52 protein-coding genes and 1 pseudogene (2 of these 53 only partly in view) are annotated in these 56,477 nt (G+C 60.9%); 38 read left to right on the plus strand and 15 right to left on the minus strand.

Annotation, left to right across the window (positions count from 1 at the left end; translation table 11 throughout):
• The 4 genes from clpB to DX908_RS15220 form a co-directional block, all read left to right on the plus strand.
• Positions 1-2,237: the 3' portion of an ATP-dependent chaperone ClpB gene (gene clpB, locus DX908_RS15205; protein ID WP_116393338.1), read on the plus strand. The gene continues 433 nt to the left of window position 1, outside the view; only the last 2,237 of its 2,670 coding nucleotides appear in the window; the start codon falls outside the window, past its left edge; its stop codon occupies positions 2,235-2,237.
• A 105-nt stretch (positions 2,238-2,342) separates the two neighbouring features.
• On the plus strand, positions 2,343-2,927 hold the full coding sequence (locus DX908_RS15210; RefSeq protein WP_116393339.1) for an EF-hand domain-containing protein: 585 nt from the start codon (positions 2,343-2,345) through the stop codon (positions 2,925-2,927).
• Between the two features lie 777 nt (positions 2,928-3,704).
• On the plus strand, positions 3,705-4,028 hold the full coding sequence (locus tag DX908_RS15215; protein WP_116393491.1) for a YbjQ family protein: 324 nt from the start codon (positions 3,705-3,707) through the stop codon (positions 4,026-4,028).
• Between the two features lie 10 nt (positions 4,029-4,038).
• Positions 4,039-4,707: an SDR family NAD(P)-dependent oxidoreductase gene (locus DX908_RS15220; RefSeq protein WP_116393340.1), complete on the plus strand. Its 669-nt coding sequence runs from the start codon at positions 4,039-4,041 to the stop codon at positions 4,705-4,707.
• On the opposite strand, the gene DX908_RS15225 is transcribed toward DX908_RS15220, so the two are convergent.
• Positions 4,681-5,199 carry a hypothetical protein gene (locus DX908_RS15225; protein WP_116393341.1) on the minus strand — a complete coding sequence of 173 codons (519 nt, stop codon included), beginning with the start codon at positions 5,197-5,199 and terminating at the stop codon, positions 4,681-4,683. The genes DX908_RS15220 and DX908_RS15225 overlap by 27 nt on opposite strands.
• 144 nt (positions 5,200-5,343) lie before the next feature.
• On the opposite strand from DX908_RS15225, the gene DX908_RS15230 reads away from it, so the two are divergent.
• Both DX908_RS15230 and DX908_RS15235 read left to right on the plus strand, forming a co-directional pair.
• Positions 5,344-6,405, plus strand: coding sequence for an enoyl-CoA hydratase/isomerase family protein (locus DX908_RS15230; RefSeq protein ID WP_116393342.1), 1,062 nt, complete (start codon positions 5,344-5,346; stop codon positions 6,403-6,405).
• A gap of 121 nt (positions 6,406-6,526) precedes the next feature.
• Complete coding sequence (locus DX908_RS15235) at positions 6,527-7,060, plus strand: EF-hand domain-containing protein (protein WP_147303831.1); 534 nt, start codon at positions 6,527-6,529, stop codon at positions 7,058-7,060.
• 57 nt (positions 7,061-7,117) lie between these two features.
• Here DX908_RS15235 and DX908_RS15240 read toward each other — a convergent pair whose 3' ends face one another.
• Positions 7,118-7,516, minus strand: a complete 399-nt coding sequence (locus tag DX908_RS15240; protein ID WP_116393344.1) for a hypothetical protein — start codon at positions 7,514-7,516, stop codon at positions 7,118-7,120.
• Positions 7,517-7,668: 152 nt separating this feature from the next.
• On the opposite strand from DX908_RS15240, the gene ftsZ reads away from it, so the two are divergent.
• The 3 genes from ftsZ to DX908_RS15255 are packed head-to-tail and all read left to right on the plus strand — an operon-like array spanning position 7,669 to position 10,592.
• Positions 7,669-9,285 carry a cell division protein FtsZ gene (ftsZ, locus tag DX908_RS16630; protein WP_116393345.1) on the plus strand — a complete coding sequence of 539 codons (1,617 nt, stop codon included), beginning with the start codon at positions 7,669-7,671 and terminating at the stop codon, positions 9,283-9,285.
• Between the two features lie 50 nt (positions 9,286-9,335).
• Positions 9,336-10,034, plus strand: a complete 699-nt coding sequence (rpiA, locus tag DX908_RS15250; protein WP_116393346.1) for a ribose-5-phosphate isomerase RpiA — start codon at positions 9,336-9,338, stop codon at positions 10,032-10,034.
• Positions 10,035-10,064: 30 nt separating this feature from the next.
• Entirely contained in the window at positions 10,065-10,592 is a 528-nt protein-coding gene (locus DX908_RS15255) for a hypothetical protein (protein ID WP_116393347.1), read from the plus strand.
• A gap of 6 nt (positions 10,593-10,598) precedes the next feature.
• Here the strand turns inward: DX908_RS15255 and DX908_RS15260 are convergent, their stop codons facing one another.
• On the minus strand, positions 10,599-11,111 hold the full coding sequence (locus tag DX908_RS15260; protein ID WP_116393348.1) for a hypothetical protein: 513 nt from the start codon (positions 11,109-11,111) through the stop codon (positions 10,599-10,601).
• 154 nt (positions 11,112-11,265) lie between these two features.
• On the opposite strand from DX908_RS15260, the gene gorA reads away from it, so the two are divergent.
• Complete coding sequence (gorA, locus tag DX908_RS15265; protein WP_116393349.1) at positions 11,266-12,633, plus strand: glutathione-disulfide reductase; 1,368 nt, start codon at positions 11,266-11,268, stop codon at positions 12,631-12,633.
• A complete protein-coding gene (locus tag DX908_RS15270) occupies positions 12,633-13,034 on the plus strand; it encodes a DUF3052 domain-containing protein (RefSeq protein ID WP_116393350.1) in 402 nt (133 codons plus the stop codon). Before gorA ends, DX908_RS15270 begins: the two co-directional genes overlap by 1 nt.
• Before the next feature lie 3 nt (positions 13,035-13,037).
• Here DX908_RS15270 and DX908_RS15275 read toward each other — a convergent pair whose 3' ends face one another.
• Positions 13,038-15,263 (minus strand): fused MFS/spermidine synthase, encoded by a 2,226-nt coding sequence (locus DX908_RS15275; RefSeq protein WP_116393351.1) that lies wholly within the window; start codon positions 15,261-15,263, stop codon positions 13,038-13,040.
• 162 nt (positions 15,264-15,425) lie between these two features.
• Between DX908_RS15275 and DX908_RS15280 the strand changes: the two genes are divergently transcribed.
• Together DX908_RS15280 and DX908_RS15285 are read left to right on the plus strand one after the other, a co-directional pair.
• Positions 15,426-16,709, plus strand: a complete 1,284-nt coding sequence (locus DX908_RS15280; protein ID WP_147303832.1) for a hypothetical protein — start codon at positions 15,426-15,428, stop codon at positions 16,707-16,709.
• A gap of 16 nt (positions 16,710-16,725) precedes the next feature.
• The gene (locus tag DX908_RS15285; protein WP_116393353.1) at positions 16,726-17,163 is read left to right on the plus strand and encodes a hypothetical protein; all 438 of its coding nucleotides are present in this window, start codon (positions 16,726-16,728) and stop codon (positions 17,161-17,163) included.
• A 3-nt stretch (positions 17,164-17,166) separates the two neighbouring features.
• Here the strand turns inward: DX908_RS15285 and DX908_RS15290 are convergent.
• A pseudogene (locus DX908_RS15290) lies at positions 17,167-17,913 on the minus strand (prepilin peptidase); the annotation flags it as partial.
• A gap of 337 nt (positions 17,914-18,250) precedes the next feature.
• On the opposite strand from DX908_RS15290, the gene DX908_RS15295 reads away from it, so the two are divergent.
• From DX908_RS15295 to DX908_RS15370, 16 genes are all read left to right on the plus strand, one after another.
• Positions 18,251-21,220, plus strand: a complete 2,970-nt coding sequence (locus DX908_RS15295) for a beta-helix domain-containing protein (protein ID WP_116393355.1) — start codon at positions 18,251-18,253, stop codon at positions 21,218-21,220.
• 88 nt (positions 21,221-21,308) lie between these two features.
• A complete protein-coding gene (locus DX908_RS15300) occupies positions 21,309-23,939 on the plus strand; it encodes a TonB-dependent receptor domain-containing protein (RefSeq protein ID WP_116393356.1) in 2,631 nt (876 codons plus the stop codon).
• A gap of 183 nt (positions 23,940-24,122) precedes the next feature.
• Positions 24,123-24,977 carry a type II secretion system protein N gene (locus DX908_RS15305; RefSeq protein WP_116393357.1) on the plus strand — a complete coding sequence of 285 codons (855 nt, stop codon included), beginning with the start codon at positions 24,123-24,125 and terminating at the stop codon, positions 24,975-24,977.
• Positions 24,974-27,082 carry a type II secretion system secretin GspD gene (gene gspD / locus DX908_RS15310; protein ID WP_116393358.1) on the plus strand — a complete coding sequence of 703 codons (2,109 nt, stop codon included), beginning with the start codon at positions 24,974-24,976 and terminating at the stop codon, positions 27,080-27,082. The genes DX908_RS15305 and gspD overlap by 4 nt, the downstream gene beginning before the upstream one ends.
• Before the next feature lie 83 nt (positions 27,083-27,165).
• Entirely contained in the window at positions 27,166-28,614 is a 1,449-nt protein-coding gene (gene gspE / locus DX908_RS15315) for a type II secretion system ATPase GspE (protein ID WP_116393492.1), read from the plus strand.
• On the plus strand, positions 28,611-29,819 hold the full coding sequence (gspF, locus tag DX908_RS15320; RefSeq protein WP_116393359.1) for a type II secretion system inner membrane protein GspF: 1,209 nt from the start codon (positions 28,611-28,613) through the stop codon (positions 29,817-29,819). The genes gspE and gspF overlap by 4 nt, the downstream gene beginning before the upstream one ends.
• 30 nt (positions 29,820-29,849) lie before the next feature.
• Positions 29,850-30,287 (plus strand): type II secretion system major pseudopilin GspG, encoded by a 438-nt coding sequence (gene gspG, locus DX908_RS15325; RefSeq protein ID WP_199564775.1) that lies wholly within the window; start codon positions 29,850-29,852, stop codon positions 30,285-30,287.
• Entirely contained in the window at positions 30,271-30,819 is a 549-nt protein-coding gene (gspH, locus tag DX908_RS15330; protein WP_158548871.1) for a type II secretion system minor pseudopilin GspH, read from the plus strand. Before gspG ends, gspH begins: the two co-directional genes overlap by 17 nt.
• Positions 30,806-31,177 carry a type II secretion system minor pseudopilin GspI gene (gspI, locus tag DX908_RS15335; protein ID WP_158548872.1) on the plus strand — a complete coding sequence of 124 codons (372 nt, stop codon included), beginning with the start codon at positions 30,806-30,808 and terminating at the stop codon, positions 31,175-31,177. Before gspH ends, gspI begins: the two co-directional genes overlap by 14 nt.
• The gene (gene gspJ / locus DX908_RS15340; RefSeq protein ID WP_116393363.1) at positions 31,174-31,806 is read left to right on the plus strand and encodes a type II secretion system minor pseudopilin GspJ; all 633 of its coding nucleotides are present in this window, start codon (positions 31,174-31,176) and stop codon (positions 31,804-31,806) included. Before gspI ends, gspJ begins: the two co-directional genes overlap by 4 nt.
• Positions 31,803-32,792, plus strand: a complete 990-nt coding sequence (gene gspK / locus DX908_RS15345) for a type II secretion system minor pseudopilin GspK (protein WP_116393364.1) — start codon at positions 31,803-31,805, stop codon at positions 32,790-32,792. Before gspJ ends, gspK begins: the two co-directional genes overlap by 4 nt.
• Before the next feature lies 1 nt (position 32,793).
• Positions 32,794-33,957 carry a type II secretion system protein GspL gene (gene gspL, locus DX908_RS15350; RefSeq protein WP_116393365.1) on the plus strand — a complete coding sequence of 388 codons (1,164 nt, stop codon included), beginning with the start codon at positions 32,794-32,796 and terminating at the stop codon, positions 33,955-33,957.
• Entirely contained in the window at positions 33,954-34,406 is a 453-nt protein-coding gene (locus tag DX908_RS15355) for a type II secretion system protein M (protein ID WP_116393366.1), read from the plus strand. Before gspL ends, DX908_RS15355 begins: the two co-directional genes overlap by 4 nt.
• Positions 34,407-34,409: 3 nt before the next feature.
• Complete coding sequence (gene gspN / locus DX908_RS15360; protein ID WP_116393367.1) at positions 34,410-35,132, plus strand: type II secretion system protein N; 723 nt, start codon at positions 34,410-34,412, stop codon at positions 35,130-35,132.
• On the plus strand, positions 35,132-35,647 hold the full coding sequence (locus DX908_RS15365; RefSeq protein WP_116393368.1) for a hypothetical protein: 516 nt from the start codon (positions 35,132-35,134) through the stop codon (positions 35,645-35,647). Before gspN ends, DX908_RS15365 begins: the two co-directional genes overlap by 1 nt.
• A 66-nt stretch (positions 35,648-35,713) precedes the next feature.
• Entirely contained in the window at positions 35,714-36,727 is a 1,014-nt protein-coding gene (locus tag DX908_RS15370) for a cation diffusion facilitator family transporter (protein WP_116393369.1), read from the plus strand.
• Positions 36,728-36,732: 5 nt separating this feature from the next.
• On the opposite strand, the gene DX908_RS15375 is transcribed toward DX908_RS15370, so the two are convergent.
• Positions 36,733-37,302 carry an LOG family protein gene (locus DX908_RS15375; RefSeq protein WP_199564776.1) on the minus strand — a complete coding sequence of 190 codons (570 nt, stop codon included), beginning with the start codon at positions 37,300-37,302 and terminating at the stop codon, positions 36,733-36,735.
• 84 nt (positions 37,303-37,386) lie between these two features.
• Here DX908_RS15375 and DX908_RS15380 point away from each other — a divergent pair, with 84 nt between their 5' ends.
• Both DX908_RS15380 and DX908_RS15385 read left to right on the plus strand, forming a co-directional pair.
• A complete protein-coding gene (locus tag DX908_RS15380) occupies positions 37,387-38,391 on the plus strand; it encodes a LysM peptidoglycan-binding domain-containing protein (protein ID WP_116393371.1) in 1,005 nt (334 codons plus the stop codon).
• Between the two features lie 5 nt (positions 38,392-38,396).
• The gene (locus DX908_RS15385; RefSeq protein ID WP_116393372.1) at positions 38,397-38,813 is read left to right on the plus strand and encodes a secondary thiamine-phosphate synthase enzyme YjbQ; all 417 of its coding nucleotides are present in this window, start codon (positions 38,397-38,399) and stop codon (positions 38,811-38,813) included.
• A 37-nt stretch (positions 38,814-38,850) separates the two neighbouring features.
• Here the strand turns inward: DX908_RS15385 and fsa are convergent, their stop codons facing one another.
• Positions 38,851-39,504, minus strand: a complete 654-nt coding sequence (fsa, locus tag DX908_RS15390; protein ID WP_116393373.1) for a fructose-6-phosphate aldolase — start codon at positions 39,502-39,504, stop codon at positions 38,851-38,853.
• Positions 39,505-39,623: 119 nt separating this feature from the next.
• Between fsa and DX908_RS15395 the strand changes: the two genes are divergently transcribed.
• A complete protein-coding gene (locus DX908_RS15395; protein ID WP_199564777.1) occupies positions 39,624-40,805 on the plus strand; it encodes a DUF2891 domain-containing protein in 1,182 nt (393 codons plus the stop codon).
• Entirely contained in the window at positions 40,802-42,010 is a 1,209-nt protein-coding gene (locus tag DX908_RS15400) for an Nramp family divalent metal transporter (protein WP_116393374.1), read from the plus strand. The genes DX908_RS15395 and DX908_RS15400 overlap by 4 nt, the downstream gene beginning before the upstream one ends.
• Here DX908_RS15400 and DX908_RS15405 read toward each other — a convergent pair whose 3' ends face one another.
• A complete protein-coding gene (locus tag DX908_RS15405) occupies positions 42,011-42,943 on the minus strand; it encodes an L-threonylcarbamoyladenylate synthase (protein ID WP_116393375.1) in 933 nt (310 codons plus the stop codon).
• A gap of 107 nt (positions 42,944-43,050) precedes the next feature.
• On the opposite strand from DX908_RS15405, the gene DX908_RS15410 reads away from it, so the two are divergent.
• Both DX908_RS15410 and DX908_RS15415 read left to right on the plus strand, forming a co-directional pair.
• Positions 43,051-44,847, plus strand: a complete 1,797-nt coding sequence (locus DX908_RS15410; RefSeq protein ID WP_116393376.1) for an acyl-CoA dehydrogenase — start codon at positions 43,051-43,053, stop codon at positions 44,845-44,847.
• 281 nt (positions 44,848-45,128) lie between these two features.
• The gene (locus tag DX908_RS15415) at positions 45,129-46,100 is read left to right on the plus strand and encodes a metallophosphoesterase (protein WP_116393377.1); all 972 of its coding nucleotides are present in this window, start codon (positions 45,129-45,131) and stop codon (positions 46,098-46,100) included.
• Positions 46,101-46,110: 10 nt separating this feature from the next.
• Here DX908_RS15415 and DX908_RS15420 read toward each other — a convergent pair whose 3' ends face one another.
• Positions 46,111-47,931 carry a trans-sulfuration enzyme family protein gene (locus DX908_RS15420; RefSeq protein WP_116393378.1) on the minus strand — a complete coding sequence of 607 codons (1,821 nt, stop codon included), beginning with the start codon at positions 47,929-47,931 and terminating at the stop codon, positions 46,111-46,113.
• Positions 47,932-48,039: 108 nt separating this feature from the next.
• On the opposite strand from DX908_RS15420, the gene DX908_RS15425 reads away from it, so the two are divergent.
• Positions 48,040-49,341 (plus strand): lipoprotein-releasing ABC transporter permease subunit, encoded by a 1,302-nt coding sequence (locus DX908_RS15425; protein ID WP_116393379.1) that lies wholly within the window; start codon positions 48,040-48,042, stop codon positions 49,339-49,341.
• On the plus strand, positions 49,334-50,026 hold the full coding sequence (locus tag DX908_RS15430; protein WP_116393380.1) for an ABC transporter ATP-binding protein: 693 nt from the start codon (positions 49,334-49,336) through the stop codon (positions 50,024-50,026). Before DX908_RS15425 ends, DX908_RS15430 begins: the two co-directional genes overlap by 8 nt.
• On the opposite strand, the gene DX908_RS15435 is transcribed toward DX908_RS15430, so the two are convergent.
• Positions 50,023-51,399, minus strand: coding sequence for a cytochrome P450 (locus DX908_RS15435; RefSeq protein ID WP_116393381.1), 1,377 nt, complete (start codon positions 51,397-51,399; stop codon positions 50,023-50,025). The two genes, DX908_RS15430 and DX908_RS15435, sit on opposite strands and share 4 nt — an antisense overlap.
• Before the next feature lie 143 nt (positions 51,400-51,542).
• Between DX908_RS15435 and DX908_RS15440 the strand changes: the two genes are divergently transcribed.
• Complete coding sequence (locus tag DX908_RS15440) at positions 51,543-52,523, plus strand: hypothetical protein (RefSeq protein ID WP_147303834.1); 981 nt, start codon at positions 51,543-51,545, stop codon at positions 52,521-52,523.
• Positions 52,524-52,591: 68 nt separating this feature from the next.
• Here DX908_RS15440 and DX908_RS15445 read toward each other — a convergent pair whose 3' ends face one another.
• The 5 genes from DX908_RS15445 to DX908_RS15465 all read right to left on the minus strand — a co-directional run.
• On the minus strand, positions 52,592-52,774 hold the full coding sequence (locus DX908_RS15445) for a hypothetical protein (RefSeq protein WP_116393383.1): 183 nt from the start codon (positions 52,772-52,774) through the stop codon (positions 52,592-52,594).
• Between the two features lie 69 nt (positions 52,775-52,843).
• On the minus strand, positions 52,844-54,745 hold the full coding sequence (locus DX908_RS15450) for an ABC-F family ATP-binding cassette domain-containing protein (protein ID WP_116393384.1): 1,902 nt from the start codon (positions 54,743-54,745) through the stop codon (positions 52,844-52,846).
• A gap of 45 nt (positions 54,746-54,790) precedes the next feature.
• A complete protein-coding gene (locus tag DX908_RS15455; RefSeq protein ID WP_116393385.1) occupies positions 54,791-55,795 on the minus strand; it encodes a cupin-like domain-containing protein in 1,005 nt (334 codons plus the stop codon).
• Positions 55,796-55,860: 65 nt separating this feature from the next.
• Positions 55,861-56,247 (minus strand): DUF4870 family protein, encoded by a 387-nt coding sequence (locus DX908_RS15460; RefSeq protein ID WP_116393494.1) that lies wholly within the window; start codon positions 56,245-56,247, stop codon positions 55,861-55,863.
• A gap of 61 nt (positions 56,248-56,308) precedes the next feature.
• Positions 56,309-56,477 carry the end of an SRPBCC family protein gene (locus tag DX908_RS15465; protein WP_116393386.1) on the minus strand. Its footprint extends 389 nt past the window's final position, so 169 of the gene's 558 nt are visible here — the last part of the coding sequence; its start codon lies beyond the right edge, outside the window; the stop codon is at positions 56,309-56,311.

Raw genomic sequence — 56,477 nt, forward strand, 5'->3', positions numbered from 1 at the left:
GCCGGACAGCTGATAATGCATCGGCCGAGCAGGCCTATGATGCGCTGAAACGCTATGCCCGCGACCTGACCGAAGCCGCGCGTGACGGCAAGCTCGACCCGATTATCGGGCGGGATGAGGAAATTCGCCGCGCGATGCAGATCCTGTCGCGCCGTACCAAGAACAATCCGGTCCTCATCGGGGAGCCCGGTGTCGGTAAGACTGCCATCGCCGAAGGGCTCGCTTTGCGCATCGTAAATGGCGATGTGCCCGAGAGCCTGAAGGACAAGCAGCTCCTCGCGCTTGATATGGGCGCGCTGATCGCTGGGGCGAAATATCGTGGCGAATTCGAAGAACGCCTCAAAGCCGTCTTGCAGGAAGTCACTGCTGCGGAAGGGGGGATCATCCTCTTCATTGACGAGATGCACACGCTTGTCGGCGCCGGGAAAACCGATGGCGCAATGGACGCTTCGAACCTTCTGAAGCCTGCGCTGGCGCGCGGGGAGCTTCACTGTATCGGCGCAACGACGCTCGATGAATACCGTAAATATGTTGAGAAGGACGCAGCCCTTGCCCGCAGGTTCCAGGCCGTGATGGTCAGTGAGCCGACGGTCGAGGACACGATCTCGATCCTGCGCGGCCTGAAAGAAAAATATGAGCTGCATCACGGGGTGCGGATCGCCGACTCGGCGATTGTATCCGCCGCAACGCTCAGTAACCGGTATATCACTGACCGTTTTTTGCCCGATAAGGCGATCGACCTTGTTGACGAGGCAGCCTCGCGTCTACGCATGGCGGTTGATTCAAAACCGGAAGAACTCGACGCGCTTGACCGTCAAATCATCCAGATGAAGATCGAGCGCGAGGCGCTGAAAAAAGAAGATGACGCCGCCTCGATAGACCGGCTTGAAAAACTGGAGGCGGACCTTGCCGATCTCGAAGAGAAATCGGCTGAGCTGACGGCCCGCTGGCAGGCAGAAAAAGAGGCGCTGGCGTCGACCACTCAAGTGAAGGAAGCGCTCGACCGCGCGCGTCAGGAACTGGCCGATGCGGAGCGCCGAGGTGATCTCGGCCGGGCGTCTGAAATCAAATACGGCATGATCCCTGATCTTGAGAAAAAGCTCGATGCAGCAGAGAATGCTCAGGACAAGGAAGGTGTCAATTCCGGCCTTGTCCAAGAGGTCGTTGATTCCGAAACCATCGCGCAGGTCGTCTCGAAATGGACCGGCATTCCGGTCGACAAAATGCTCGAGGGCGAGCGCGAAAAGCTCCTCAAGATGGAGGATGTGCTGCATACTCGCGTGATTGGGCAGGACGAGGCGGTGCGCGCCGTCTCAGCTGCCGTGCGCCGGGCGCGGGCAGGGCTTCAGGATCCGAACCGGCCGCTGGGCTCGTTCCTGTTCCTCGGGCCGACCGGGGTCGGGAAAACCGAGCTGACGAAAGCGCTAGCCGCGTTCCTTTTTGATGACGACACCGCGATTGCGCGGATCGACATGTCGGAATTCATGGAGAAACACTCCGTGGCCCGCCTGATCGGTGCGCCTCCCGGTTATGTCGGGTATGAAGAAGGGGGTGTGCTGACCGAAGCGGTTCGGCGCCGACCCTATCAGGTGGTCCTGTTCGATGAGGTAGAAAAGGCGCACCCGGAGGTGTTCAACGTGCTCCTGCAGGTACTCGATGACGGGCGGCTGACCGATGGTCAGGGCCGGGTGGTCGATTTCAAGAACACGATCATCATTCTGACGTCGAACCTCGGCTCTGAACTGATGACGGGTCTCGGCGAGGAAGAGGATGTCGAAAGCGTGCGCGGGCCGGTGATGAATGCCGTGCGGGCGGCGTTCCGGCCGGAATTTCTCAACCGGCTTGATGAGATCATCCTCTTCTCACGGCTCAAGCGGGCGCAAATGGGTGCGATTGTCGATATCCAGATCGCGCGGCTACAGAAACTGCTCAATGACCGGAAGATCCGGATTGGGCTTGATGACGCGGCCCGGCACTGGCTTGCCGAGGCAGGCTATGATCCGGCCTTCGGCGCGCGGCCTCTCAAGCGCGTGATCCAGAAGACGGTGCAAGATCCGTTGGCGGAGCATATTCTGGCCGGAGACATCCATGACGGCGAGGTGCTCCATCTCTCCGCCAATGAGACGGGGCTGACGCTGAATGGCGAGCAGATCACCTCGCGCGATGTCTTCAAGCTGGGCGATGAGCCCGGCGCGTTCAGTCGGTCACAACCGGGAGAAGGTACGCTCCTTAACTGACGGTAATGTTGATCCGCTTACGGATACAATTCGTGACATAATTCCACAAGACAGGGCTGGCGGGAGTGAACATGCTCCCGCCAGCTTTTTATTTGGAGTTCCCTTATGTCCCATGTCCGCCGCGCCGCGTTCCTCACCGTGTTCTCCGCCTGCCTGCTCACCGCTTGCGCGGGGCCGGGCGGGCCGGGACCGAGGGGCGGTGGTCCCGGCGGGGGTCAGCCGCCCGGTGCAAGGGGCGCCCTTGCTGAACTTGATGGTGCCTACATCGCCCAGCCCATCGCGCTGGTGCTGGCAGGCTATGATGCCGATCATGACGGGTCGCTGACGCGCGCCGAACTCAGCGAAGGAGCCGCAAGCGAATGGGTGCGGATGGACCGGAATGCGGACAGTACCGTCTCACTGATCGAGCTGTCGGCATGGGCGGATACCTATCTTGGCAGTGCGACGGCAAGGCCGAGCCAGCTCTCCTTTGATCGCGATGGCAGCGGCAGTATCAGCAGCCGGGAGGTGATGACCCAGCTCGAAGCGGAATTTGCCACCGCCGACAAGAATGGCGACGGCGTCGTCACGCGAGGTGAACTCATCCGTCAGCTGAACTTACCATCCCAACAGATGGGAGGCCGAGGCGGTCCGGGGGGCGGCAGGCCACGTGGCAATGGCGGTCCCGGCGGCGGACAGGCGCCGCGCTAGTCGAGCCGAGCTTCTCTTGTTTCCGGCCTTCTCCTCCCCTAATGCTTTTATTTGCGTGGGAGTGCCGGGGGCATGTGGGAAAGTATCAAGTCGCTGATCGTTGATTCGGGCCAGCCGCACGGATTCAATGCCGACTTCCTCCAGAACATGATTGCCGAAGGGGCGGGGACCGTCATCGGGATCGTCATCTCGGTCGCAATCGCAGTTCATCTCGACCGCCAGCGCGAAAGCAGCCGCTATCGCGACCAGCGTGGCCGGGCGGTGACCCGCTGGGTCAAAAACCACACCGACATGGTTGAAAATCTGCGCGCGGAATTCATGCATGGCGAAGGCGAGACCCATCGGCGTCGGCGCGCTGAAATGGTCGACGGGGCGAGCCGGGACGCGCGCGACATCCGCGATGACTATGCCTCAGCGCTCGATCGCGCGGCGATTGGCGATGTCTTCGAGCTCTACATGGCGGCGCTGCATGCGCTGTCCGTCGGGCTCAACGATCCACAGATCCTTCAGGACACGATCGAAGAACGCCATATGGCGGCAACTGCCGCCCTCAAATCGCTGGTGCAGAAAGCGGGTGCCCGGCGGGCTATCCTGCAGACGGAGCCGATTTTCGGTGAAGTCCAGCTGCAGGTACCCTTGCATGAGGCGTCATCTACCCAAGATGATAGTAAGAGTGCTAAAGCCGTCACGCCGCCCCGCCTGCTGGTACGCCGTGATGACCTTGAGGCACCGGTGATCAGTTTCAAGGATCAGGACAGAGGGAAGGAATATTCAGACATGCATATGACGACAACGGATAATGTGCCCGGCCGTGAGAACAGCGAAGCGCTCGGCGTTGTGGCCGGTGAGGCCATTCTCGGCGTGAATATCTTCCGCGATCTCTTTGCCGGGATCCGCGATATTATCGGCGGCCGCTCAGGCGGTTATCAGAAAGCGCTGCGCGAGGCGCGCGACCATGCGATGGCCGACATGGCCGAAGAAGCAAAGGCGTTGGGCGCCGATGCGGTCATTGGAATTGATGTCGATTACGAAGCCATCGACACGCAAAAAGGCTCCATGCTGATGGTTTCCTGCAACGGTACGGCTGTACGCCTGCGCTGAGGAGATCATCATGCTGCTCAAAGGCAAGACAGTCATCGTCACGGGCGCGGGCGGCGCGCTGGGTCAGGCGGCGGTGAAGACCGTCGAGGAACTCGGCGGACGAGTCATCGAGTTTGATCTTTCCTTCCGGGATGAGGATGCCTCCCGCTCACGCTTCGAGATCGACCTGACCGACCGGGCGGCGGTTAAGGAGACGGTCTCACGGATCGGCGATTTCGATGCCGTCCTCAATATCGCGGGCGGCTTTGCCATGGGACATGACGCCGCTGGCGGCGATGATGAGGACTGGGCGCAGATGTTCCGCCTCAATGTCGAGACCTGCCGCAACATGGTGAAGGCTGCCGTCCCGGTACTGAAGAAAACAAAAGGCGCCATGGTCAATGTCGGCGCCTATGCGGCGCTTTCGGGCAAGCCCCAGATGGGCGCCTATGTTGCCTCTAAGGCGGTGGTGATGCGGTTGACCGAAACCCTCGCCGAAGAGCTGCGCGGGGAGGGCGTCAATGTGAATGCCGTCCTGCCGACAATCCTCGACACTAAGGCAAACCGCGAGGCGATGCCCGATGCGGATCCTGACAACTGGGTGTCACCGGACCATCTCGCTGCCGTCATGTGTTTTCTGATCTCGGAGACAGCAAAAGACGTGCACGGCGCATTACTGCCGGTACGCGGCCTTTCCTGAGGCCATTTCCGGCGCGGCGGGCGTCTCATCTTCGCAAAGCTCCAGCGGACGGGGCCTGTCCGGTGCAGGGGCCGCGCCGCAGGGCGCGGTAATCTCCATCCCATGAGCGGAGAAGAGCCCGGCGATCAGCCCGCCCAGCTCCCGCAGGCCCGAATGGGCAAAGGACCGGGCGATCCAGCTGAGATGTGATTGCTCTGTCTCCTGCCGCCCGTCACCGGCAGCGGAGAGGAACTGCAGCAGGGAGACTTCATTCGGCGTCATCAGCCCGCAGCAGACCTGCCGGAGCTGGACCGGTCTGCGTGCCGAGAGACCGAGCAGCTCCATGAAGGAGCGGAAGAGCCGGCTCGCATTTATCGCGTCGGCGCCGAAGGCCTGCTGATAGGTGAAGAGATGCGTATTTGGGCGGCCAAGCACGGCATGGCGCAGGCCCTTGAGGGCCAGATGGCTGCCGCAGCCAAGCGTTGCGGCGGTCTGGGACTGTTCAGGCAACATGGGGTCTCCTCACCGATTCGAGTCTGACCATACCGCTATTGAGAATAAGTCGCAATTACAATTCGGCAAAATGCCGGTTTTCCTTGGACGCGAGGCGGCCTACGAGAGCGCCGACCGGCCCGGAGAAGAATAAAGGAGACCGCCATGAGCGATGATATCCACACGGAGAAACAAGGCGCATGGGGGGTAATTACCCTGACCCGGGAGAAGGCACTCAATAGCCTGACGCAAGACATGTGCGAGGTGATCGATCGCGCGCTCATCGACTGGGCGGCAGATGACGAGGTCCGCGCAGTGCTGGTCGAGGGCGAGGGGGAGAAGGCATTCTGTGCAGGCGGGGATATCCGCTGGCTCAATGATACCGGCAAGGACGACCCTGAGCTGGCGGCTCGGTTCTTTCGGACAGAGTACCGGATGAACACGCGGATCGCGCAATTCAAGAAACCCTACGTCGCGTTGATGGACGGCATCTGCATGGGCGGCGGGGTCGGCATATCGAACCAGGCAAGCCATCGCGTCGCGACGGGCCGGACCCTCTGGGCTATGCCCGAATGCGGCATCGGCCTGATCCCTGATGTCGGGGCGAGCTATTTCCTGCCGCGCCTGCCGAGCGGGATGGGGAACTATCTGGCCTATACCGGTACGCGGCTGAAGGGTGCGGACTGCCTGACGGCGGGGGTGGCAGCCCATGTTATCGCCGAAGATAATCTGCCGGGTGTACGGAACGATCTCCTCAGCCTCGATCTTGCCGGAGATGCAGGCGCGACGATCTCGGCGATCCTCGATGGCGCGGCGAACCGCCGACCGGGCGATCTCATCGAGATGCTCGACATGATCCGTACCTATTTCGAGCGGGTTGAATCTGTGCCGGCGCTGCTGCGGCAGCTGCGGGATGAACATGAGGGTTTTGGCGCGCATTGCCTCGACCGGATCGCCCACGGCAGCCCGACGAGCCTTCTTCTGACCCATGAGCTTTTAGCCGGTGCACCGGACGATTTTGCCAGCTGTATCTCTCGCGAGTTCAATGTGACCGCGAATATTCTGACCGGCCACGACTTCTATGAAGGGGTGCGCGCACAGGTGATCGATAAGGACCGGCGGCCGAAATGGGAACCTGAGAAACTTTCAGAGGTCTCAGAAGACGTGATCAAAGGGTATTTCGAAGCGCCTGCTGGCGGGCCGCTCGATCTTTCAGGGATCTCGTAAGAGTTGCCACATCTTGGCCCCATATTGGGCGATAAAGTCTTAATATTAGCGCGGAGATGCCTTGGATGGCGCGCATCACTCCCTCGTCACCCGTTAAGGGTAAGACGACAGGAGACCTATGATGATCAATGTACTGACTGTGGCGGCGGTTAGCGCCCTTGCTTTTTCTACTCAGGATATTTCTGCAACGACGGACCTCGAAATTGAGGCCCCCGTTGATTTGACGGCGGAACAGACCGTCGATGTCGAACTCACCGGCGAGATCCTCAAGACCGATCTTGAAGTCATCGCCAAAACCGAATTCGAAGCGGCTGACGCCAATGGCGACATGACAGTCACCGAAGAAGAATTCGTGACTGCGGGCCTTGAAGCCGAAGGTGCCATCGATCCGATGGCGGAAGTGCTCGAAGGTGAAATCCAGGGCGAAATCGATGGCGACATGGCCACCGAAGAAGTCCAGCCGACGGCCGCGGAATATCTACGCACCCGCTTTGCGGCGATCAGTCAGGGCGATGGCGAGCTGACCGGTGTCGAGCTTGAAACTGCTCTCGAAGAAGAATTCGCCGCTGCCGACGAAGACGGTGACGAAGTCCTCACCGGCGCTGAAGTCAAGACTTTTGCTTCGCTGCGTAAAGGCAAGACCAACCTTCAGTAAGCTGTCAGAGACTGCTTCTCTCATTGGGAAAGGCGGCGCCATTCGGTGCCGCCTTTTTTATTTGCCCAGCGTGCCGAGCGTATCCTCGCGCCGCAGCAGGAAGAGAAGGAGGAAGGCGGCTGCCACCGGGACCGCGGCCCAGAAGAGGTGGTTCACGCTGTCATAGGGGTTCAGCAGCTGCTTGTAGCTGAGTGCCGTGCCGAGCGAATGGGTGACGAGCCAGAAGCCGTAAGACCAGAATTTCGCGATCCCGAGGACGAAGCCGAGAAGCGCGACGGCCTGGATCGCGCCGATCACATAGGAGCCGACCTCGGGCATGGCCTCGACGAGATAGAAGTGCTTCCAGATGGCGACCGTGGTCTCCGGGTGGAGGAATTTCTCGACGACCCAGACGGCGAGAAAGGCACTGAGCGCATAGCGCAGGATGGCAAGAGCTGGTTTCAGATTTGACGGCATGAAAAGTCCCCAACGGTTTTCTTTTTTCTTCGTACCGGCATCAAAAAAGTTACGCGGAATTTCTCGCGCTTTAGGGGTGCGGTTAACGAAGGGGTAACCGTTATGACTGATCCTTTAACCAAGGTTTCCATTAGTGCCGCGACGAGGGTCATATGCCGCTAAATTTCTCAGCTCCGGATCTTACCGAACTCACCCCGCGTATCAGCGTGATCGGGGTTGGTGGGGCAGGCGGTAACGCGGTCAACAACATGATCGATGCCCAGCTGGAAGGCGTCGAGTTCATCGTGGCGAACACAGACGCGCAGGCTGTCGGCCTCGCCAAGGCGTCACACAAGATCCAGCTGGGTGCGGGCACGACGAAGGGCTTGGGCGCAGGTTCGATCCCCGATGTAGGCCGTCAGGCCGCGGAAGAATCCCTCGAAGAGCTGATGGCGCTGCTTGATGGCTCGAACATGCTCTTCATCACCGCCGGCATGGGCGGCGGCACCGGCACGGGCGCAGCCCCGGTCATCGCCAAAGCAGCGCGTGAGCGAGGTATCCTGACGGTCGGTGTCGTCACCAAGCCGTTCCAGTTCGAAGGCGCCCGCCGTATGCGGACCGCTGAGGCTGGGATCGAAGAGCTGCAAGACAAAGTCGATACGCTCCTGATCATCCCGAACCAGAACCTCTTCCGCCTTGCTGACGAGAACACGACCTTTGCTGATGCGTTTGCGATGGCCGACCAGGTGCTCCATCAAGGCGTGCGCGGCATCACCGATTTGATGATCGTCCCCGGCCTCATCAATCTCGACTTTGCTGACGTCCGCTCCGTGATGAGCGAGATGGGGAAAGCGATGATGGGTACAGGCGAAGCTTCCGGCGCCGAGCGCGCAAGCCAGGCTGCTGCCGCTGCAATTTCCAACCCGCTGCTCGATGAGACCTCGATGAAAGGCGCCAAGGGCGTTCTCATCAACATCACCGGCGGGCTCGACATGAAACTCTTCGAAGTTGACGAGGCCGCTAACCGCGTCCGCGCCGAAGTTGATCCGGATGCGAATATTATCGTTGGCTCGACCTTCTCTCAGGAACTCGAAGGCACGATGCGCGTCTCGGTCGTGGCGACGGGAATTGAGCGGGCTGAGGAAATCTCCCGCCCGGTGATCACGCGCACAGTGAGGGCCGAGGAAAAAAAGCCAGTTGAGGCCGAGGCGCCAGCCCGTGTTGCTGCGCCGACGCCTGCTCCGGTTGCTGCTGAGAAAGTTGAAGAGAAGACCATGATTGAGCTGGCTGATGCCGCGCCGATCATTGAGCCGACACTGCCGGAAATTGTCGCCCCTGCGGCCCAAAAGGTCGAAGTGAGTGTGCCGGCTCCCGCAGCTGCTCAGCCCAAGCCGCAGGCGCCGATGACATCCGTGCCGATGGCTGCAAAAGAGCCGCCGAAGCCGCAAAAGCCGGTCGCGCGCCGTGAACTGACGCCTGATGATGTCAGCCGCCGTGCCGAGAATCCGGTCGGCGATGTGCATGAGCGTATCCGCCGTATGCTGACCGAAGATGACACCGTCACGCTTCGCCCCAGCCAGCCCCCGCGTCAGCCGCAGGCTAATCCTTTCCGCAAGACGGGGGCTTCGACCATTGGCACGGCGCTCAACGCGCTGAAGGAAACCTTCGTGGCTAAGACTGGTCACGCGGACGAGCAACCGCCGCGCCGCAAGATGGCCAAGGACGCGTTTGCGACGGATGACGAGGAAGATCTCGAAATCCCGGCTTTCCTGCGCCGCTCCGGCCGCTGAGCCGCAAGAGCCCCTTCCACAAAAGGGGCAGTCGGCGCTAGGGAGCGGCGATGAGCACATCACAAAAAGAACGGGCGGCGCTGGCCGCCCTTGAACTTGTCCGGGACGGCATGACGATCGGCCTTGGCACAGGCTCGACGGCTGCCTTCTTTATCGAAGGGCTAGGCCGAAAGATCCGCGAAGAGGGCCTTGAGATCGAGGCGATCCCGACCTCTCAGGCGAGCGACGCGCTGGCCCGCAAGGCGGGTATCGAGCTGATCATTCCCGATGAGACGACTGTCATCGATCTCGATGTCGATGGCGCCGATGAAGTCTCCGCCGAGGGGCATTTGATCAAAGGCGGCGGCGCGGCGCTGCTGCGCGAGAAGATCATCGCGCGGGCAGCAAAACAGTTCGTTGTCATCGCTGATGAGAGCAAAAGCGTCACCGAGCTTGGTGCTTTCCCGTTGCCGATTGAGATCGAGCAATTCGGCTTTGCCCTGACGGTTCGGGCCTTACGCGACATGCTTGCCGGTGAAGGGCATGAAGGCGTCGAGCTGTCCTTGCGTCATAACGAAGAGGGCAGCTTCGTTCTCTCCGATGGCGGCAATTTCATTGTCGATGCAAAGCTGGGGCGTATCCGTGAGCCGGTCGCGCTTGAAAGTGCGCTCAACATGATCCCGGGCGTCGTTGATTGCGGCCTCTTTATCGGCATGGCCGATCAGGTGATCATCGGCACCGCGGATGGTATCGACACCCGCCGCTATTAGTTTCCGCCTCGGCGTCCAGGGAGGCCCGTTATGACCGACACCCCTAAAACCCCCTTTGAAGAGCTCAAGGCTGCGATCCATGATTATGGCGAAGCGGCGATGGAGAACCTCGTGCGCTGCCGGGCGTTGGGGCATGCGATCTCGGATGGGTTTCTTGAATATCTCGGCGTGACGGAGGATTGCGTCTCTCTCGTGCCGCCGCATGGGCCATTCGATCCGCGCAAGGATTATGGTGACAAGGCATTTTCCTTCTCAGAAGCGCCGGTGATCCGGCTGGAGCCAATCGTCTTCGGGCTCTGTATCACCGTGCCGCATGAGGAGGATTCAGGGAAATTATGGCTGCGGGTCATCATCAAGATGGCCGTATCGGGTGGCGTCTTCGACGTCTTTGTCGGTCACCAGCCGCTGATCCGCGTGCCGCTCAATTTCGAGGGTGCGTTGAAACCGGTTTATGATGCCATAAAAGAAGAGCTCCTGTCGGTATTCGCTCAGGAGCTCGCCGTATTCAATGATTCGCGGTATGCGGAGGGCATCGGTTTCGTGCCCCCCGAGAAGTAAGCCTTGTTACTCTGCAGCCGCTGCGCGGAAGGAAGCGCAATCTTCCGCAAAGGCGGCGAAGGCCTGATCAGCTGTAGGCAGGTGCACGCGGACGCGGTCTTTTTTGCCAAGCTCGAATTCGACAAGCTGGCCCTGCACGACGGCGTTGAAGACCTTCGCGGCCACTGATTTTGACCGCGGCCATGCAGCTTTTGCAGCCGGAAGATAGGTCCAATCACGCTCATCAGCGAGTTCTCCATCAATGAAGAGCTTGCCGGTCCAGATCCGTGCACGGGAGGTTTTCACATCCTCAATGCCATCAAAATCGATCGCCTCGACAGCGAAGATCGCGGAGAGCTTATCGCCGGCACATTGCAGCATGACGCCGGGCTTGCTCTGGTCTTCGGGACGAACCGAAGAGGCGGCAGGCTTGTCATCGATGATCTTCAGATCACGCTGCCAGTCGACCTGTGTTGTAGGATCCTGCGCGCCCATGCCTGTAACCAGGAAAGCGGCGGCGACGAAAAAAGGTGTTCCCATCGGTATTCTCCCCACATGAGAGTTTCAAACATCCCAAGACCACCAAGGATATAGGCATCAATTTGCCGTTTATCAATATGGCGGACGCATCCATTTGCCCCTTAGCCGGTGTCCGCTACAGATCAACCCTAATGAACACGGAGGCTTCAGGCCCATGAGTTACGATTATGATCTTTTCGTCATCGGCGCAGGATCGGGCGGCGTGCGGGCCGCAAACCGGGCCGCGCAGGCCGGCGCGAAGGTCGGGATTGCCGAGGAACGCGAGACCGGTGGCACTTGCGTGCTACGCGGCTGCGTGCCGAAAAAGCTCATGGTCTATGCGAGCCAGTTCTCGGACCTTTTCAAGGACGCCAAGGGCTATGGCTGGACGATCGGGGACAGCGAATTTGACTGGCCGACCCTGCGCGACACGATCCAGGCGGAGCTCAAACGCCTGACCGGTCTCTATAATGAAGGGTTGGCAGGCAACGGGGTCGAGCGCATCCCGCATCGCGCGGTGGTCAAGGATCCGCATACGGTTCATATCGTTGAGGAAAACCGCGATGTGACGGCAGAGAAAATCCTCGTCGCCGTCGGCGGGCGCCCAAGCCTTGATCGCGCGGCAGACCCGGACCGCATTGGCATCGTCTCGGATGATGTCTTCCATCTGGAAGAATTCCCCAAGCGGCTGGTCGTCGCGGGCGGTGGATATATCGCGCTTGAATTCGCGCATGTTTTTGCCCGTCTGGGGGCGGAGGTGACGCTGGTTTATCGCGGGCAGACGCTGCTTCGGAATTTTGATGCCGGAATTTCTGCGCGGGTTGAGAGTGATCTTGCGCTCGCCGGCATCCGTTATATCCCCGAGACAGTCTTCACACGGCTCTGGGAAGAGGGCGGCGAGAAGCATGTCGAGCTGATCACGGGCGAAGTCATCGATTGCGACCAGATCCTCTGGGCGATTGGCCGCACGCCGAATACGGAAGGATTGGGGCTCGATCTTGCTGGCGTTGAAATGGGGCCGAAAGGCGAGATCCTGACGGATGACGATTACCGCACCAATGTTGAAAGCATCTTTGCCCTCGGCGATGTGACGGACCGGGAGAACCTGACGCCGGTCGCGATCCGTGAGGCGATGGCGCTGGTCTCAACCCAGTTCAAGGATACGCCGAAACGGATGGAATATGATTTCATTCCCAAAGCGGTCTTCACGCAGCCGCCGGTCGGCACGGTCGGCCTCTCCGAGAAAGAGTGCCTTGCACGCGGTCTCGATATCGAAGTCTATGAGACCGATTTCCGGGCCATGCGGAACATTCTTGCCGGAAATGATGAGCGTTTCTACGCCAAGATGATTGTCGAGAAGGGATCTGAGAAAGTGCTTGCCCTGCATATGGTCGGAGCCGATGCGCCGGAGATGATCCAGCTCGCGGCGGTGGCGATCAAGGCCGGGCTTACCAAGACGCAGTTCGATGAGACCTGCGCGGTCCACCCGACAGCGGCGGAGGAGCTGGTGACACTCGCCCGCAAACGGCCGGGACAGGCATAATGGCACCGACGCCCGGCTATTCAGGCAAACCGCTTTACCAGAAGCTGGGCCTGAAGCCGGGCATGACTTGTCTGACGATGGCGGCGCCCGATCATTATTCCGACCTCGTCGACGGGGTGGAGGGCGTGACCTTCAGCACACGGGCGAAAGCGGCCGACGTCGTTCATCTCTTCTGCAAGGATCTGAAGACGCTGGAAGCCAAAGCCGAGCCGTCTCTGGCGCGGGTGAAAGAGGGCGGCATGCTGTGGGTCAGCTGGCCCAAGAAGTCCTCACCTCTTTATAAGGATGTGACGGAGGACGACCTTCGACGGGTGATCCTGCCGACCGGCTGGGTCGATGTGAAGGTCTGCGCCGTCGATAATGACTGGTCGGGGCTCAAATTCCTCAAGCGGAAGAGCTGAGCCTTACCAGTTCGCAACCCAGGCGCCGAGGATGTTCGAGCGCTCATCTGTCCACGGATGCTTTCCGTCCGAGGTAAGAGGCTTCCAACCGCCATTTGCAAGAAGCGGCAGAAGATCAGTGTCATGCCGGGCCAGTGCCACAACGCGGGTCGGGGCGGCAAAGGTCTCAAGTGGATTGTCGACACGGGATTTCTTCTCGATAGCGACCCAGCCTTCAGCCCCGGCGATGCGGCCGATGATCGGCCCCAGATTAAGGTGCCGGTTCGAGATATGGATCGCAAGAACGCCGTCGTCTGTCGTCCGTGACATGAACATGGAAAGCGCTTCGCGGGTCAGAAGGTGAGCGGGCACCGCATCTGAGCTGAAGGCATCGAGCAGCATGAAGCCGTAAGTGCCTTCCTGGGCATCCGCGACGGTCAGGCGGCCATCCCCCATGACGATTTCCGAATTTCCGCCGCAGGCGGAGAGAAAGTTGAAGAGTGCCGGATTGCGCGCAATCTCAACAACGACCGGGTCAATCTCATAGAACACACCGCGCTGTGACGGGTCCATGGCGCAGGCAACTGATCCCACCCCAAGGCCGACAACACCAACAGGCGAGCGTTCCTTATAGGATGAGAAGACTTCGCCAATCGGGGAGGTGGCATGATAATATGTGATCGGCGTCGGGCGGCCCTGATCTTCAAGACGCTGGGCGCCATGAACGGTCGTGCCGTGAATGAGAACGCGAAGATGCTCCGTCTGCGATACACGGTGAACGCCAAAGAAGCTGCGCTCAGTCAGGAGCGTCTGCTTACCCATGAAGGGCGCGGCGATAGCAGCGGCGGCAAGGCTTGCCACGCAAGCCAGTGCGATCGAGCGGCTGCCCCGGGCGAGGATCAGGAGGATCAGCGGTACAAAGAGGAAAAGCTGGGCCGAGAATTGCTGGACGTCGCCCTTGTCATGGCCTGACATCATCGAGCCGATGACGACACTGCCCATCGCGATTGTCGTGAATATCCCAACACGGATCAGCCCGCCCGATACCCCTTTGGGTAAGGTCAAAAGGACGAGCGCCATGATCAGCGGGAACTCAACGACGCTAGAGAAGAGGAGCGGCGCAAGGATCGCATTGAAAGCGCCGCCAATGACACCGCCTAGCGACATGATGAAGTAAAATTCTGTCAGCCGCGATTTGGGCGGGCGGGAGGCCGCCAGCGTGCCGTGGCAATAGAGCGCGGCGGCACCAAGCGCTGCCAGCGCGATCCCGATCTCGATCAGGATCGGCCAGCTCGTCGCAAAGACGGTGAGGAGGACGAGCCCTGCTGCAACTGGCAGCACGATCCCGGCCATCCGGGTAAAGAGAGCTTCGCGTGCACCGAAAGCAATGATGAAACTGCCGATATAAAGGATCAGCGGCGGCGACCATAAGAACGGCGCAGATGCGACATCGGTCGAGATATGGGAGGTCGTCCCCACAAGAAGCGAAGAAGGCAGGAAGGCAAGCGCCAGCCAGCGCAGGCGCTCTGTCATCGTGCCAGCGGGTGCAGTGCTTGTTGCGCTCTCGTGATGCTCTGTCGTCTGTGCGGTACGTGAGCGTGCCGCAACGATCAGGCCACAGACGATAAGTCCGGTAGACGCGATGGCGTATCCGGCCGCCCAGATCCAGCCTTGGGTGGTCACCCCGATCAGCGGCTCGAGCACGACCGGATAGGCAACAAGGCCGATCAGTGAGCCGATGTTTGATGCGCCATAGAGGAAGTAGGGGTCTTCAGCGTCTTTCTCGCCCGAATGGCCGTACCAGTGCTGAAGAAGCGGCGACGTCGCCGAAATCGCAATGAAGACCGGCGCGATCGAGACTGCGAATGTGCCCATCAGCCAGACAAGCGGATTGCCTTCATTGGGGGCGCCCAGCACCCCTGAAAGCCCGATCGGCAGGGTCAGCCCGGCAAGCACAAGCACCGCGCCATGCACCGCGACCTGATGGCGGAGCGGCACGAAGCGGGCCAGCGCATGCGCATAGGCATATCCAGCCAGAAGCGCGGTCTGAAAGCAGACTAGCGAGACATTCCAAACGGACGGCGTGCCGCCGAGTAGCGGGGTCGCAAGCTTCGCAAAAAGCGGCTGAACGAGGAAAATCAGCGCCGCACTGGTCAGAATAGTTGCAATAAAGGGCAGGCGGCCTGCCAGAATCCGGGCCCCGCGAGGGGAGGAAAGTACGGCATCCTGCCGGACAGAGGTGGTCGACATCTGGCTCAAGCCCTTCCGCGTAATAGGGTAAACCTATCGGAAAGGCGTTGTGGAACCGTGAACCCGGACGCGAATGTTAAGCTCTTTTTGCGTGAATGATTGCCCCCGGGGCTTCTTTCCCATACCGTAGCGCCAAGTTTAGGTGGGTTCCGGGGCAATATCATGACGTCAGAAGTCGTGTTGATGAACAGGCAGGCAGTGGCCATGGCCGCTGACAGTGCTGTCACCATCTCAGGGCCGAACTATCTCAAGACCTATCAGAGCGTGGACAAGCTGTTCCCGCTGGTCCCGGATCAGCCGATCGGGGTCATGATCTATAACAATGCCGAGCTGATGGGCATGCCGTGGGAGACCGTGATCTCGGTCTATCGTGACCAGGCGGCGGGCAAGAATTTCGACACGGTCGACGCCTATGCGCGCGACTTCATCTCTTTCCTGTCGAACAATCCGGACCTCTTCCCGCAGGACCATCAGGACCGCGAATTCTGCAAGCACATCGCTGTCGTGATGAGCATCATCGCCAGTGATTTCGACTATCATGTCGAGCATTTCCGCCAGTCCCAGGCAGGCAATTTGCGCGACCATGTCTCGGCGATCTTCGAATTCACGGTGAACCAGCTTTATGTGGATTACCGGACCAATCTCGATGAATCGCCACGGGGGGAGCTTGCCTGTTTCCCACGCGGGACGGCTGACCAGATCAACCGCCGCTATGCCGGGCCGATCAAGGAAATCATCGAAAGCCTGATTGCTTCGCTGCATGCCGATTATGGCTCGCTCACAGTCTCCGAAACGACGCGTCGCCAGCTTGAGGAGATCGCGGTCTTCTCGGTGATCAAGGACGCCTTCTTCGAACATTATACGGGGGTGGTCTTTGCCGGCTTCGGCCGCCGCGAGACCTTCCCCTCCATGCGCAGCTATCTTTGCTCGACCGTCATCATGGGCACGATGAAGCACCGTCAGGACCGCTCGAGGGATATGACCGCCGATGCCGGGCCGGTTATCCAGCCTTTCGCGCAGGACCGGATGATCCGCACCTTCCTGACCGGCATGGATCAGGGCCTTCGCTATTTCCTCTTCGGCGAGACGCTGCGGCTCTCCATGCATCTGGTGACGGATGTTGTAGGGCAGGCCCCGGGCCTGTCGGACGAACAGCGCCAACGGCTCTTCGCGCAATATTCAGAAAACAATCTCGGCGCCGCCATTCAGGCCTTTTTCTCGTCGATCGACGAGTACCAGTTCCGCTCGCATACCGGGCCGATCCTCAGGGCCATTGGCAGCCTGCCGAAGAAAGAGCTGGGCGAGACCGCTGCCTCGCTCATCAAGCTCAACAGCTTCCAGCAAAAGGTCATGCACTCGGTCGAGACCGTGGGCGGACCGATCAGCCTTGCTACCATCACGCGCAATGAAGGCCTCGTGATGGGCAAGGAACGCGCGGATCTATAGGAGAAGGACGGACATCATGAGCAAAGACCGTTTGTCCGATATCTGGAACGGATTTTCCCAGCGCAGCTCGCTCGATCTCTCGGGCACGAGCGTCGATGACACGCTGCGCCCCTCGCGCCGGGACCAGAGCTTTGAGCGCTCCTACCGGTTGCCAGAGCAGACAACCGACGGGCAGGCGACGCCGGGGCACGACCCTGTCGCTGCCGCACTGACCGCGATGCATACCGAGATGCAGGCGACTGCCAAAGCCGGTAAGGGCCGCCAGCGCCAGCAAATGGTGGCGCCGCATCACTCCACGCCGCCCGAAAGCGCGCTGGAGCGCACGCTGCTCTCTGATATCTCTTTCACCAAGGCTAAGGTCTCGCGGCGGGGCGGGGATTATCTGAGCTATGCCACCGAGCGGCAGGCCGAGTGGCAGCGCCGTAAGCGGAAGAAATTCCTCGGAATTTTCTGATCGTTAGAGCGGCAGTGCCGGCCAGATCCGTTGCAGGATGAAAACCGCTGCAATGGCGCCTGCGAGCCAGGGGCCAAAGCGGATCTCTGTTGCGCCGTCGAGCCGGCCTTTCCCCATCAATAGTGCGCCGATCAGGGCGCTTGAGGCGGCGAGCGCGAGCATGATGGGCAGTACGTAGGGGCCTGTAAACGCCGCCCCCGCACCGAGCAGTTTGGCGTCCCCACCCCCAAGGCCCTCGCGTCCCCGCAAAAGCCGGTAGAGGGCGGCGAGCGCGGCAAGGCATCCCCAGCCGATGACCCAGCCGAGAATGGCGTCCTGCGCTGTCACGAAAATGCCGAATGCGCCTGCACCAAGTCCGAGGGTGAGCAGCGGCAGGGTCAGCGCATCGGGCAGATAGCCGGTGCGCGCATCAATTGCTGCCATGGCGATCAGAAGCAGGAAAAAGGCGAGTGATGCGCCTGCCATGAGGGGGCTGGCAAACAGCAATGCCGAAATGACCCCTGCGAAAAGACCTAGCGATTCGACGATGGGGTAGAAGCGGGGGATCGGCGTCTCGCAATGACGGCACCGGCCGCGCGCGAAGAGATAGCCAAGGATCGGGATCAGCTCGACGGGCCGCAGCCGCGTCTTGCAGGATGGACAGTGAGAGGGCGGCCAGGCGAGTGACAGCGTCTGGTCTTCACCCTCGCTCTCAACCAGCCCCCATATCTGCGGCCCGCGATGGATAACGACGCCGAGAAAACTACCAAGCAGCAGCCCAAGCCCCGCAAATCCGATCAGGAGAATCACTCCCATCATATCCATCTCAAACTGCAGAATATTTCCTCCGTCTTGCGCACTATTTGCGCATTATGAGCAGTGCTGAACAAGTCGTGCTGTCATGGAACTGTCTTATTGTCATTGGCCTGTCACATTGTCACGCAATTGTTATAAAAAGACCGTTTACCGACAAATATTTTCAGATTTTCCCCCTTGCCAGTCTTTCATGTCATGAAAGTGTGAAATTGCCTCCCTATGAGCGCGGGGTGAGGTCGTGGGGCCTCTATGAATCTTATTGTACCTGCAATCTGCCTTAGGGGGCAAAAGCATGAAAATGATCTCTTCTCTTCGCGGTGGGCTTCTCCTGACCAGCGCCTGTGCGGTTCTCGCGGCCTGTTCAGGCAGCGGTAGTGTCGAAAATACCGGTAACACCGGTTCTGTCACCATCAATCCGGGTAATGGCGGCGGTGGCGGCCAGACGACGGCTGATGGCGCTGTTGATTTCACGACGCAGCTCTGCCCCGATGGCACGACTGAAGGTACACGGACTGTTGGCGGTGTCGACATCACGGCCTGTATTATTCCGGCTGGCACTCTGCTCACCGATACCACGCTCGAAGCTGGCAATGCTTACGCTCTCGACGGCACGGTCTTCGTTGGTAACTCGACCTTCAGCGCCGCGACCGGTATTGCTCCGGGCACGCAGGTTACGCTGAACATCGAACCCGGCGTCATTGTCTTCGGCCTCAATGGTGAAGACGCTCTGGTCGTCTCCCCGGGGTCGCAGATCAACGCTGTTGGCTCGCCGAGCCAGCCGATCATCTTTACTTCAGCCGCTGACCTGATCGATGCCGATCAGGACGGCACGGACCTCAGCGCCATGGAAGCGGCTTCTGATGGTGTCTCTGGCGGTTCCTCCACGGCTCGCGGCCAGTGGGGCGGCATTGTCATCAACGGCCTCGCACCGATCAACGATTGTGAAGACGGGACTGTGGACCCGGTTGTCAGCCCTGAGCTCTGCGTCAAAGACGGCGAAGGCGGCTCTGGTCTTTATGGCGGCAGCAACCCGGCCGATAATTCCGGTACGTTGCAATTTGTCCGCGTCCAGTATGCTGGCTTCCTTTTCTCGACCGATGACGAGCTTAACGGCATAGCCTTCCAGGGCGTCGGCAACATGACGACGGTCGATAATATTCAGGTCCACAACAATGCTGATGACGGCGTCGAGTTCTTCGGCGGGACGGTCAACGCGACCCACGTCGTCGTGACCGGTGCTGGTGATGACTCGATCGACTGGACCGATGGCTGGCAGGGTAACATCCAGTATGCCCTCGTCGTGCAAACGCCGGGCGACGCCAACCGTGGCTTCGAAGGTGACAACCGTGGTAACGACAACGCGATCCGTCCGCAGTCGATGCCGAATATCGCCAACTTCACGCTGACCACCGACTTCGGCAACAATGTTCCGGGTCCGGACGCCAATGGTGACGGCCCGGATGATGGCGCCAAGCTTCGCGAAGGCACCGGCGGCTTCCTGGCCAACGGTATCATCGTCGGCTTCCAGGGGCAGGGCATCGATTTTGACGTCCCGGGTGATTTTACGCCTGCCAACCCAGCTGAAGTTGATCCGCGCCCGACGCTCGACTCGATCTTCCTCGCTGACAACAACGGCGGTGCTTTCGACAGCGCTGGACGCACGCTGGCTGCGATGAACATCGTCGAAGCGGCTGGCTCCACGCTCAACGGTGTCTTCTCAGGCAGCGCTGAACAGGCTGTTGCAGCTGCAGACCTCAGCGGTCTCGCTGGCATTGATAATGTTGATTACATCGGCGCCTTCTCGGACAGCGAAACGGCGATTTCCAACTCCTGGCTCGCTGGCTGGACGCTGGTTTCCAACGCGATCCCGGATGCGGCAAATGCTGCTTGCCCGACTGGCACGACGCTCAGCTCCAACCCGGTTCCGGCCGGCCGTTCGGAAGCCCGCGTTTGCACGCTGCCGACCGTTGTCTCTGCTGACACGCGTCTCGTTGGCGGGAATCTCTACGAGCTTGACGGCTCTGTCTTCGTCGGCACCGATGCTGGTCCTGACGCTTCCAGCCCGTTCGGCGGCGCGGTTCAGGTCGCTCTGACCATTGATCCGGGTGTCACGCTTTACGGTCTTAACGGTGAAGATGCGCTGATCGTCACACGCGGTAGCCAGCTCTTCTCGAATGGCACCGAAGGCGCACCAGTCGTCATGACCTCGCTTGCTGACCTCAACGGCACCGCAACCGCGACAACTCGCGGTCAGTGGGGCGGCGTTGTGATCAACGGTCGTGCCCCGATCAACGACTGTGAAGTTGGGACAGTCGATCCGGTTGCGAACCCGGAACAGTGTGAGAAAGACGGCGAGGGTGGCTCTGGCCTCTTCGGCGGTAACGAGCCGACCGACAATTCGGGCCGTCTCACCTACACGCAGGTTCGTTATGCTGGCTTCCTCTTCTCGACGGATGACGAGCTGAACGGTATCGCCTTCCAGGGCGTTGGTTCGGATACGGAAGTTGACTACATCCAGGTTCACAACAACTCGGATGACGGCGTCGAATTCTTCGGCGGCACCGTCAATGCCAAGCACGTTGTGATCACCGGCGCAGGCGATGACTCGATCGACTGGACCGATGGCTGGACCGGTAACATCCAGTACGCCATCGTTGTTCAGACCGAAGGCGACGCCAACCGCGGCTTCGAGGGTGACAACCGTGGCAACGACAACGCGATCGAGCCGCAGTCCAACCCATGGATCCGGAACTTCACGCTGACTACCAACTTTGGTGGTTCTGTTCCTGGCCCGGATGCAAATGGCGATGGCCCGGATGACGGCATGAAACTCCGTGAAGGGACCGCTGGTCAGATGTCGAACGGTGTTGTTGTCGGCTTCGACGGTGAAGGTCTCGACTTCGACGCCCCGGCTGACTTCACGCCGACCTACCCGGTCGAAACCGGTCCGCGTCCGACCGTCCTGTCGACCTACCTTGCCAACAATGGCGACGACGGCGACGGCAATGTCGATCTCGGCGACAGCGAAACGATCTTCAACGCTGACTCCGAAAACGTTGCAGAAGACGTCGCCAACCCGCTCGTTGCTGACAGCGACGGCACCAGCGCAACGCTGATCCTGCAAGCGCCGAACGCGCTCGCCATCACGCCGGTCAACACCGATCGTCCGTCCGCTCCGGGCTTCTTCGATACGGTCGATTACATCGGCGCCATCCGTGACGATGCCGACAACTGGTATGTCGGCTGGACCTTCAGCCTGTAACAAACCGATCCGGGGACGGTCATTCCGTCCCCGGATTTTCGGGTCTCAAGTTTACGAATTCGCCCGAGAGGGCATTTAGAGGTAGGTCATGAACAAATTTGGTAAAACGGCGCCATCGGCGCTTCTTGCCCTAGCGATGTGCGGCATTGCCGGCACCGCAGTGGCGCAGGAAGACGAAGGTGACGTCATCGTCGTCCGGGGCGCGCTCGTCCCCGACGAGAAACAGAACACGGCGGAAATTTCGAGCCTTCTCGACGCTGAGGATTTCGAACGCCAGGGTGACTCCGATATCGCTTCCGCACTCAAGCGCGTAGCCGGTCTCTCGATCACCGATGGCAAGTTCCCGGTCGCTCGCGGCCTAAACGAACGCTATTCCTCCGCGACGCTGAACGGCGTGCCGATCCCGTCGCCTGAGCCGCTGCGCCGTGCAGCACCGCTCGACATCGTGCCCACACGGATCCTTGCCGGATCGCTCGCCCAGAAGACCTATTCGCCGGAATACTCCGCTGAATTCGGTGGTGCGGCGATCGATCTGCGTACCGTTGGTGTGCCGAATGAAAGCTTTGTGTCGCTGAAAATCGGCATGGAAGTTGACACCGAGACGACGCTCCGTGAAGGCTATTTCTACGATGGCTCGGACACGGACGTTCTTGGTTTCGATGATGGCCTGCGGAACCTGCCGGGTATTGCAGACCGCGCCGTGCGCGAAGGCGTCGACGCTGTCGGTCAAATCGCCCTCGACACCGCTTTCGAGCAGGACAAGACGCTTCTGATCACTGAAGGCGACGTGCCGGTCAATGGCAGCTTCTCTGCCAGCGTTGGCCTCATCATCGCGGATACGGCAAATTATCGCATCGGTACGACGACGCATGTCGGTTACTCGAATGAGTGGCAGTTCCGTGATGCCTTCGAGAACCGGACGGAAGGCACCAACCTTCTGAACAACTCGAACTCGGTCACCTCCGATTACGACGAGACCCGCCAGGAAATCGGCGTCAATGCCTTCAACACGACGGGCATCGAATTCGGCAATGGCGATCACGAGATTGCGCTGACGACTTACCTTCTGCGCAGCTCGCTGAAGTCGGCCAAGATCACGTCGGACACGGATAATGACGTGACCCAGAACGAGATCCGCCGCGAATCGACGAGCTGGCTCGAGCGTGAAGTCTGGCAGGGGCAACTCAACGGCACACACCTGTTCGCCGATATGAAAGACCTCGAATTTGCATGGCGCGTCGCTTACGGCGAAGCATCCCGCGAAGAGCCTTACAATCGCCAGACCTACCGCATTCTGAGCCCGACCAGCGGGAACTATCTCTATGCGGAAGGTGAAGCTGACGAGAACACGATCAAGTTCTCCGAGCTTCAGGACGAAAACTTCTATTTCGCAGGTGACTTCACCCTGCCATTCGATGTTTTTGGCCGCACTTCAGAGCTCCGCTTCGGCGGTAGCTACCGGGACAATTCCCGCTCGACACTGCGTCGTGACTTCGACTTCCGCTCACCGCAGACCGGCGCCACCGGCGTCATCTCGGCCAGCCCGGAACTCGCCGCCTCGCGTATCGACCTCATCTATTCGGATGTGGTTCTCGCCTCGAACATCATCAACATCTCGGCCCGTGCCGGTCGTCTCTTCCCGGATGCGTCTGAAGCTTCCATGGAAGTGACTGCGGCCTATGCCCTCGCTGATGTTCAGCTTAACGACTATCTGCGCGCTTCGGTCGGCGTCCGTTATGAAGACTCATCAGAAGAGACTTCGGTCACGCTGACCACGGCGAATGGCGGTACCCAGTCTTTCGATCCGCTTGAGGAAGAATACTTCCTGCCGGCGGTGACGCTGACCTGGAACCCGTTCGGCAACATCCAGGTCCGTGGTGCTTACTCCCAGACGATCACCCGTCCGCAGTTCCGCGAATTGGCCGTGGCTGACTTTGTTGACCCGAACCTTGGCATCACGCTGACTGGTAACCCGTTCCTCGTGAACTCCGAGATCGACAACTATGACGTTCGCGCTGAATGGTACTTTGCCCGTAACGAGTTCCTGACGGTTGGCCTGTTCTACAAGGACATCACCAACCCGATTGAGCAGTACCAGACGGGCCGGGAAGCCAACACGACCTCGTTCCTCAATGCGCCGTCTGCTGAAGTTTACGGTGTGGAGGTCGAGTTCGAGAAGAAATTCCCGCTCGATGAATGGTTCGACGGTGAGCAGTGGTATGGCAAGGAACTCTTCTTCGCCACCAACTACACCTGGTCGGAATCTAAGGTCAGCGCCGATGGCATCGTGACGATCGCCCGGAACTCTCAAGGCATGTTCGTGCCGGATACGGGCGACGCTGCTGGCCGGATCACCGATGGCCGGAAGCTGCAAGGTCAGTCCGATCACCTGTTCAACCTGCAACTCGGCATCGAGAACATCGACACCGGCACCAAGCTGACGGGTCTCGTCAACTATGCCAGCGAGCGCGTTCTCTTCGCGGAGACGGTTGGCGGCACGGGCCCGGCCGTTCTTGAACAGCCGCCGGTCTCCTTCGACCTCGTTTTCAGCCAGGACGTCGAATTCATGAGCGCTGATTATGGCCTCGGGATCTCGGTCAAGAACATCCTGGGCGAGGACTATTCGGCCTATCGGGAAGACATTTCCGGCGCCGATGCCCCGTTCCTTGAATATGACCGCGGCACCAAGTTCTCGATCAGCCTCAGCCGCGACTTCTAAGCGACTGATCTGACTAAAATTTCAGGGGGAGGCGGTCCGTTCGGGCCGCCTCTTTCCTTATGCGCCGCAGGATTAGTGTTAATCAGGTCTCAATGAGACCCGTGTAGTTCAGTAAACTATGGCTTGCTGTCACTATCCGTGACAGAAAAAGCCGCCAGTTTCAGGGGGGTAGAGTAGCCTGTCATGGCAGGGCGTGTAGCGATGGATGGAGCGGAAAGCGCCGCGGTTCCCAATGCAGGGGCCGGGGAGACTTCCCGGAAAACGGACAGCCGCCTGCCGCGGCTGGTGGTCACCGGCGGACTGGTTGTCCTGCTGGCGGTCCTGTTCGTCCGATTTGTCTATTCGCTGATCACCCCCTTGCCGCATCCGCCCGCAACACCGCCCGCGATTGCTGAGAGCGGCCCGCAGACAGACCTCACCATTTTCAGCCGCTTTGATCCCTTCGAGGGCAATGTGCCCGCGCCCGAAGCCGCGCCGATCGAGACGGCGGAGGAAACCCGCCTCAATCTCAAACTGTTCGGCACATTCCTCGGCGATACGCCCTCCGCCATTGTGCAGGGAACGGATAATCGTCAGGGCGTCTATTTCCTTGGCGATGAGATCACCAGCGGCGTGACGATCCGCGAGATCCGCCCCAACCAGATCCTGCTTGATCGCCGGGGCGCGCTTGAGACCCTGACGCTTGAGAACCGGGACGCGGGGCCGTCTGGTGGGTCCATGAGAGGCACCGCACCGCGCCTGCCGGGCGGGGTGAATACTGGCTCCCTCGGTGAGCTCGCCGATATCGTCCGCATCCAGCCGGGCCCGGACGGGCGGGGCTTTCTTCTTTACGCCGGGCGCAAGCCGGAGCTGTTCGCAGCCTCCGGGCTGCAGGACGGCGATCATCTCATCTCCATCGACGGGGAGAGGCTTCACGGGAATATGAGCCGGCTTTCGAGCCTGCCGATCCTGCTGGCCAGTGAACCCGTCATTGTCACCGTCGAGCGCGCTGGCACGCCGCTTGAAGTGGAAATCGATCTGACAGGATTAACGCCATGACCATCCGACCGATCATCTCCGGCCTCGCCGCCGCACTGCTTCTGGGCGTCTCGAGCCCGGCTCTTGCCGCCATTCAGCAAGGGGGCGGCTCCCAGCTTAACTATGAAGGGGCGGACCTTGCCGCCTTTGCCCGCGATGTCGCATTCCGCACGAACCGCGCCTTCGTCATCGATCCGCGCCTGTCGGGCCGGGTGAACATCATCTCGCCGCCGGGCCTGACCTTGAGTGAGGATGAGGTCTGGGAAGTCTTTCTCGCGACCCTGCAGGTCAATGGCTATGCCGCCGTGCCGATCGGTGAACGCGAGTATCGCATCGTGCCGTCAGGGCAGGCGATCCGCGATGGCAGTAATGCAAACCAGCCTGCAGGGGGCGGTTCGACCGTCACGCGAGTTGTCCGTTTGCGGAATGTTGCAGCGGCGACAGCGGCGGCGAACCTGCGCGGGATCGCCGGGGAGACAGGGCTTGTCACCCCGATCACGGAAAGCAATTCGCTGATCATCGTCGATAATGCCTCCAACATGGCGCGGCTCCTCTCGGTCGTTGACAGTATCGATGTCGATGACTCAATCGTCCGCACCGTGCAGATCAAGAATGCGGCAGCCAATCAGGTGGCGGCCACGTTGCAGAGTATGCTCTCGCGCAATAATGCGGCGGGTCAGCCCGCAGGTGTCAGTGTCGTTGCTGTCGATGCGAACAACACGGTCCTGCTGCGCGGCGATGCGGCTTCGGTCAATCGCCTCCTGCCGGTGATTGAACAGCTCGATACCGCTACCTTGAGCGATGTCACCCTCGATACGATCTATCTTAATCATGCGGATGCGGAAGAAATCGTCCCGATCATCCAGCAGCTTCTCAATGAGCGCCCCACTGCGCAAGGCGGAGGCGAGGGGGCAAATGCGCGCCCGGCCACGGCGATGGGCTCATCGGTTGCCTTCCACAAGGGCACCAATGCGCTGATCGTCAATGGCTCGCCCGAGACCCAGCGCATGGTCCGCTCCATCGTCAACCGGCTTGATATCCGCCGGCCGCAGGTTCTGATCGAAGCGGTCGTGGTTTCGGTCTCCGATAACACCGCGCGGGAGCTGGGTGTTCAGTATGTATCAGGCGGCGGGGATATTCCTCTGTCTGCGGCCAGTTTCGGCGCGACCTCTCCCAATGTGATCAGTGCGGCGGGTGCGGCGCTCTTTCTTGCCGATAATCAGGCGGGTGAGACGCAGACAACGACGCAGGTGATCGATGGCGTTGTCGTGACGACGGAGGAGACGGTCTATGACCAGAATGATCCCTCCATCGCGATTGCGGGCCAGCTCGTCGAAGCAGCCGTCAGTGAACTGCTGAGTTTCGATGGTTTCCTCATTGGCGCGGGCGGCGATGACGGTAAGGGCGGCGTTTACGGCGTGCTCCTTTCCGCGATCCAGTCGGACTCGCAATCGAATATCCTGCAGGTGCCCTCGACGGTTCTTCTCGATAATGAGGAAGGGCTCCTTTCAGTCGGGCAGGAAATCCCGATCATCACGGGCGAGGCCATCGGCTCTGACTTTCAGGGCGGTTTCCGCCAGATTGAGCGCAAGGATGTCGGCACGATCCTGAAGGTCACGCCGCAGATCAATGCGGGCAATTCCGTCCGTCTGGAGATCAGTCTTGAGATTTCATCACTCGCTTTCTCGACCATCGGCGCGGGGCCGGTGACCAATGAAAGCCTGATTGAGACCGTTACGCTGGCCGAAGACGGCCAGACCCTCGTGATCGGCGGGCTGGTCGATTCAAACCGCCGCGATGCCGAAAGCAAGGTGCCACTGCTCGGCGATATTCCGATCATGGGCAATCTCTTCAAGGGCCAGAACCGGCAGGAAGAAAAATCGACCCTGATGGTCTTCATCCGTCCGACCATCCTGCGGGACGGGCTGGATTCCGATAGTGTCACGGCACGGAAATACGACTATGTCCGCCAGCAACAGCTTCGCAAAAGCAAGGATGGCCGTGTGCGGATCGATGATGTGATGGAAACCTATCTTGGGCATATGGACGGCTACTCACCGCGGCCGCAGGGCGATGAAGATGCCCCGCAGATCGAGGGCGAGGCCGCAGGGCGCGCGCCCAAGTGAGCGAGACCGGCGAGCATCGCGAGGTGGGCGCGGGCGTCCGCGCCTTCACCTACGCCTTTGCCAAAGAAAACGGCCTTGTCTTCATGGGCCATGATGCGGCGGGGCGCGGCATTGTCGGCGCCCGCGTCGATGCCAAGGGCGAAGTTGATGCAGGGCCTTGGGCGCTGGCTGAAGCCTATCGCGCCGCTGGCGGACCAATCGGGGTCGAGGGACTGCCGGCCGATATATTTGAGCGCAAGCTTTCCGAGATTTACTCCGCCGAAGGGCTGGCGGCTGCCACTTTCAATGATGACGCGGATGGCGATGAGCTGTCAGGGCTGGCCGAAGGGCTGCCCTCCACCGCTGACCTTCTCGATACGGAAGATGATGCGCCGGTTATCCGCCTGATCAATGCGCTCATCGCCGAGGCGGTCAAGACACGCGCCTCAGACATCCATGTCGAGCCATACGAGACCGAGCTGTCGATCCGCCTTCGGATCGATGGGGTCTTGCGCGAGGTGCTGTCGCTGCCGCCGAAACTGACGCCCGTGCTGATCAGCCGGGTCAAGGTCATGGCGCGGCTTGATATCGCTGAGAGCCGCGTGCCGCAGGACGGGCGGATCAGCCTTTCCATGGGCGGGCGATATGTCGATGTGCGGGTTTCGACGCTGCCCAGCCGGTTTGGTGAGCGCATCGTGATGCGCCTTCTCGACAAGGAGCAGGCGCGGCTCGACCTTGATACGCTGGGGATGCCGGCGGGCACGCTGGCGCGGTTCAAGAAAGTCATCCGCCGCCCAAATGGCATCATTCTTGTGACCGGCCCGACGGGCTCGGGCAAAACGACGACGCTTTATTCCGCCCTCACCCTGTTGAACGACCCGGGGGTCAATATCCTGACGGTCGAAGACCCTGTCGAATATGCGCTCGACGGGATCGGACAGACGCAGGTGAACTCCAAGGTCGGCATGACCTTCGCGACGGGCCTTCGCGCGATCCTCCGTCAGGACCCTGACATTGTCATGGTGGGTGAGATCCGGGATGTCGAAACCGCGCAGATCGCGGTGCAGGCCTCCCTGACCGGCCACCTTGTGCTGTCGACCGTGCACACCAATTCGGCTGTCGGCGCGGTCACCCGCCTGCGCGATATGGGCGTTGAGCCTTTCCTGCTTTCCTCAACGGTCGCCGGAGTTCTGGCCCAGCGCCTCGTCCGGCGGCTTTGTGAAAGTTGCAAGGCACCGCGCGAAGCCACCGAGAGCGACCTTACGCTGATGAGTCTTCCGTCTACGGATAAGGTTGTGGTGCATGAGCCGGTTGGCTGCCCGCGCTGTAATCACACTGGGTTTGAGGGGCGGATCGGGCTTTATGAGCTGATCGTCGCGGATGAGACGTTCCGGCGGCTCCTTCATGATGATGCCTCCGAACAGGCGCTCGCCGCCCATGCCTTTGCCGACACGCCGACGCTTGCCTCTTCGGGCTATGAGCATGTGCGGGCCGGGCGAACCTCGCTCTCGGAAGTCCTCCGTGTAGCGCAGGAGGCGGAGGGCGGCGCGTGACCTCCTTTCGCTACGAAGCCGTTGATGCCGCAGGCCGCCGCAAGAAGGGCGTCGTCTCCGCCGAGACGCAGCGCCGCGCGCGCCGGGAGATCCAGGGCAAGGGGCTGACTCCGCTATCGATCAAATCGGTCAGTGAACGGGACAAGGGCGAAGGCGCAAAGCGCACGCCCAATCCGCCGCAAAAGGACATCATTTCCGCGACCCGCCAGCTTGCAACCCTGATCGACGCCTCAACCACGGTGGAGGAGGCGCTGTCCGCCGTTGCTGCCCAGATGCGGGGCGAGGCGCTGGCCGAGATGCTGCTCTCGATCCGGGCAAGGATCATTGAGGGATGGAAGCTCTCCGACGCGCTTGGCGAATACCCCAAGAGCTTCTCGCCGCTTTATCGCGGCATCGTCTCCGCGGGGGAGGCGTCGGGCAATCTCGGTCCGGTCCTCCTTCGGCTGGCCGATATGCAGGAGAAGAACCGCTCCATGGCGATGAAGGCGCTCTCCGCGTTGATCTATCCGGCGGTTGTCTTCATCGTCGCGGTGCTGGTCATCGTGGCGCTGATGAATTTTGTCGTACCGCAGATCGTCGGCCAGTTCGCGCGCGCCGATGAAGATCTGCCGCTGATCACCGATATCGTGATCGGCACGTCGAATTTCATTCGTGACTGGGGCTGGCTGCTCCTCCTCGTTCTTGTCGGCAGCGGCATTGCCTTCTGGCAGATGCGCCGCCGCCCGGTGTCGCGGATGAAGATGGACCGGATGATCCTGAGCTTGCCCTTGATCGGAGGCCTCGCGCGGGAGCTTGATGCGGCCCGGTTTGCGCGGACGCTGGCCACGCTTTTCTCGTCCGGGGCGCCGCTGCTCGACAGTTTGCGCTCGGCCAAAAGGACGGTGACCAATTCGTGGATTTCGGACCGGCTGGAGACGACCCTGACAGGGGTGCGCGAGGGCGCCTCGCTTTCAACGGCGATCCGCCGGGCGGAGGTCTTCCCGCCGATGATGGCCTCGATGATTGCCGCCGGTGAGCGTTCAGGCCGTCTGCCGGATCTGCTCGAGCGCACGGCTGCTCAGATGGAGGGCAGTTTCGAGACGGCGGTGAATGTCACTTTGCGGCTCCTTGAACCGCTGGTGATCGTGATTTTAGGCGGGATAGTGCTCCTCATCGTGCTCGCGATCATGCTACCCATCCTGCAGATCAATACGATGGCGCTCTAAAGACGCGCCGGAGGAAGAATGATGCTTCAGATGACAAAAACCGCCCGCAAAAAGGCCCAGCGCGGCCTGACCCTGATCGAGCTGCTTGTCGTGATCGTGATCCTTGGGATCCTCTCGACGATCGTGGCGGTCAATGTGCTGCCTGCCGGTGACCGGGCGCGGGTCCAGTCGGCTCAGACGCAGGTCGATATGCTTGAAAGCGCGGTTCGTCAGTACAAGCTCGATATGACCCATTTCCCGAGCCAGGATCAGGGGCTGACGGCTCTCGTCCAGATGCCGCAGAATGAGCGCAATGCCGCTGCCTACCGCCCCGGCGGCTATCTTGAATCGCGCGAGCTGCCGACTGATCCGTGGGGCAATCCATATCAATATGCGATCCCGGGCGAAGGTGGGGCGGAGTTCGACATCTACTCCTACGGGCCGGATGGCCGGCCGGGCGGAAATGACGATATTGGCAGCTGGAACTAAAACCGTCCGTTCACGGGGGTTTACGCTCGTCGAGCTGCTCGTCGTCATGGTCGTGATGGCGCTGGTTTCCGGTATCCTGCTGACATCGCTGCCGCAGCGAAAGAGCGAGGCGCAACGCGCGGCGCTCACGCTTTCTGAACTGACCCAGCGGCTCTCGGATCAGGCGGTCATCGAGGGGCGAGCCTATGGCATGGACGTCACCGAGGGCACGCTTCTGCTCTATCGCTATGCCGAAGGCGGATGGCAGCGGCGGCCCGTGCCTAGTGAGGCGCGGCTTGATGATGAAATCTTCCTGACCCTGATGGCTGGCGAGGAGTTCGACCTGCCCGAAGAGGAAGAGAGCGGCGAGCTTCTTTTCCGCAACCGCAATGGCGAGGCGCAGATCCGCACTGAAAAGATCCGCCCGGCGGTCATCTTCAATCCAGCCGGAGACCAGACGCCTTTTACATTACGGGTCAGTGATCGCGAGGATGCGTATCTTCTTGATGTGACCGCCCTCAATGGCAGGGAGGTGCGCCATGCGTCAGAGTGAGCGCGGGCTGACCCTGATCGAAGTCTTGGTCGCGATCCTGATCCTCGGGACGGCGGTCGCCTCCCTTCTTGCCCTGACGGGCCAGCAGACCCGCAATGCCGATGCCCTGCGTGAGAACATGCTGGCGCGCATCACGGCTGAGAATATCATGGTCGCAACCGTGCTAGCAGAGGACCGCAACCAGCGGGATGATCAGGGAACGGCGGAAATTGCGGGCCGCTCTTATGACTGGCAGGTGATCCGCCGCGAGGGACCGCTTGAAGGGCTTGAGATCCTGACCGTTGAGATCAGTGATCCGGCGCAGGACGGCCGCGTACTGGCGACGATGGGGACGCTGAACCCGGAGACGGGGCCATGAGGCGGGTGGAACGCGGCTTTACCCTGGTCGAAGTGCTGATCGCGCTCGGCGTCTTTGCGATCCTGAGCGCTGTCTCGGTCGGGATCATCCGCCTTGCGACCAATGCGCAGGAACAGGCCGAGGATGTTGCGGGCAGTATCGCCCGGATTGAACGGGCGCGCTCAATCATCCGTATGGATATGCTGCAGATCGTGGATCGCCGTTATCGCCCTGCGGGCACTAATGGACAGGTTGCGGCCTTTACTGGCGGGGCGCCCGCTAAGCAGGCGATCCTGACTAGAGAGGATGAGGAAGAGATCCTTCTCGCCTTTGTGCGCAATGGCTGGGCCAATCCCGATTACCGCCAGCCGCGCGCTTCGCTCCAGCAGGTGACCTATCTTGTGCGCGACGGCGCGCTGATCCGCCGTGTACAGCCCTTTATCGACGCTGTTGAGGACACGCCCTATCGCGACCAGCTCCTGTTTGACGGCGTCACCGGCGTGCAGATCGGCTTTTACGGGCCGAGCGGCTGGGTCGAGGACTGGGGTGCAGGCAGCCAGTCGACGCCGCCGCCCGCGATTCGGCTCTCCTTCACTGATCCTGAATTCGGCGCGCTGACGCAGGATTTCCTCGTGGGAGGTGGGCGATGAGACATCTCCACCAACAGCGCGGCGCGGCGCTCCTCGTCGTTCTCGTCCTTGTCTTCAGCCTCGCGACAATTGCGGTCGCGATCACTTCCTTCACGGACCGGGCAACCCGGCAAGTGGCCGGCGCACAGACGCGGGACCGTGCCTATTGGGCGATACTGGGGGCGGAGCGGGCGGCGCTCTTGCTTCTGGAAGCGCAGGCACTTGAGCGCGAGAATGTCGATCTGCCCACGGAGCGGTGGCTCTCGGCGCCCTTCACTCTGCCATTTGAGGGCGCGGTGATTGAGGCGCGGTTCCGCGATGTCTCGGCCTGTTTCAACGTCAATGAGTTTGTCGAGAATGCCGACGGCCGCCTGCGGACAAATGAGCCGGCAGTGATCCGCTTCGGCCAATTGATCGCGCAGATGGGCGGCGATCCCCGGGGCGGGGAGACGCTGGGTACCGCAGCGGCGGATTTCATGGACAGTGACGGGGATGCAGGACCCGGCGGGGCGGAGGATTACGCCTATACGCGCGGGGATGCGCCCTACCGGACAGCGGGCACGCAAATAGCCGATCTCTCCGAATTACGCGCCGTCCGGGGGTGGAGTGCGGAACTGATGGAAGGGCTCGCGCCGATCCTCTGTGCCCGGCAGTCTGGCGAGACCGGGCGGATCAACCTCAATACGCTGACCGGGGCCGATGCGCCGGTCCTCACCAATGCGCTTGATGACCGGATCCCGGTCGGGCAGGCCGAGCGACTGATCAGCGAACGCCCACCTGACGGCTATGAAAGCGTCGAGCAGTTCACCAGCCTGCCGGTCTTTGAAAATCTTGATCCGCCACTCGAAGGGGATGTCACCGACCGCCTCTCGACCGAGGCGACGCTGATCGAGCTGAGGACGCTGATCCGTCATGACGGCGTCGAATTTGAGTTGACCTCTCTTATCGAAAAAGGAACGGGCTCGGGGTATAGGGTCGTATCCCGGCGGTTTGGGTCAGAGAATTGATATGAAACGACTTCTTCTGCTGACAGGCGAGACGCCCACAGACCCCGTCCTCTGGTGGCGGGGCAGTGAAGACGGCCCCTCCGACAGCGGGGTTGCCGAGGAAGGCCTGACGGGGGTGCCCGGAGCGCTGCTCGGGAGCCCGCAGATCGCTGTCATCCTGCCCGGGGAGCTCGCCGCAACACGCCGCCTGCACCTGCCCGTCAATCGCGATGCCGCGCTTGAGGCCGCCGCCCGGCTTGCTTTTGAGGATGTGCTTGCAGCGCCTGCGGATGAATTCCACTTTGCCTTCGGGTCAACCGAAGCCGATGGCAAGCGCACGGTCTCTGCCGTGCCGCGCGACTGGATGGCGGGCTGGGTTTCTGCCCTCGATGAAGCGGGGATCGAAGCTGACATTGTGACCATCGACCATCTTGCGATTTGTGCTGAGGGCGGACGATATGCCGTCCTTCAGGAAGGCACCCGCGTCATCATGCGCCTGCCCGAAGGCGGGATGTCAATGACAGCGGAGTTTGCGGCAGCCCTCATCCCCTCGCTCGATGGGGTGGAAGACGCACAGCATATCAGTGTTGGCCGCGCCGAGGAGAAAGCCCTTGTGCTGACGGATCGGCGGGCGCTGGGCGCCTATTATGCCGCCTCGATTGAACGTGAGATGCCGCCGAGTCTCTTGCGCGGCACCTATCGGCGGCGGCGCGACTGGTCAGGACTTGTCCGCCAGTGGCGGCATGTCGGCGCGCTGGCTGCGGCCTGCATGGTCGTCTGGCTCGCCGGGATGCTGAGCGACGGGCTCCGCCATGGCGCAGCAGCCAGCAATCTCGAAGACGAGGCTATCGAGCTCTTCACCCAAGCCTATCCCAACACGCCTGTGCGCGATCTGTCGCGTCAGGCGGCATCGCGGGCGCGGGCCGGGGTCACGCCGATGTTCCTTCCACTGAGCGCCGAGCTGACCGCTGCAATGGAAGACACGGTCTCCGTCGAGCTGACTGCGATCAGCTATACCGCTGGTGAAGGGCTTATCGCCGATCTGCGCTTTCCCGAGGCGGCCTCGCTCGAAGCCTTGCGCCAGCGGCTTGAGGCACGCGGGGTTGAGACCCGCGAGGGCGGCAATATCAGGCGCGAGGAAGATGGCCGCTATGCCGGGCAGCTCCTGTTGGGAGGCATCCAATGACCGCATGGTGGAATGATCTGAGCGCGCGCGAGCGCCAGCTCCTGATGATCGGCGGGGCGGTGGTTGCTTTCGCTGTTCTCTTCTTTTTGATTATCCGTCCCCTGACCACCTATCGGCAGAATGCCATGCTGGATTATGACCGCGCGGTCTCGACTTATCGTCAGGTGACGATTGCGGCGGCGGCCCCGCAGGAGGACGCACTTGACCCTGCGGCCTTGCGGTCGGTCATCACGTCGAGCGCGCAGGCGAGAGGCATCGTCATCAACCGGATTTCCTCGCAAGGCGCGGTGCTTGATGTGTCGATTGCCGGCACATCGCCCGCGCGTCTTTACGGCTGGATTGCCGGGCTTGAGGCGCAGCACAATGTGCATGTCCAGAGCGCCCAGCTTCGTCCGTCCAGTGAGAATGGCGTGACCGCGCGGCTGACGCTGATGAGCGGAGGAGCGTGAAACATGTTCCGCTGGGTTGCCCTTTTTGGTTTGAGTGCGGTCGTTGCGGCGGTGGCGATGTTTCCGCTCAATCTTGCGTTGCTTCTGAGTGCGGCACCGGTTGAGGCGCAGAAAGTGACGGGCACGGTCTGGAAGGGCCGAATCGAGGGCGCAAGCACGCAAGGCTACCAGCTTGGTGACATCGATGTCTCGGCAAGGCTGCTGCCGCTCCTGACGGGGCGGCTTCAGGCGGCAGTGAAGATCGACGGGCCGATTGCGCGCGGGGACGCGATCGTGACCGCGCGGCCCGGTGCGCTGCGGTTTGATGAGACCGATGCGCGAGTGAATATCGCGGCGCTCCGGCTGAAGGATGCGTTCGGTGCTCCGATGAGCGGCATGGTCGATTTCAAAACCGATGAGCTCGTGCTTACCGAAGACGGCCGCTGTCTTGGTGGGGAGGTCAGCCTGTCGACTGACACGCTCCAGCGCAGCGCGGTCCACTATGGCGGGCAGGGCTTCTCGCTCGCCGGTGAGGGCGCGTGCACGGATGAGGTGCTGATCCTGCCGCTGAGCGGAGAGGGGCCGGAGGGGCAGGCGGAGGTGACGATCCGGGTGTCCCGCTCAGGCTATCAGACCGAACTCGTGATCGAGCCGAAAGATCAACAGCTTGCAGCGGCTCTATCTGCCTATGGCTTTGAGGAGCGAGGCGGGCGATATTCGCTTATCCAGCGGGGAGATGTCTTCTGATGATCCATGCACGCCTTTTGTTGTTGATGACCGGCGCAGCGGTGCTCGCAGCCTGCGAAACAGCGCCTGAACCCGATGCGGCAGCCGCGATCGAACGCGCTAAACCCGTCGTTCAGGTCAGTGTGGATACCGAAGCCCCCGATCCGGGCGCGCTGGGCAGCTATTCCATCCCGAGCGGGCGCTGCGGCATGGTCCTCTGGGCGAGAGCCGGGACCGAGACCGTGCCGATCTTCCAGGCGCTTGATGACGGCAATGGCCTGATGGAAATCGATGGCCGCCGGACGGGGCTGTCACGGCAATCTGTCAGAGGACAGGCGCGGGCAAAAATGCCGCAAATTCAAGAGTTTTCCGCCCACAGCGCAGATGGCTCCCTGATCACTGTCGAGGCAGAGACAGTCTGGGGCACGTCATTTCCCGGCGGCTCATATGTCGAGCGCGGTACGCTGACCCTGACCGGTGCGGATGGCTGGCAGCGAGTCATGCCAGTGGCAGGCATTGCGGGCTGCAAAGCATAAGCTTCTCACTGTTGCTCCGACCGTCATTTCCTTTCATGGTGCGCCCAGAGGGCAAAGGGTGAATACATGGCGCCGCACGCGCATCAATGTAGCCATCACGCGCATCATCATGATGCCGGGACGGCGGGAATGGATGATTCCCGCCGGTTGATCTTTGCGCTTCTGATTATCGTCGGATTTGCCGTTGTCGAGATTGTCGGGGCGTTGCTTTCGGGCTCGCTCGCTCTCTTGGCAGATGCGGGTCACATGGTGACCGACGGCACGGCCATCGGGCTGGCGCTGGTCGCGCGACATTTCGCCGGGCGCTCACCAACAGCGGCTTTCCCCTTCGGTCAACACCGGGCGCAGGTTCTGGCCGCGTTTGTGAATGGGCTGGCGCTCTTTGCCCTGATCGCCTTCCTCCTGCATGAGAGCTTCCAGCGGTTCAGTAATCCGCAGACGATCGATGTGCCGATCATGCTGTCCGTTGCTGTGCTCGGCCTGCTCGCCAATTTCGCGGCCTTCGCTGTCCTGCATCGCGGGAATTCGAATGATGTGAATATGCGCGGCGCGATCCTGCATGTGATCGGCGATATTCTGGGCTCGGTCGCCGCCATCGTCTCGGCTATCGTGATCATGACAACGGGCTGGCTCGCCGCCGACCCGCTGGTGACACTGCTAGTCTGTGCGCTGATTGCCCGTTCGGCCTGGCGGCTGGTTCGGGAGACCTCGGTCGTCCTTCTCGAAGGCGCGCCTGAGGGGCTCGATCGTGAAGATATTCGTCGCCACATCGAGGCGATCCGTCATGTCGTCAATGTGCATGACATCAAGGTGTGGATGCTGACCCCGGAGCATCGTCAGGTGACGATGCATGTGCAGGTCGATGATCCGCTTTTCGCCGATGAGACGCTGCGCGCTGTCAAAACGACGCTGAAGGCGGAATTCTCAATCGAACAGTCAACGATCCAGATGGAGACCTGCACAGTCATGACGCGTCCGTCCGAACAGGATACGCTGCGCTTTGACTGCCCGGATATGCCAACCAAGCGGGCCACCCAGACCCATGAGTCTGAGCGGCCGGAAGTCAGCAGGCTGCATTAAGCCTTTCAGGCGCGGGCGCAGAGCATCCGTTCACAAGCCGCCGGCATCACTTCCTCCGGCGAGGACACGACGATCAGGTCTTCCTTGAGTTCCTTTGCCGCAAAGCCCTCATCCACGACGTGATGGAGCAGCTTTACCAGCGGATCCCAATAGCCTTTGACGTTGCAAAGGATCAGTGGCTTGCGGTGCAGGTCGAGCCGTACCCATGACAGAAGCTCGATGATCTCTTCGAGCGTGCCGATGCCGCCGGGCAGGACGCAGAACGCATCGCTCTCTTCGAACATGCGCATTTTACGCTCATGCATCGAGTCGACTTCGATGTGATCGACGCCTTCTAGGACGCCTTCGACGGAGACGAGGAATTTCGGAATGACGCCGAAAACATCGCCGCCAAGGTCACGCACAGTGCCGGCGGTGATGCCCATCAGGCCGAGTTTGCCGCCCCCGTAAACGAGGCGGGTACCTGTCTCAGCGAGGGACTCGCCAAGCTTTTTTGCGGTTTCGGCGTAGATGCTGTCATCGCCCGCCCGTGAACCGCAGTAAACGCAAAGGGATTTAATCGGGCTTTTGGTCAAAGGGTTTCTCCTCCTGGCACCGTACACACTGACGTGCGCCGGCGTTCTATGGTAGTTCTTACCTGAAGCAATTTCGGAGCCATCATGCGCGACACGGTTATCGCCTTTATTGTTATTGTCATCATGGTGATCGCGGCGCTCGTCTACTGGCAGAGCAAGAAAGAGCCGGATGTGCCGGACGAAGGCCCGGTTGTGACAGATGGGAGCGGCACGCCTGAAAGTGAAGAGGCTGCCCCCGAAGCTGTCGCCCTGCCGCGTTTTGACATCATCCGCGTCACCCGTGAGGGCTATGCAACCATCGCCGGCGAGGCTGAACCCGGCGCTAGCGTCGAGCTGCTTGCCAATGGCGAGGTCATCGAGACGGTGACGGCGGAACGCGACGGTAATTTCGTGATCATCGTCGAGGATGCGCTGGCGCAGGGCGCAGTCGAGTTCAAACTTCGCATGACGACGCCGGACGGCATGGTTGTGACGGGGGCTGAGACGATCATCGTCTATGTGCCCGAACGCGATGGCGACCTGCCGGTGGTCCTGCGCACGACACCGGGCGGGGCAACGGAGATCCTGCAACGCGCGACCGATCCTGACCCAGCGCTTGGTCCGTTGACGATTGATACGATCGATTATGATGCGGCGGGTAATGCGATCTTCTCAGGCCGGGCGGAGCCTGACTCGGTCGTCCAGATTTTTGCCAACAACAATCCGGTCGGCGAGACGACAAGCGATGGCGCCGGGCGCTGGACCCTGTCAACGACGATCCCGCCAGGGCGTTACACGCTGCTGATTGTGCAGCTTGGGGAGGATGGCGCGCCGAAATACGCGATCGAAGTTCCCTTCGAGCAGGCGCGGCCCGAGAATATCGTCCTGAAAGACGGCGCGGTGATCGTGCAGCCGGGCAACTCGCTCTGGGTGATTGCCCGCAAGGTCTACGGCGAAGGCGAGCAGTATACGATCATTTACGGGGCCAATGCCGACCAGATCCGCGACCCTGACCTCATCTATCCGGGGCAAGTCTTCCAGCTTCCTGAAGATGAAGACGAGGAAGAAGAGGACACAAGCGAGGAAGCGCAAATGGGTAAGCGCGGCTAAGGGCCATGCAGCAATTCACTTGCGATTTCGCAATCGGCACCAAGGGGCCGGGGCTCTTTGTCTTCACCCGTGATGTGGCGTCATGGGTGGCGGATTGTGGGGTGGAAGAGGGGCTGCTGACGCTTTTCATTCAGCACACCTCTGCCTCGCTAACGGTACAGGAAAATGCCGATCCCGATGTGCTGGCAGACCTGAAGGACTTCTTCGCCGATCTCGCACCACGCACGCGAGCCTATCGTCATGATGCGGAAGGCCCCGATGACATGCCGGCGCATATCCGCTCGGCTCTGACCCAGACGAACCTTTCGATCCCCGTGCGCAACGGGCGCATGGCGCTGGGGACGTGGCAGGGGATTTATGTATTTGAGCACCGCGACCATCCGCACAGGCGGACCGTCACGGCGCATCTGATAGGGAAATAATCTCCCTCTCCCCTTTGGGGAGAGGGATGAGTAGCATTTACAGAATCGACTGGCCTGTCGATGCCCAGTCCTTCTCAAAAGCTGCAAGGCCTTTATCTGTCAGCGGATGGCCAAGAAGGGCGTTGAAGACTTTCGGCGGGATGGTCGCGACATCGGCGCCCATGAGGGCTGCGTCTTTCACATGGCTCACGCCGCGGATCGAGGCGGCGAGGACTTCTGTCTCATAGTCATGCATGTCGTAGAGCGCGCGGATCTCTGCGATCAGCTCCATGCCGTCCTGACCCAGATCATCGAGACGGCCGATGAAAGGCGAGATATAGGTCGCGCCCGCTTTTGCCGCGAGCCAAGCCTGGTTCGCTGTAAAGCAAAGCGTCACATTAGTCCGAATGCCTTCTTCGGTGAGATCCTGGCAGGTCTTCAGCCCGTCCCAAGTGAGAGGCAGTTTGACGACCACATTGCGCGCGATGTCGGCGAGGACTTTGCCTTCCTTCACCATGGTTTCGTAATCGGTCGAGGCGACTTCGGCGGAGACCGGTCCGTCGGTCATGTCGCAGATCGCGGCGATGACTTCCTTGAAGTCGCGGCCTGACTTGGCGATCAGCGAGGGGTTGGTCGTCACGCCATCCACGAGCCCGGTGGCAAAGGCCGCCTTGAGTTCGTCGGTTTCGGCAGTGTCGATGAAGATTTTCATGTTTATATTCCCTGTTAGCGCTATCACCCTACCGCATTTTGGCTGTCCGCTCAAAGGCACGGCATTGCCATTTCGCGGCGGGACACGGCATGGTCGGCCTTTAGAAGAGGGAATGGGCCATGAGAAGAGCGCTCGGCATTGCCGCTGCCATGTTACTGGTATCCTGTAGCGGAGAGGCGCCCGAAGAGGCGGCGCCGGTCGAGGAGAGGGCCGCCATGGCGCCAGCCGCCGATGAAGCAGAGGTAGTGCTGAACCTGCCGGCACCGCGCGAAGGGGTGACCGAGGACCGCATGGCGCTGCTCGCGCTCACTTGTGTGCACAAGCAGTATCCCAACAAGATTTCCCATGTTCTGAGCTCGGACGCTGATGCGAAAACGCCCAAAGAGCTGTTCCCGGCCTTTTATGGCTGTTTTGACTGGCATTCCTCCGTGCACGGGCACTGGCTGTTGACCCGCATTCTGAAGACCGATCCTGAAGGCCCGATGACGGATGTCATTATCGAGAGCCTGTCGGAGAGCTTCACACCTGAAAATATCACAGGCGAGGTGGCCTATGTCTCGGCGGACGGCCGGGCCTCTTTTGAACGGCCCTACGGGCTTGCCTGGTTCCTCCAACTCGTCGCGGAACTTGAGGAATCAGATGATCCCCAATTGCGAGAATGGCGCGAGACACTGCGCCCGCTCGAAGAGGCGATCGTCGTCAAGGTCAAGGCATGGCTGCCCAATCTGGTCTATCCCATTCGTCTGGGCACGCATAATCAGAGCGCTTTCGGCTTTGCGCTGATGCTCGATTATGCGCGGACCGTGGGGGATGAGGAGTTCGAGGCGCTGCTGGTCCAGAAATCCCGCGCGTTCCATCTGGGCGATATCAATTGCCCGCTCGCCTATGAGCCGTCGGGCGAGGATTTCCTCTCGCCCTGTTTTCAGGAAGCGGATCTGATGCGCCGGGTCCTGCCGCAGGATGAGTTCGCCGAATGGCTGTCTTCCTTCCTGCCGCAGATCCCCGTTGATGGATCGGGCGACTGGCTGGAGCCGGGGATCGTCACAGATGCTAGTGACGGCAAGCTGGTCCACCTTGATGGGGTCAACCTCTCACGCGCCTGGGCAATGACCGGGATCGCGAAAGCTCTGCCTGAGGACGATCCGCGTAAAGACGCCCTCTATGCGAGTGCCGAGCTCCACCGGGAAACCGGGATCGCTTCGATCTCGTCGGAAAATTATGAGGGCTCGCACTGGTTGGGCAGTTTCGCCACTTATCTGACGACAGCGCGCGGCATCACCGGTGCGGGAGCGCCCAAGTGAAGCTGCGGATCGGACCGGGCGCACTCGTTGCAGCAGCATTCATTGGCCCCGGCACGGTCACGACCTGCACACTAGCGGGAGCGAATTTCGGCTTTGCGCTCGTCTGGGCACTGGTCTTTGCGACCCTCGCCACGATCCTCTTGCAGGACATGGCAGCGCGGCTCGGTGCGGGCGCCAAGCGGGGCCTGGGCGAAGCGCTGATGGAGACGCTGCCCGCGGGACCAGTGCGGATCGGCGCGGCGGTGCTGGTTTTCCTCGCGATTGCCGTTGGGAATGCCGCCTATGAGGCCGGCAATCTTGCGGGCGGCGCGCTCGGGCTTGGCGCGATCCTCGGGGAGGGCGCGCATTCGCAGAAATGGGCCGTGGCCGGATTGTCTCTGCTGGCCGGCGCGCTGTTGCTGCTGGGCAAATACAAGACGCTGGAGAAAGTGCTGATCGGGCTCGTCATCCTGATGAGCCTTGCCTTTGCGGCGACCGCCGTCATGGTGCGGCCCGATCTTGGGGCCTTTGCCGGCGGCCTTGTTCCGCGCGTGCCCGAGGGCGGGCTGCTGACCGCGATTGCCCTGATCGGCACGACCATCGTGCCTTATAATCTCTTCCTTCATGCCGCTGCCGCCAAGCGCCGCTGGCCCGATGGCGATGCGAGTGCGGCGCGCAGCGACACTGTTCTGTCGGTCGGGCTTGGCGGGATTGTCTCTATCCTGATCGTCTCGGTGGCGGCAGGCGCGGCGTTCTCTGCCGGGCTCGAAATTGCCAATGCCGCTGACATGGCACGGTCGCTAGAGCCACTGGCCGGAACCTGGGCGCGGTATCTTTTGGGCGCAGGGCTGCTGGCCGCAGGGCTGACCTCTGCGATCACGGCGCCGCTTGCGGCAGGCTATGCCCTGTCGGAGATGGTGCCCAATGTCTCGGATGCGGGCCGGGCACGGCTTCTCAAAGCAACGGCGCTGGTCATCCTCGGCATCGGTATGACGGTCGGCCTTCTTGGCATTCGCCCTGTGACGCTGATCCTTGTCGCGCAGGCGGCAAACGGGCTGCTCCTGCCGATCATCGCGGGGTTCCTCCTCTATGTGATGAACCGGAAGGGTCTCTTGGGAGGCCATGCCAATGGGATGCTCGCCAATCTGGGTGGATTGCTCGTGGTGCTGATCACTTTCGGGCTGGGGCTGCGCGGTGTCTTAAGGGCGCTGGGCGTCTGGCCCTGATCAATCCCTTGGCGCCGCAGCTCTTTTGAGCCGGTCATTGATCGCCGCCCCCAGACCCTCATCAGGGATGGGGGCAACCGCAATGGGTTTCGCCATGCTGTCCATCTGCCGTAGATAGGCAAAGAGATGGGCGGCGGCTTCGCGCAAATTGCCAGACGGGGAGAGGTCGAGCGTCGCGCCATTGCTCCCGCCAAAGCCCAGAAGGATCTCGCCCTCGCGGGGTTCCTCCGCCTCAAGACGAACTTTTGCTTGCGGCGCGTAGTGGCTGGTCATCATGCCGGGCGCGGAGATGCCGTCACCGGGGGCGGCGAGCTTCATGCCGAGGACTGCTTCGATCACCTCGTGCGAGATCGCGCCGGGACGCAGCAAAGTAGGGTGATCGCCCGCAAGACCGACAATCGTGCTTTCAAGCCCGATCTCGCATGGTCCGCCATCGAGGACCGGGACGGTATCGCCGAACTCACTCGCCACATGCTCAGCGGTGGTCGGGCTGATCCGGCCTGAGCGATTGGCGCTGGGCGCCACGAAGGGGCCGTCAAAGGCGCGTAAGACCGCGCGCGCCACCTCATGGGCGGGACAACGGATCGCCACCGTGTCGAGCCCGGCAGTGACCAGTGGTGCTACGGGCGCGTCAGCTCGCAAGGGCAGAACGAGGGTCAGCGCTCCTGGCCAGAAGGCCTCGATCAACCGAACTGCTGTAGAGCTGAACTCGCCGATACGGGCGGCGGCGGCCCGGTCCGGCACATGGACGATCAGCGGGTTGAAGCGCGGGCGGCCCTTTGTTTCATAGATCTGCGCGACCACTTCGCCATTGGCGGCGTCGGCGGCGAGCCCGTAGACCGTCTCGGTCGGCAGCGCGATAAGACGTCCCGCGCGCAACACATCAGCGGCGCGGGTCACATTGTCGGGCGAAGCGGTCCAGATAGATGACATCCGCGCTCGATAGCGCGACTTGTCAGGATGCGCACGCCCCTTGCGGCGGGCGCCCGGCCTAATGTAGACAGTGTCAAAATACTGCCAGAATTTGAGGAGCCGCCCGGATGCCCTATCAGACCCCCGTCAAAGACATGCAATTCCTGCTCAATCACGCGGCGAATTTCGACGCGGTACGTGAGACGGGCGCGTTCGAGGATCTCTCGCCCGATCTTGTCGAGGCGGTGCTGACCGAGGCCGGCAAGCTTGCCGATAATGTCTTTGCCCCGCTCAACTGGGACAGTGACCAGAACGGCGCGCGGCTGGAGAATGGGCAGGTCTATACGACCCCCGGCTTCAAGGAAGCCTATCAACAATATGTCGAGGGCGGATGGAATGCGCTCGGCTTTTCGTCCGAATTTGGCGGGCAGGACATGCCCCAGACCCTCGCGCTGATGGTCTTCGAAGCGCTCTGCGCGGGCTGCCTCAGCCTTGCCATGGGATTCTCGCTGACGACCGGGGCGGCAAAGGCGCTGTTTGCGAGCGGTACGGATGAACAAAAGAAACTCTTCCTGCCCAAGCTGGTCTCTGGCGAATGGGCGGGGACGATGAATCTCTCCGAACCGCAGGCAGGGTCAGACCTTGCCAATATCAAATGCAAGGCGGAGCCGGTCGGTGACGGGTGCTACAAGATCAAGGGCACCAAGATCTGGATTTCCTATGGCGATCACGACCTGACCGAGAATATCTGCCACCTCGTGCTGGCGCGCCTGCCCGATGCGCCGGAGGGGACGCGCGGCATCTCCATGTTCCTCGTCCCGAAATATCGCGTCGATGAAGACGGGAATGTCGGTGAGCGGAACGATGTCACCATTGTCAGCATCGAGGAAAAGCTCGGCCAGCACGGCTCACCGACCTGTGTCATGAGCTATGGCGAGCATGATGAATGTTTCGGCACCCTTGTCGGCAAGGAGCATGAGGGGCTTAAGAACATGTTCGTCATGATGAATGCCGCCCGGATCGATGTCGGCACGCAGGGTTATGCGGTGGGTGAACGCAGCTTCCAGAAGGCCGCCGAATACGCTCATGACCGCCCGCAGGGCCGCGAATATGGCGTAAAGTCCGGTCCTGCCATCCCGATCGTTCAGCACCCGGATGTACGCCGCAATTTGATGACGATGAAGGCGCTGACCGATGCCGGGCGGGCCATCGGCTATGCCAGCATCGTGGCCTATGATGTCGCGCATCACTCGTCCGATGAGGAGACCCGCCGCGCCGCAAAAGAGCGCGAGGAGCTTCTCACGCCGCTGTCCAAAGCCTTCCCGACAGAGCGGGTGATGGAGGTCACCAATCTGGGCATCCAGATCCATGGCGGCATGGGCTTTGTCGAAGAAACAGGCGCTGCGCAATTCTTCCGTGATAGCCGTATCTCGGCCATCTATGAGGGGACGACCGGCATTCAGGCCATCGACCTTGTGGGCCGCAAGCTCGGCATGGGTGCGGGCAAGCTCGCCTATGATTTCATCGAGGAAGCTGAAGCGCTTGCGGCTGCCTTGTCGGGCAGCGGGCATGACGGGCTCGGTTCTATCGGCGAAAATCTGCAGACGGCGCTGTCGGGGTTGAAAGAGACGACCCGATTCATGGTCGCGGCCATGGCGGAAGACCCCGAGACCGGGCTCACCGGCGCGACACCGTATCTGGACCAGTTCGGTTATGTCGCCGGCGGCTATTATCTGGCGCGGTCCGCTTTTGCGGCAGCGGGGCTGGCGGCGAGCGGCGAGGATGAGCCCTATCATCAGGGCCGGATCGATGTCGCACGCTTCTATGCCGAGAATCTGCTGCCCCGCGCGACGGGTCTCATCCCTTCGGTGATCGCGGGCAAAGGTACGTTACCGTCCGCCGACAGCCAGCTCTTCTCCGCGTGAAGCGTCAGCCGATTGAGTAAGTTCTGAGTGTGACTAGCCGCGGCCTATAGGGCTGGAATTGTAAAAAACGACTGATTTGCCCAAGCGTACAGGCGCTTGAGAGGCATCGCCGCCATCTTGTTCCTTGACCTCAACGGCTTTCATCTGGAAGCCTCCCGGACGGAAGTTGTTGAAACCGTCTTCAGCTGGCGGCGAGTGAGCTGGATGAAGCGAGCTTCGCCAGATGGCTCGAAGCAATGTGTGTGCCCGTTGGCGGGTAAGTAAGAGGGGCAGTCGGGGGCATGGTGTTGAATGCCGAGTGGATTTACTGGGGCAGCTTCCTGCTGTTGCCGGTGCTGGCTGTCCTGTTGTCAGCGGCGATGGGTGGCCATTGGCTCAAGCGCGTTCTTGCGCTCATTTTCACCGTGCCGGTCGCACTCCTCGTCTATGCGCGCTTCGTTGAGCCTCAGCGGCTGATCCGGGTCGCGACCGATGTCGAGATCTGCGGGCAGGGCCTGCCGGGCACGATCAAGGCAGCCGTTCTCTCCGATGTGCATCAGGGCATTTTCCGCAATGCCGTCTCGGTGCCGCGCCTTGTGAAGACCATCAATCGCAGCAATCCGGATATCGTCCTGATTGCTGGCGACTTCACCTATGATCTGCCGCCCGAGAAATTCGAAAAAACCTTCGCTGCGTTCAAGCACCTTAAGGCGCCGGTTTATGGCGTGCTCGGCAATCATGATAATATTCACGGTCCGGAATATCGTGAGAAGCTGATCGACGCGCTTGAGAAGTCTGGCGTCACCATGCTGGCACCGGGCGAGGATGTTTTCCGCAAGGATGGCAAATTCATCCGTATCGTCGGTATCCGGGATATGGACTCATTCCTCGGCAAGACAGAAACGCTGGGCGAGTATCCTGCCCCCGGCGGTATGCCGAGCATCGTTCTGTCGCACAGTCCCGAAGTCATCGGGCGCTCCGAGACCGGCCATTACGATCTGATGGTCACCGGGCATACTCATGGCGGTCAGGTCTGGATCCCGAAGGTCACCTGCGAGCTGACGACCGCTTGCCGGACATGGCGCTATGGCCTTGCCGAGACGCCGACCGGCAAGCTGTTTGTCACATCCGGCACCGGCATGACGGCCTTGCCGATCCGTTTTAACATGCAGCCGCGGATCGATATTCTGCGGGTACAGATCAACCGGTGCGAGGCGCAGCCATTTGGCGATGTCATGCGGGTATTCCCGCATGACCAGGGCTCGCAGAATTAAGCGTAGGGGCTTACGCCGTCAGCGCCGAGAAAGCCGGTTGAGCCTCGATGAAGCGGCGGTGTACTTCCGCATAGGTCTCCCGGTAGATCCGGTCGATCTCGGCACCATCCATAAAGCCATCCGAGAAGCCGGGCGAAACCGGATCAATGACCGATCGCGCAGCTTCTTCCATATGGGCAAGCAGGCGGCGAGGATCCTCAAGGCCGACCGAGATACGGATCGTGGTCGGCGAGATGCCGGCTTCGGCTTGGGCTTCGCGTGACATCTCCGAATGGCTGGTGAGGCCGGGGCAGAGCGCCAGCGTGTTGGTCTGGCCGAGTGAGACCTGAAGGCCGATAGCGGGCTCGAGGCTGTCAAAGAAGCGTTTGAAGATGTCCGGCTCCAGCGCGGGCTGATCGCCTTTCTTCTCGAAATCGATGGTGAAGAGGCCGGCGGGAAGTTCAAGATATAAATGCTCCTTGAGCTGAGCATGGTTCGGGTGATCTTCCAGCGCTGGGCTGTTCACATTGATGCGCGGATGGGCGTGGAGTGCTTTTGTCAGGGTGATCGTGTTGATCGCCTTGGCGATGACCCGCATCTCGTAGGTCTTAAGGCCCGAGAGTACCTCATAGGCTTTATCGGCATCGAGGAAGGCGCCTTTGATGTAATAGACGTTCCAGAACATGGTGTGATCCCATGTCAGCTCTTCCTCCTCACCCTTCCAGTTGGTGAGGGTCATGCTCTCGCCCTTGGGCATGAACATGCGCTCGCCGCGGCCAATGACGACACCGGCTGTCGTCGCGCCGCCGCCGGTCATTTCCTTTGTGTAGGAATGGATGATGTAGTCCGGGCGCTCGATTTTCGATGGATTGCGCAAGAGCGGCGAAAGGAAAGGTGTGCCGACCGTCGCATCGCAGACGACCGTCCAGCCATGCTCGTGCGCAAGACGCGACATGGCCGGCACGTCGAGCACATTGCCATGCGGGTTACACGGACTTTCGATATAGACATAGATCTTGCGGCCCCGCGCCAGCCGGTCAGCATGTTTGGCTTCTGCTGCTTCTAGCGCTTTCTTGAAGGCGGCCTCATCAAAGCCGTCGAACCATTCGACCGCGACATTGAGGTTTGATTCCTTGCCGAACCAGTCATGCAGAAGCTGGTAGGTCCCACCATAGACATTGCGCGAGGCAAGGATGACATCCTCATAGCCGACAAGATGCGAGAGCAGGCCGTCAATTGCCGCCATGCCCGAATTATAGTTCCAGGCGAGATATTCGGCGCTTTCCGGGCCGCATTCGAGATCGACCACGTGATTGGCGAGCGCAATCGAGGTCGGGTTCATTAGGCGCGAATAGATCTCGTGCAGGAATTCCCGGCCGGTAAAGGCATCCTCCACCCATTCCGTACACGCATAGATATAGGTGGCGGTCCGGGTGATGACGGGGGAGGCGGCAAAGAGCGCCGTCACATTGTCAAAGATCGGATAGGGGCCCTTCGCGGCAAAACCTGCATCATGCGTGACCAGCGACTGATAGGTCGCGCGCATCGGATTTTGTAGCGTGTCGAGAATCTTCGCGAGCTGGAAGCACAGGAATCGCTTGGCATTGAAATAGGCGATGCGGTCAGAGCGGTCGAGATCGCCGATCGTCTCCATGGTCCGCGCCCAAAGCGTGTGGGCATCGAGATTGAGCGAATAAAGCCGGGCTGTGAAATCCTTCAGCGCTTCGCCATAGGCGGTGTTCTCGTCGATTCCGAAATGGGCAAGCTGTTCACTCGCCAGCGCTTCGGGCGTGTCGGCGGACGTTGTGTTGCGCAGCGGGCTCAATTGCCTGATAGGGGTGTTTCCGGTCATGGCATCTTCCTCTGTCCATGCGGTTTTTCTAGGCGGGCCGGGCGCGGCATGGTCGTCTGTCCCGACCGTCATTTTCAGATGGGTTGCAAATAGCGGTAAGCCACCAGCATGAGTTCCACAACATCGAAAATCGGGTCCGCGCGGCCCTTCGGCCGCTTCGAATGGAGTGTGGCCCGACGGTATCTCGGGGCGACCCGCAAGGGCGCCGGGGTCAGCCTCATTTCCATCATCGCCTTTGCCGGGATCATGCTGTCGGTTGCGACGCTGATCGTGGTGATGAGTGTGTTTCAGGGCTTCCGGGTGATGCTGCTCAGCCAGCTCCTCAGCGTCTCGGGACATGTCTATGTCACCGAAGACGGCTTGCCGATGACGGAATATGAGGGACGGGTCGAGGCGCTTTCCGCTGAACCCTATGTCGAGCGCGTGACACCGATCCTGAATGTCGATTCCTATTTCGTGACTGACTGGGGGCAGGCCCCGGCGCGAATCGTCGGGATCGAGCGCGATGACCTTTTTGCGATTGAGGAAGTCTCCTCGCCGCAGAGTCTGCTTGATGGATCGCTTGAGACCTTCGGGCAGGGCCGGAAGGGCGGTGACCAGATCGCCATGGGCTATCGCATCGCCAACCAGCTTGGCGTGCGCGCAGGGGATCCGGTGACGGTGATCACGGCGGGCGGGCAGGAGACGGCATTTGGCCGTCCGCCCACGACGCAAAAGAACTATCAGGTCGCGGCGCGCTTCAGCGTCGGCAATACCTATTACGACAAGCTCTTTGTCTTCATGCCGCTGGAGCAGGCGCAGCTTTTTGCGCGCAAGCCAGGCGAGATTACGGAAATCGAGTTGCGCGTCACTGATCCGCTTGAGATTGACCAGTATATAGAGCGTATCCGGGCGGCGGCCGGGCCGGGGGCGATCATCGATGACTGGCGTCAGCGGAACTCGGACATCTTCAACGCGGTCCAGACCGAGCGCGGCATCATGCGCATCCTGATGCTGATGATTGTGCTGGTTGCGACCATGCTGATCATTTCCGGTCTCGTCATGCTGGTGAAGGACAAGCGCTCGGACATCGCCGTCATGCGGACGATGGGCGCCTCTGAAGGCATGGTCATGCGCATGTTCATGCTGACGGGCGCGACCATCGGGGTGACGGGGGCGGCTGCCGGGGTAGGGCTCGGCGCGCTGATCATCGCCAATCTTGAGCATATCGAGCGGGTGCTCTCGGCACTCTTTGGCTTCCGGCTCTTCAACCCCAATCTTTATTATCTCGACTCGATTCCGGCCGTGTTCGAATGGCGCGAAGTCGGCATCGTCGTTGTCTTCACGCTTGCCATGTCGTTCATTTTCTCCGCCTACCCCGCATGGCGGGCCAGCCGGGTCGATCCGGTGGAGGCGCTGCGTTATGAGTGATCAGCCAGTCCTGAAACTTGAAAATATCGTGCGGTCCTTTGATGACCTCGTCATTCTCGATGGCGCCAATCTTGAGGTCCAGCGGGGTGAGATGATCGCCCTTCTGGGCCCGTCAGGCTCGGGCAAGTCCTCGCTCCTGCATGTCGCGGGGCTGCTGGAGCCGCCGACGGGGGGCCGCGTCTATATCGATGGCGAGGATGTCAGCGATGTGAATGACAAGACGCGGACAGCGCTACGGCGTGACCGCATCGGCTTTGTCTATCAGTTCCATCACCTGCTGCCCGAGTTCAATGCCGAGGCGAATGTCAGCTTCCCCCAGCGGATTGCCGGGGTGCCGCCGGGCAAGGCGGCGGAGCGCTCGCGTGAGCTGCTTACAGGGCTCGGACTTGCGGAACGCATGGATCATCAGCCTGCGCAGCTATCGGGCGGGGAGAAACAGCGGGTCGCGATTGCGCGGGCGCTGGCCAACCGGCCGAGCCTCCTCCTTGCCGATGAGCCGACCGGCAATCTCGATGTCGAAACCTCACGCAAGGTCTTTGATGCCCTGATGAGCATTGTCCGCGGCGAGGGGCTGGCGGCGATCATCGCCACCCATGATCAGGGGCTTGCCTCACATATGGACCGTGTCGTGACGATCAAGAACCGTAAGCTGGTGCCCGGTCTGCTTGAAGTGAGCACGGTTTAACGCCGTTCCACCTTCAGCGGCATCCCGCCTTTGGGGCGCATGGTGATCGCAAGGTAAGGCTCAGGCACAAAGCCCTGCGGCACGGAGAAGCGGACCTGCCGCATCGTCTCGGCCATCATTGCAATCCCTTCCATCAGGGCAAAGCGCATCCCGATACAGACGCGCGGGCCCCCGCCAAAGGGCAGGTACTGATAGCGGTGACGCTCCTTGTCCGTCCCTTGCGCAAATCGGTCGGGCATGAAGCTGTCGGGCTCCTCCCAGAGCAGCTCATGCCGGTGCATCGGATAGACGCCGATGGAGATATGGTCCTTTGCCTTCACATGCATCGAGCCGAGTTTGGCATCGCGCGTGACGCTGCGCGGGATGATCGGCACGGGCGGGAAGAGGCGCATTGATTCCTTGAGCACCGCCTCATGCAGATGGAGCTGCGCGATATGCTCGGCGGTGACCGGCTCGTCGCCTGCAACTGCTGCGACCTCGGCGGCCAACTCATCTTGCAGGCTCTTCGAATGGCCGATCAGGTAGAACGTCCAGGAGAGGGCGACGGCAGTCGTCTCATGCCCGGCGCCAACAAAGGTGAGGGCATTATCGACGAGTTCTGAAGGCGAGAGCCGGTTGCCGGTCTCGGGGTCTTCGGCGGAGATAAGGAGCCCCATGAGGTCGGTCTCATCGGTTTCGTCCGCCTCGAGTCGGGTTTTGACGATTTCCTCGGCAAATCCGCGCAAGCGGCCGATCGCGGCCTGACCCTTGGCATAGCCCGGAATGAAAAAGCGGCGCGGCAGGATCTTGCCGAGGAACGGGAACAGCTCGTGAACCGACAGCCGCCCGATGGTCGACATGAAGAGCGTGATGTCATCGGCAAAGCGGTCCTGCTGATAGCCAATGCGGCTGCCGCCATGCAGCAGTGTGCGCGCGATCACGTCAAAAGTGGCGAGGGTCGTCTCTGGCGCGACATCAATCGTGCTGCCAGCGGATCGGGCGAGGCGGGCCGCCATCTCCCGGCCCGCGGTGGTGAAGGTCGGCACGAGGCTGTTGAGCGCCTGCGCCCGGAAAGCGGGGCTCGCAGCGCGCCTTTGGGGGCGCCAGTCGTCCTTTTCTGCAGTCAGAAGGCCATTCCCGAGGGCGGGGCGTAAGAAGCGCTCGGCATATTCCGAGCGGCCGAAGGTCTCCTGATCCTGGAGAATTTGCTGCGCGAGTTCCGGGTCCATGATCTGTGCGAACAGCTTGGTGCCGGCTCTGGCCGTTACAACCGGCTGACGAAAATAGGTCGGCGAGTACATCGCCATCGGGTTCTGAAGGATGCCGAACATACGCCGGATCGGGCGGGTATTGTCGGGTAAGCCGGCGGGAATGGCGGGGGTCAGGGCCTCCATGGCGTCCTCCAGAATGTTGATTCCACATATAGGGATAGTTGTGGTTAAGTTCAGAGGCTAACCTGATCTGGCTTGCACCTTTCAGTTCTGAAGGGTTACCATATAACTAGTCTCGGGCGGGGGCCCAAAAGGGGGGGCATGGCATGCGGTTACGGGGGATCACCCTCAGCATGATGGCAGCGATAGCGGCTTTGCCCGCTATGGGCGCTGTCTCATCCGCCGCGGCTCAGAACCCGCCGCCCTTTGTTGAATGCCGGAACGAGCTTGATACCTTCCAGAATGGTCGAGACACCGCATTGAGCGGGGTGCCTTGGGCGCAGGCCCAGAATATGGGCACGCCGCTGCGGCGCAAATGCTCTTTGCTCGGATGGTATGAAGGGATGAATGATTTCTGCTCCGAGCGTCTGCAACTGGTTGCCGGCCGGAACCGTCAGCACGGGCTGGAGCTTTGTCTTTACAAAAACACGCGCGCCGCGATGAAAGGCCGCGCTGTCGGCATGGATGCGCTGATAGAAATGATGGGTGCGGTCGATATGGCCTCTCCCGCTGCGCCGCTGGGGCTCGCTGCCGCCAAAAAGAAATATTCTGCGAAGACGGAAGATAGCGGTTCGCTGGCCTATAAGATCGATCAGGAGATCAAAGCGCTCGGGATGGATCCGGCCTGTCCGGCGACGGAGGATGACGCGAACTTCCCGCCGCTGATCGGCTCGTCTGACGAACGCCGCTATGGCGTTCTTTGCCACATGAAAGATATTCGCGCCGCTGCGGAGGCGTCGCTGGGGCAAATGCCATACGCCAAGCTTCATGCAACGCATAAGATCGGGTTCAACTATTCGGAAGCCGAGAACAATCTGCAGATCGAAAAAGCGAATGTCGCGTCGATCCGTGATCTGATCAACCGAAATGAGGCGCAGACATCCGCCCTTTACCGGCAGCGTAACGATACGACGAATGCACGCCGTTATCAGGAACTCACCCGGCAGATCGAAGAACTTGAAAGCCGGGTTGGCGGATTACGCCTCTCGCTTGAAAACGCGGTCGATCGCGAGAATGAGGCGAACCGGAGATACAAGGCCGCTCAACAGGCCTATGAACAGAAACGCGTCGCACTCGAGCGGAGCTGACGCGCAGCGGAAATCCCGGACATGAAAAAGCCCCGCCGAAGCGGGGCTTTTTGTTGTCTCAGGGAAGCTTAGCGGCCGTCCGGGTCGGTCGCATCTTCCAGATCGTCCGCCATATCTTCGGCAGCATCTTCCATCTCGTCGCCGACTTCATCGATGGCATCTTCGAGATCATCCGGTTCGTCATTGCCGCAGGCAGCGAGCGGAAGGGCGAAAAGAGCGGCGAGGGCCGCAAGAGTGATTTTTTTGGACATCGTCGGTTCCTTTCAAGGTTCGCTCATGGTGAACGAGCCAGCTCCGAGATGGTTCCATCTTTCAACCGATCAGTTGAGCCCAGCCTCCGAAACTGCGGTTTCATAGGCTTCTGAGCGTTCGAGCCACAACTCTTCGAGCTCACTCTGGCGTTCAATTGCGCGGGCGCGCATCTGGCCGAGCTTTGCCGCTCGTTCGGCATCGGTCGTGAACAGCGTGGGGTCGGCGAGGGCGGTATCGAGCTTCTCGATTTCGGCGGTCACCTCTTCGAGGCTCTTTTCGGCCTTCCGAACTTCGTCTCGCATGGGTTGGAGCGCTTTTCGCCGTTCAGCAGCGAGGCGGCGGGCCTCGGCCGGATTGACGGCAGGTTTTGTTTCTTCGGGCGGCGGCGTTCTGTCGCCCGAGCTTTTGGCGGCAGCGAGGATACGCGCGCGGTAATCATCGATATCCTCATCGAGCTCACGGACCGAACCGCCATGGACTTCCCACAAGGTGTCGGCGGTCGCTTCCGCCAGGTGCGCATCGTGGGTGATCAGCAGGACTGCGCCCTGATATCGCGCCAGCGCCTCGATCAGCGCATCGCGGCTGTCGATATCAAGGTGGTTGGTCGGCTCGTCGAGGATCATCATATGCGGCCCGTCAAAAGCCATCAGCCCAAAGAGGAGTCGCGCCTTCTCACCGCCCGAAAGGTTCTCGACCTTGGTCTCCGCCTTGTCATGACCGAAGCCGAGCGCGGCTGTCCGTGAGCGGACTTGCGCCTCTGTGCCATCCGGCATCAGCGCGCGGACATGGTTGAGCGGCGTGTCCTTGGGGTTCACCTCATCAAGCTGATGCTGGGCAAAGTAGGCGATCTTGAGTTTCTTGTGATTGCGGACATGTCCATCGAGCGGGGCCAGACGTCCGGCAATCGCCTTGACCAAAGTTGACTTGCCCTCGCCATTGGGGCCGAGGATGCCGATCCGGTCGTCATTGTCGATCCGTATATTGAGGTTTTTGAGAACCACATGATCGCCATAGCCGAGGGTTGCATTCTCCAGCCGCACGATGGGCGGCGCCATCACGGGTTTGGGATCGGGGAACTGGAAGGGGATCGTGCGTTCCTCGATCGGGATGTCGACAGTCTCCAGTTTTTCAAGCGCTTTGATGCGGCTTTGCGCCTGCCGGGCTTTTGATGCCTTGGCGCGGAAGCGTTCGACGAAAGCTTCCATGTGTTTGCGAGCGGCTTCGGTTTTTTGTGCCTGCGCGGCGGCAAGGCGGCGCTGCTCTACGCGCTTGCGGACGAAATTGTCATAATTGCCGGGATGGATGTCGAGCTTGCCATTCTCAAGGCTGAGGATGTGGCTGACCGAACGGTTGAGCAGCTCGCGGTCGTGGCTGATCACCAGTGCCGTATAAGGATATTTCTTGAGATAGCTCTCAAGCCACACTGCGCCCTCAAGGTCGAGATAGTTGGTCGGCTCATCGAGCAGGAGGAGGTCGGGTTTAGCGAACAAGACACCCGCCAAGGCAACGCGCATCCGCCAGCCGCCTGAAAACTCCGCACAGGGCTTTTTCTGCTCCGCCGCGCTGAAGCCGAGCCCGGCGAGGACCGTTGCGGCGCGCGCTTCGGCGGAATGCGCTTCGATATCGGCGAGTCGCGTCTGGATATTGGCGATCTCATGGGGATCGGTCTCGATCTCGGCGCGGGCGAGGAGGGAAGCGCGCTCTTCATCGGCGAGGAGGACAGTGTCGAGCAGGCTGTCCTGCGTTGCCGGCGCTTCTTGTGCGACCCCGCCAATTCGCCGTCCCTGATTGATGGAGACAGAGCCGTCATCAGGACTGATCTCGTCACGGATCAGCCGGAAGAGCGTCGATTTGCCCGTTCCGTTGCGGCCGGTGAAGCCTACGATCCATCCATCGGCGACCATCGCGGTCGCCTGATCGAACAAAACCCGGCCTTCGATCCGGTAGGTGAGGTCATTGATATGCAGCATGGAACGGGGCCGATAGCAGGCCTTGCCCCGCGGTAGAAGACCCCGTCAGGAAAGCGTGCGGGCGAGCATCTGACGGAGTTGCTGGCGCTGGACCGGGGTGAGGTCACCGAAGAAGCCGCGCGCGTGTTCAGGCAGATGCGCCATCGGGTCACCATTCTGCCCGAAGATGTAATGATCGAAGATCTCCCGCCAGGCGAGGCGCTCGGTCTCAGGCATTTCCTTTAAGGTGAGGAGCGCATGATAGAGCGCGAATTTCGGGGTGACGAGATGGTCCGGCCCCTCGCGCCACCAGTAATTGATCATCATACCGATGGGTTCAAGCGACTCAACGTGATGAAACCACATGCTGGGCAGATAAAGCGCGTCACCGGGGCCAAGCTCGCCCAATTGCGCATGTTCCAGCGCCTCGGCGAATTTCGGGAAGCGGGTCAGATCGGGCGCGTGGAAATTGACAAGGCTGATCGCCTGCCCTGCAGGGGTCATCTCCTGTGGCCCGATATAGAGATTGCCGATCTGGTCGGTCGGAAAAAGAGTGAAGCGCCGCCGCCCCGCAATCACGCAAGCTAAATTCTGCGGCAAATCATAATGCGCAGCCGTTCGTGTACGGTTCCCGATCCACATCTGGACCAGCATGTCCTCTTTCGGGTCGTGATAGGGCGAGACAAGCTGTTCCTTGATCGGCGCAAGTCCGCCTTCCAGCCTGACCGCTCCGGCAAAAAATGAGGGCGGGTTTTCCTCCGCCTCGTGATGAAGAAGGAGGTTGACGTAATTCTGCAGGGTCAGCTTGCGCTTCTCGAAATTGAAACCGGAGAAATCATCCCGGTAATTGAAGCGGCCTTTCAGGGATGCATCCCCGAAAAAGGCTTCGATCTCTTGCCCGGGGGCGAGAGCGGCAAGGGCTTTGAGCGCATCGGCGGAGGATGCTTTGGCTGTCTTGACGAGATCCCACCCATCGACGGCTCCGCGAATGATGACGGGTTGATAGTCTTGCGCAATGCCGCCGCGGAAATCCGCAACTTCTTTGGCGTCAATGATCCGTATTGGCTGCACCGGCCCTGATCCTCCTCAAGGCCGGCAAACTGGCATCCGTTCGGGGTGAGCGCAATGCGCCCCGCTCAGATGGCCCAGCCGAAGGGGCCATTATAGGGCTGGCCATTGCTTGAGGCCTGCACCCCGCGAATGCAGCGGACGAGCGTCCAGACCCATATGTAAAGGAGTGCAAGGCCACCGATCAGCAGGCCGACAAATCCGATCAGAATGACCGTGAGGACTGCCGAAACTCCCATGAAAATCCAGATGATGAGACCCATCAGGAAGACACGCCAGAAAATCGCGATCTGGTGATCATAATGGCTGCGGGAAGTCGCATCCGCGCCATCACGCGACAGATAGGCGATAATCACGCCGATAAAGAACGGCACGCCGGTAAAAAGCGCGATGAAATAAAGGGCATAAACCAAAGTCGGTGTGCCCGTGGCGGATGATGTCTGTACCTCGTTCATAAGAAAAACGTAGGAACGGCCCGCCCGGACGACAAGGCCGGGCGGGTATTCCTTGCCTCGCTCAGTCTTCAAACCCGCTGAGTTGGCCGGTAAACCGGGTGCCGTATTCCATCTCTTTCGCCTGATGCGTGCTCCAGAATGGGTCTGGAATCTGCCCGGCAAGATGCGCTTCGAGAATATCGAGATGTGTGTGCCATCCGCCTGAAGCGCCGAGTAGGTCAGATCTCGTC

The sequence above is a fragment of the Parvularcula marina genome, assembly GCF_003399445.1.
In the GTDB taxonomy this organism is placed as follows: domain Bacteria; phylum Pseudomonadota; class Alphaproteobacteria; order Caulobacterales; family Parvularculaceae; genus Parvularcula; species Parvularcula marina.

Excerpts from the sequence above, each read along its gene's own strand:
- gspG (WP_199564775.1), top strand. The coding sequence starts at position 29,850 with ATGACAAAAACCGCCCGCAAAAAGGCCCAGCGCGGCCTGACCCTGATC.
- DX908_RS15425 (WP_116393379.1), top strand. The coding sequence starts at position 48,040 with ATGAGTTCCACAACATCGAAAATCGGGTCCGCGCGGCCCTTCGGCCGC.
- gspJ (WP_116393363.1), top strand. The coding sequence starts at position 31,174 with ATGAGGCGGGTGGAACGCGGCTTTACCCTGGTCGAAGTGCTGATCGCG.
- DX908_RS15365 (WP_116393368.1), top strand. The coding sequence starts at position 35,132 with ATGATCCATGCACGCCTTTTGTTGTTGATGACCGGCGCAGCGGTGCTC.
- DX908_RS15230 (WP_116393342.1), top strand. The coding sequence starts at position 5,344 with ATGAGCGATGATATCCACACGGAGAAACAAGGCGCATGGGGGGTAATT.
- DX908_RS15285 (WP_116393353.1), top strand. The coding sequence starts at position 16,726 with ATGAGCAAAGACCGTTTGTCCGATATCTGGAACGGATTTTCCCAGCGC.
- gspI (WP_158548872.1), top strand. The coding sequence starts at position 30,806 with ATGCGTCAGAGTGAGCGCGGGCTGACCCTGATCGAAGTCTTGGTCGCG.
- DX908_RS15370 (WP_116393369.1), top strand. The coding sequence starts at position 35,714 with ATGGCGCCGCACGCGCATCAATGTAGCCATCACGCGCATCATCATGAT.
- DX908_RS15460 (WP_116393494.1), bottom strand. The coding sequence starts at position 56,247 with ATGAACGAGGTACAGACATCATCCGCCACGGGCACACCGACTTTGGTT.
- ftsZ (WP_116393345.1), top strand. The coding sequence starts at position 7,669 with ATGCCGCTAAATTTCTCAGCTCCGGATCTTACCGAACTCACCCCGCGT.
- DX908_RS15300 (WP_116393356.1), top strand. The coding sequence starts at position 21,309 with ATGAACAAATTTGGTAAAACGGCGCCATCGGCGCTTCTTGCCCTAGCG.
- DX908_RS15420 (WP_116393378.1), bottom strand. The coding sequence starts at position 47,931 with ATGACCGGAAACACCCCTATCAGGCAATTGAGCCCGCTGCGCAACACA.
- DX908_RS15235 (WP_147303831.1), top strand. The coding sequence starts at position 6,527 with ATGATCAATGTACTGACTGTGGCGGCGGTTAGCGCCCTTGCTTTTTCT.
- gspL (WP_116393365.1), top strand. The coding sequence starts at position 32,794 with ATGAAACGACTTCTTCTGCTGACAGGCGAGACGCCCACAGACCCCGTC.
- fsa (WP_116393373.1), bottom strand. The coding sequence starts at position 39,504 with ATGAAAATCTTCATCGACACTGCCGAAACCGACGAACTCAAGGCGGCC.
- DX908_RS15450 (WP_116393384.1), bottom strand. The coding sequence starts at position 54,745 with ATGCTGCATATCAATGACCTCACCTACCGGATCGAAGGCCGGGTTTTG.
- rpiA (WP_116393346.1), top strand. The coding sequence starts at position 9,336 with ATGAGCACATCACAAAAAGAACGGGCGGCGCTGGCCGCCCTTGAACTT.
- DX908_RS15295 (WP_116393355.1), top strand. The coding sequence starts at position 18,251 with ATGAAAATGATCTCTTCTCTTCGCGGTGGGCTTCTCCTGACCAGCGCC.
- DX908_RS15305 (WP_116393357.1), top strand. The coding sequence starts at position 24,123 with ATGGCAGGGCGTGTAGCGATGGATGGAGCGGAAAGCGCCGCGGTTCCC.
- DX908_RS15385 (WP_116393372.1), top strand. The coding sequence starts at position 38,397 with ATGCAGCAATTCACTTGCGATTTCGCAATCGGCACCAAGGGGCCGGGG.
- DX908_RS15355 (WP_116393366.1), top strand. The coding sequence starts at position 33,954 with ATGACCGCATGGTGGAATGATCTGAGCGCGCGCGAGCGCCAGCTCCTG.
- DX908_RS15255 (WP_116393347.1), top strand. The coding sequence starts at position 10,065 with ATGACCGACACCCCTAAAACCCCCTTTGAAGAGCTCAAGGCTGCGATC.
- DX908_RS15275 (WP_116393351.1), bottom strand. The coding sequence starts at position 15,263 with ATGTCGACCACCTCTGTCCGGCAGGATGCCGTACTTTCCTCCCCTCGC.
- DX908_RS15440 (WP_147303834.1), top strand. The coding sequence starts at position 51,543 with ATGCGGTTACGGGGGATCACCCTCAGCATGATGGCAGCGATAGCGGCT.
- gspD (WP_116393358.1), top strand. The coding sequence starts at position 24,974 with ATGACCATCCGACCGATCATCTCCGGCCTCGCCGCCGCACTGCTTCTG.
- DX908_RS15210 (WP_116393339.1), top strand. The coding sequence starts at position 2,343 with ATGTCCCATGTCCGCCGCGCCGCGTTCCTCACCGTGTTCTCCGCCTGC.
- gspN (WP_116393367.1), top strand. The coding sequence starts at position 34,410 with ATGTTCCGCTGGGTTGCCCTTTTTGGTTTGAGTGCGGTCGTTGCGGCG.
- DX908_RS15260 (WP_116393348.1), bottom strand. The coding sequence starts at position 11,111 with ATGGGAACACCTTTTTTCGTCGCCGCCGCTTTCCTGGTTACAGGCATG.
- gspE (WP_116393492.1), top strand. The coding sequence starts at position 27,166 with ATGGGCCATGATGCGGCGGGGCGCGGCATTGTCGGCGCCCGCGTCGAT.
- DX908_RS15240 (WP_116393344.1), bottom strand. The coding sequence starts at position 7,516 with ATGCCGTCAAATCTGAAACCAGCTCTTGCCATCCTGCGCTATGCGCTC.
- DX908_RS15215 (WP_116393491.1), top strand. The coding sequence starts at position 3,705 with ATGCATATGACGACAACGGATAATGTGCCCGGCCGTGAGAACAGCGAA.
- DX908_RS15395 (WP_199564777.1), top strand. The coding sequence starts at position 39,624 with ATGAGAAGAGCGCTCGGCATTGCCGCTGCCATGTTACTGGTATCCTGT.
- DX908_RS15435 (WP_116393381.1), bottom strand. The coding sequence starts at position 51,399 with ATGGAGGCCCTGACCCCCGCCATTCCCGCCGGCTTACCCGACAATACC.
- DX908_RS15270 (WP_116393350.1), top strand. The coding sequence starts at position 12,633 with ATGGCACCGACGCCCGGCTATTCAGGCAAACCGCTTTACCAGAAGCTG.
- DX908_RS15380 (WP_116393371.1), top strand. The coding sequence starts at position 37,387 with ATGCGCGACACGGTTATCGCCTTTATTGTTATTGTCATCATGGTGATC.
- DX908_RS15225 (WP_116393341.1), bottom strand. The coding sequence starts at position 5,199 with ATGTTGCCTGAACAGTCCCAGACCGCCGCAACGCTTGGCTGCGGCAGC.
- DX908_RS15405 (WP_116393375.1), bottom strand. The coding sequence starts at position 42,943 with ATGTCATCTATCTGGACCGCTTCGCCCGACAATGTGACCCGCGCCGCT.
- DX908_RS15430 (WP_116393380.1), top strand. The coding sequence starts at position 49,334 with ATGAGTGATCAGCCAGTCCTGAAACTTGAAAATATCGTGCGGTCCTTT.
- DX908_RS15445 (WP_116393383.1), bottom strand. The coding sequence starts at position 52,774 with ATGTCCAAAAAAATCACTCTTGCGGCCCTCGCCGCTCTTTTCGCCCTT.
- DX908_RS15415 (WP_116393377.1), top strand. The coding sequence starts at position 45,129 with ATGGTGTTGAATGCCGAGTGGATTTACTGGGGCAGCTTCCTGCTGTTG.
- gorA (WP_116393349.1), top strand. The coding sequence starts at position 11,266 with ATGAGTTACGATTATGATCTTTTCGTCATCGGCGCAGGATCGGGCGGC.
- gspK (WP_116393364.1), top strand. The coding sequence starts at position 31,803 with ATGAGACATCTCCACCAACAGCGCGGCGCGGCGCTCCTCGTCGTTCTC.
- DX908_RS15280 (WP_147303832.1), top strand. The coding sequence starts at position 15,426 with ATGACGTCAGAAGTCGTGTTGATGAACAGGCAGGCAGTGGCCATGGCC.
- DX908_RS15220 (WP_116393340.1), top strand. The coding sequence starts at position 4,039 with ATGCTGCTCAAAGGCAAGACAGTCATCGTCACGGGCGCGGGCGGCGCG.
- DX908_RS15410 (WP_116393376.1), top strand. The coding sequence starts at position 43,051 with ATGCCCTATCAGACCCCCGTCAAAGACATGCAATTCCTGCTCAATCAC.